Genomic DNA, 57,376 nt, shown 5'->3' with positions numbered 1-57,376 from the left:
ACCGCTACCTGGCGGAGTCCATCCGCATGCACCCGGATCAGGAGACCCTGGCCGGGATGATGCGCGACGCCGGCCTGGAGAGGGTCGAGTACGACAACCTGACCGGCGGCATCGTCGCGCTGCATCGCGGCACAAAACTGTAACGTTTTCATGGCCGAACCCTTCGCTCTGCCCAGTCCGTTCACGGCCCTGATCGAGGCCACGCTGAACGAACACCTGGCGAGCGCGCCGGAGAAGGACCGGGCGCGCCTGGCCGGGCGCGCAATCGCCATCGTGATCGAGCCCCCGGGGCTGGCCCTTTCGCTGGTCGGGGCCGCCGACCGACTGCAGGTCATCGGCGGTGTCGAGGAGCCGGTGGATGTGCAGCTGGCGGGCTCGCCCCTGTCGCTGGCCGCAGCGCTGGCCCGCGACGACCGTTCCGGGCTGACCATCACCGGTGACGCCACCGTGCTCTCCGATCTGCAGCATGCGCTGCGGGATTCCGGAATCGACTGGGAGGGGCTGTTCGAGCGCTTTGCCGGCGCCGGGGCCGCCGGACCGCTGCGCCACCTGCTCGATCAGGCCCGCGGCAGCCTGCGCCACCTCGGCCGCCGCTCCGCCGAGGATACCGCCGACTATCTGCGCGACGAGCTCGAGTGGCTGCCGGCCGGCGGGGCCTTCGAGGCCTTTGCCGAGGACGTCGCCGACCTGCGTGACGGGGTCGCCCGCCTAGATGCCCGGCTGCGCCGTCTGGAGGCACAGCCCTCCGCACCTGACGACCGGCAGTCCTGATGCGCCGCGCGCTGTACCGGGGCCTGCGGCTGTGGACCATTGCTCGGGTCCTGGTGCGCTATCGCCTGGACGTCATCCTGTTTACGCTGAAGCCGCTGCGCCCGCTCAGCTTCCTGCTCTACCTCGCGCCCTGGAACTGGTTTCGCCGTACCGAAGGTACGCGCGGCGAGCGCATCCGCCGCGCACTGGAGGACCTGGGGCCTATCTTCATCAAGTTCGGGCAGATGCTGTCCACCCGGCGTGACCTGCTGCCGGACGACATCGCGGTGGAGCTGGCCCGGCTTCAGGACCGCGTACCCCCGTTCCCGTTCGAGCAGGCGCGCGCGCTGATAGAGTCCGAACTCGAGCGTCCGATCGAGATCGCCTTCGCCACGTTCGAGGACACGCCGATCGCCTCGGCCTCCATCGCCCAGGTACACGCGGCCACGCTGCAGGACGGGCGCGAGGTCGTGGTCAAGGTCGTGCGCCCCGGCATCCTCAAGACCATCCGCGCCGATCTCGAGGTGATGCACCTGATCGCGGACCTGGCCGATCGCTACTGGTCCGAGGCCAAGCGCCTGCGCCCGCGCGAGGTGGTGGACGAATACGAAAAGACCGTCACCGACGAGCTGGACCTGATCCGCGAGGGCGCGAACGCCGCCGCGATCCACCGCAACTTCGAGGACAGCCACCTGCTGTACATCCCGGAGATCATCTGGGACTACACGCGCCGCAGCGTGCTGGTGATGGAGCGCATCGGCGGCATCCCGGTGGCCGACATCGCCGCGCTGCGCGAGCGCAACGTGGACTTGAAGCTGCTGGCCGAGCGCGGGGTGGAGATCTTCTTCACCCAGGTGTTTCAGCACAACTTCTTCCACGCCGACATGCACCCGGGCAACATCTTCGTCGATGCCACCCACCCGGACGACCCGACCTACCTGGCGGTGGACTTCGGCATCGTCGGCTCGCTGCTGGACTCCGACCAGCGCTATCTGGCGGAAAACTTCCACGCCTTCTTCAACCGCGACTACCGCCGCGTGGCCGAACTGCACGTGGAGTCCGGCTGGGTGCCGAAGGACACCCGCGTGGACGAGTTCGAAGCGGCCATCCGCACCGTCTGCGAGCCGATCTTCCAGCGCCCACTGGACGAGATCTCGTTCGGCCAGGTCCTGCTGCGCCTGTTCCAGACCGCGCGGCGCTTCAACATGGAGGTCCAGCCACAGCTGGTGTTGTTGCAGAAGACCCTGCTGAACATTGAGGGTCTGGGCCGCCAGCTGTACCCGCAGCTGGACCTGTGGACCACCGCCAAGCCATTCATCGAGAAGTGGATGCACGAACGCATGGGCGTGCGCGCGTTCATCCGCAATGCGCAGCAGCACCTGCCGCGCCTGCTTGCCCAGCTGCCCGAGATGCCCATGCACCTGGAAAAGGCCCTGACGGTCGAAGAGCAGCGCGCCGAGCGCGACGCCGCTCTGCGCCAGCAGATCCGTGACCTGGAGGAAGGCCTGCGCCGCCAGAACCGTCGGCGCCACGAGGCCTGGGGGGGCGCGGGACTGCTCGCCTTGGCGGGGCTGGCCACCCAGCTCGACGTGTCCACCTGGCTCGGCCTGGCCTGGCCGGCCTGGCCGCTCGGCCTGGTTGGCGCCGCCATGCTGCTATTCGGCCTGCGCCCTGGCCCGTACCGTCGCCCCGTCGATCGCACCTGAACCCCACAGGCAGCGTCGCCCGTTCATGCATGGGCCGTGTCGCTGCAGACAGTAGGAGGCCAGCCCTCTGGCCGATGGGGACCTGTCCAACGCCCCATCGGCCAGAGGGCTGGCCTCCTACGGGGAGCGGTCCGGCGCCCGGGGTCAGACGTCGAGGAGCAGGCGCGCCGGGTCCTCGATGGCGTCCTTGATGGCGACCAGGAACTGCACCGCATCGGCGCCATCGACCAGGCGGTGATCGTAGGATAGAGCTACGTACATCATCGGCCGGATCACCACCTCGCCGTCCACCGCGACCGGGCGCTCCTTGATGGCATGCATGCCGAGGATCGCGCTCTGTGGCGGGTTCAGGATCGGCGTGGAGAACAGCGATCCGAAGACCCCGCCGTTGGTGATCGTGAAGGTGCCCCCGCGCAGCTCGTCGATATCCAGCTTGCCATCACGGGCGCGCTCGGCGAAGTCGCGGATGCGGCGCTCGATATCGGCGATGGAGGCGTTGCCGGTGTCGCGCAGCACCGGCACCACCAGCCCGCGCGGTGACGACACCGCGATCCCGATGTCGCTGTAGTGGTGGTAGACGATCTCCTCGCCGTCCAGAGCGGCATTGATCACCGGGAAGCGCTCCAGCGCCCGCGTGGCCGCGGCCACGAACAGGCCCATGAAGCCGAGCTTGATGGAATGGCGCTTCTCGAAGGTCTCCTTGTAGCGCCCGCGCAGGGCCATCGCCGCGGACATGTCGATCTCGTTGAAGGTGGTCAGCATCGCGGTGGATTGCTTGGCCTCCAGCAGGCGCTCGGCGATGCGCGCACGCAGCCGCGTCATGGGCACGCGCTCGATGCGTTCGGCACGGTCCGTCGGTTCGGTCGGGCGTTGCGCCGTGCGGGCGGCCGAACCGGCGTCTTCCGCCTGCGCACCCCTACGGGTCCCGGAACCCGCGGCCCGCTGGTCACGAACGCGCTCCACATCCTCGCGCTGGATGCGCCCATCTTCCCCAGTGCCCTCGACCTCCCCGGCACTGAGCCCGGCCTCCTGCAACAAGCGCCGAACGGAGGGAGAGGGCGGCGGCGCACTGCCGGCATCATCCGCGCCCGTACCGGACGCTGCGGACTCGGCAGCGGGCTGCGCGTCATCGCCTTTCCCTCCAGCGTCGGCGGTCGCCGCGGAGCCGGCGGGCTCTGGAGAATCTGCGGACTTCGCCGGTGCCGGTTCGTCACTGGCTTCGTCTTCCGTGTCTGCCGGCGCAGACTCGGCCGAGCCGATATAGCCCAGCACGGCATCGGCCTTGACCACGTCGCCCTCGCTGGCGGACAGCTCCACCAGGGTGCCGGGGCCAGGCGCCGACACCTCGAGGACCACCTTGTCGGTCTCCAGCTCGGCAATGAGTTCATCGCGCTTGACGGGGTCCCCGGCCTTTTTGTGCAGGGCGATCACGGTCGCGTCGGCGACCGATTCGGGGAGTTCCGGGACCTGGATCGGGGTGCGATCGGATGCCATCTCGCTTCCTTGTGCTGTACGTCAGTTTCGAAGATTCAGGGCGTCGGGTGCGGCGTGTCCCGCGAGCTGATGGGCCCGAACGCACGTTCGAGCAGATCCTTCAGCTGGGCCTTGTGCACCTCGGGGTAGCCGACGGCAGGGGCCGCGGCCGGGGGCCGCGCCACCGCGTGCAGGGTCTGGCCGCGTACCGCCAGCAGCGGGTTGATGCGCGGCGCGACGAACTCCAGATACCCCTGGTTCTCCGGCTCGTCCTGGACCCAGACGAACTCGTCCGCCTCCGGGTAGCGGCCCAGCAGCTCGGTCAGGCGTGCCTCGGGGAAGGGGTAGCACTGTTCCAGGCGCAGGATGGCCGTGTCCGCGTGCTCGCCCTCGGCCTGGCGGGCGGCCAGGTCGTAGAAGATGCGGCCGCTGGTGAGCAGGACGCGCTTCACCCGGTTCGGGTCGTCGATGCCGGCGTCGTCGATGACCGTCTGGTACTGGCCGCTGGCCAGGGCATCGAGGTCGGAGACCGCGTCCTTGTGTCGCAGCAGGCTCTTGGGCGTCAGCACGACGAGTGGCTTGCGGTAGGGGCGCAGCATTTGCCGCCGAAGCAGGTGGAACATCTGCGCCGGCGTGGTCGGCACGCAGACCTGCATATTCTCCTGCGCCGCGAGCTGCAGGAAGCGCTCCGGGCGCGCCGAGGAGTGTTCCGGACCCTGCCCCTCGTATCCGTGCGGCAGCAGCAGGGTCAGGCCGGACAGGCGGCCCCATTTCTGTTCCCCGGAGGAGATGAACTGGTCGATTACCACCTGGGCGCCGTTCACGAAGTCGCCGAACTGCGCCTCCCAGATCACCAGGGCCTCCGGGGCGGCGGTGGCGTAGCCATACTCGAAGGCCAGCACGCCCTCCTCGGAGAGCAGCGAGTCGATTACCAGGAAGCGCGGATGGTCCGGGTCCAGACGCCGCAGCGGCACGATGGCCTTCCCGGTCTCCTGGTCGTGCAGCACCGCATGGCGGTGGAAGAAGGTGCCCCGGCTGGAGTCCTGTCCGGAAAGGCGGATGCGGTAGCCATCCTGGATCAGCGCCCCATAGGCCAGGGTCTCGGCCGCGCCCCAGTCCAGCGGCTGTTCTCCCCGCGCCATGGCGACGCGGGCCTCCAGGATCTTCTGCACGCGGTCGTTCGGGCGAAAGCCCTCCGGCGGCGTGGACAGCTGCTCCAGGGTGCGCGCCAGACGCTCGGCGGGCGCACCGGTCTCCACGTCCTGGTCCCAGGTCTGGTTCACGTAGGGGCCCCAGTTGGTCGAAGACCCGGTATGGCCATTGCGCTCGCGCAGCAGCGACAGTGCCACCGGCTGTCCGGCATCCAGCCGGCCGCGGTAGTCCTCCAGGGCCTGATCCTGGGCCTCTTCGGTGGTCAGGCCGTCGCGGATCAGGCGCGTGGCGTAGCGCTCGCGGGTGGTCGGCAGCTCGCGGATGCGGTGGTACATGCGCGGCTGGGTGGCGGCCGGTTCGTCGGCTTCGTTGTGCCCCTGGCGGCGATAGCAAACCAGGTCGATCACCACGTCCTTGCCGAAGCGCATGCGGTAGTCCAGCGCGATCTGGGTGACAAACACCACGGCCTCGGGGTCGTCGCCGTTCACGTGCAGGATGGGCGCATTCACCATCTTGGCCACATCGGTCGCGTAATGGGTCGAACGTGCGTCTTTCAGGGTCGATGTCGTGAACCCGATCTGGTTGTTCACCACCACGTGCACGGTGCCCTTGGTGGAGAACCCCCGGGTCTGGGACATGTTCAGGGTCTCCATGACCACGCCCTGCCCGGCGAACGCGGCATCGCCATGGATCACCACCGGCATCACGCGGTTGCCCTTGCGATCGCCAACGCGGACCTGGCGCGCGCGCACCGAGCCCTCGACTACCGGGGTGACGATCTCCAGGTGCGACGGATTGAAGGCGAGCGCCAGGTGAACCGGCCCGCCCGGGGTATCCAGATCCGACGAGAACCCCATGTGGTACTTCACGTCCCCGGTACCGCGATCGTCACGCGGCCGGCCCTCGAATTCGTTGGCCAGTTCTTCCGGCGACTTGCCGAACAGGTTGACCAGCACGTTCAGGCGCCCGCGATGGGCCATGCCGACCACGAGTTCGTGCAGCCCACGCGCGCCGCCGCGCTGAACCAGGGCATTCAGCAGCGGGATCAGGCTCTCCGCGCCCTCCAGCGAGAAACGCTTCTGTCCGACATAGCGCCGGTGCAGGTAGCGCTCCAGGCCCTCGGCCGCGGTGAGACGCTCGAGGATGGCCAGGCGCGTCTCGTCGTCGAAGCCGAACCGGCCATGAGCGGACTCCAGGCGTTCCTGCAGCCAGCGCTTCTCGTCGGTGGCCATCAGGTGCATGTATTCCGCGCCGATACTGGCGCAGTAGGTCTCCTTCAGGACCCGCTCGATGGTATCCAGTGAGACGCGCCCCTCGATAAACAGGGAACCCGGATCGAAGGTGATGTCCGGGCCGACCTGGTCCAGCCCGTGATGCTCGCGGCTCAGCTCGCGCGGCGGCTCGGGGGACTCGCGTTCCAGCGGGTCGAGGCGGGCGCCGAAGTGCCCGAGATAGCGGTAGGCGTTGATGAACTGCAGCACCCGGATCTGCAGTTGTTCGTGCGCCAGGTCCGGGCGGTCGGTCGAACGCCGGCGGCGTTCCGGCCGCGCCACACCTTCCAGCGAGCGAAAATAGTCGGCCCAGGCGGGCGGGACCGAATCGGGGTCCTCGCGGTAGCGCTCCAGCAGACCCTCGGCAAAGGCCAGATTGTCGGGGTGCAGTTCCTGGCCGGAGACGGGGCTGTCCAGCCGGTGCCGGGATGGCATCTCGTTCATTCGCGGTCTTCCCATTCCTGATGCGCCTACCCTTGTGACTCCGTCGGCGTGCGAGGTTCCTTGCAGGCACCCTGGCGCTTCGACGCGGGCTGACTTCGAGAGTAGCGCGTTTGCCCGGCCGAAGGCACACGGCCCGCATGCGGAACGTGCGATTCCGGCCGGGTTTCCCTACCATTCGCGCATGGATGTCTCCCCCCTGCTTGATTCCCTGAACCCGGCCCAGCGCGAGGCCGTGGCCGCCCCGCCGCAGCCGCTGTTGGTGCTGGCCGGCGCCGGCTCCGGCAAGACCCGCGTGCTGGTGCACCGCATCGCCTGGCTGATCGGCGTGGAGGGCGTGGCCCCGCACAGCCTGCTGGCGGTCACCTTCACCAACAAGGCGGCGGCCGAGATGCGCGGGCGCATCGAGGCGCTGCTGGGCCACCCGGCCACCGGGCTGTGGGTCGGCACCTTCCACGGCCTGGCCCACCGCCTGCTGCGCCAGCACTGGCAGGAGGCGAAACTGCCGCAGGGCTTCCAGATCCTCGACTCCGACGATCAGCTGCGCATGGTCAAGCGCGTGCTGCGCGGCCTGGAACTGGACGAGGCGCGCTGGCCGCCGAAGCAGGCGCAGTGGTACATCAACGCGCGCAAGGACGAGGGCTCGCGCCCGGAACACCTGCCGGATACCGGCGACCCCGTCGCGCGCCAGTGGGTGCGCGTCTACACCACCTACCAGCAGGCCTGCGAGCGCGCCGGGGTGGTGGACTTCGCCGAGCTGATGCTGCGCTCGCTGGAGCTGCTGCGCGACAACAAGGCGCTGCTGGAGCACTACCGCACGCGCTTTCGCCATGTGCTGGTCGACGAGTTCCAGGACACCAACGACATCCAGTACGCCTGGCTGCGCCTGCTGGCCGGCGACAGCCCGGTGTTCGCGGTGGGCGACGACGACCAGTCCATCTACGGCTGGCGCGGCGCGAAGATCGAGAACATCCAGCACTTCCAGCAGGACTACCCGGGCACCCAGGTCGTGCGCCTGGAGCAGAACTACCGTTCCAGCGCCAACATCCTGAACGCGGCCAACGCCTTGATCCGCCACAACGCCGGCCGCCTCGGCAAGGAGCTGTGGACCGAGGACAAGGAGGGCGCGCCGGTGCGCCTGTACACCGCGCTGAACGAGCAGGAAGAGGCGCGCTTTATCGCCGAGACCATCGCCCGCCATGTGGACGAGGGCGGGCTGTACCGCGAGTGCGCCGTGCTCTACCGCTCCAACGCCCAGTCGCGCGTGCTGGAAGAGACCTTCATCGGCCGGCGCATGCCCTACCGCGTCTACGGCGGCCTGCGCTTCTTCGAGCGCCAGGAGATCCGCGACGCCCTGGCCTACCTGCGCCTGGCCGTCAACGGCGATGACGACGCCGCGTTCCTGCGCGTGGTCAACCAGCCGCCGCGCGGGATCGGCGAAAAGACCCTGGAGGGCCTGCGCCAGGCGGCCCAGGCGGCGGACACCAGCCTGCTTCAGGCGGCCGCCCACGCGGTGGATGCCGACGCCCTGCCCGGGCGCGCGCGCAACGCGGTCGCCGGCTTCGTGCAGCTGGTCCGCGATCTGCAGCAGGAGCTCCCGCGCCAGCCGCTGGCGGACCAGGTGGAGCAGGCGATCGAGCGCGCCCAGCTGCGCGAGCACTACAAGAAGGAGAAGGGCGAGCGCGGCGAGGCGCGTCTCGAGAACCTGGACGAACTGGTGGGCGCGGCGCGCGCCTTCGACATGGAATCCACCGCCGAGAGCGAGGAAGGCGAGGGCAATCGCCTGACCGAATTCCTCGCCCACGCGGCGCTGGAGGCCGGCGAGGGCGCGGCCGACCCGCACGAGGACGCGGTGCAGATGATGACCCTGCACTCTGCCAAGGGCCTGGAGTTCCCGCTGGTGTTCCTGACCGGCATGGAGGAGGGCCTGTTCCCCAACGCGCGCTCGTTGGAGGAGCCGGGCCGGCTGGAGGAGGAGCGCCGCCTGGCCTACGTCGGTATGACCCGCGCCGAGAAGGAGCTGTACCTGATCCACGCCGAGACCCGTCGGTTGTACGGGCGCGAGTCCTACAACGTCGCCTCGCGCTTCATCAACGAGATCCCGGAGGACGCGCTGGAGGTGCTGCGCCCGCAGGCCTCGCCCTACGGCGCCGGACGCTTTGCGGCGGCCCGGCAGAAGACGGCGGGCTTCGGGTCCATGGATGCACAGGCCGCCGAGGCCTCCGCCGCGGGCCTGGCCATCGGCGCCCGTGTGCATCACGCGAAGTTCGGCGAGGGCCTGGTCACCCAGTTTGAGGGCTCCGGCAACTCGGCGCGGGTACAGGTGAACTTCGCCCACGCCGGCCCCAAGTGGCTGGTGCTCAGCTTCGCCAAACTGGAGGTTCTGGGTTAGGCGGAATGCCGCTTTTTTCACCAACGAGAACACAGAGGGCACGGAGAAGGGCCAGGGCGATTTACAGGAAGGTGGGGAGACAGGAAGAGAAGGGCTGGATTAATAGGGCTGGCATTGTGAGCGTAGCGCGGCAATCTTTTCGCTAACACTGGCGGGACTCCCAACCCGATCGCCACGTCGCTTCGCTTCTCGCGATGACGTACTCAATAGCGACACGATGCGATTCGCTGCGCTCGCCACATCGTGCCCCTCTTCGCAGGGTTTCTGGTGCAAACGCCCTTGATCCCCTTCGTATCTTCGTGCGCTTCGTGGTGACACAAAAAAGCCCCGCCGAGGCGGGGCTTGTGAGCATCGAGCCGAATGGCGATCACTCGATCTTGATGTAGGCGAAGCCTTCCTCGTTCTGCAGTTCGGCCACGCGCACCACGCCCGAGGGGACGAAATTCACGTGGTCGTAGATCAGATCCTCGTCGAGGCCGATCTGCGAGCGGGTGATCTCGCACAGCTCCAGTTGCACGCCATGGGTGCTTGCGAGGCTCATCAGGCGGCCGCGCAGGGTCTCGCGCTCTTCCTTCAGTTCCTCGTCGGCCTCGAACGGCGTATCGGCGAGATTGTCGTCGGTCAGGAAGCGGATGCCGTGGGCCACGAACACGATGCGCACGTCGGCGTCGATGAACTCGTTCTGGTAGTGCGTCATCATGTTATTGATGCTGGTCAGCATCGCGGAGAAGCGGCGCGGGTCGGCGAAGTCGGCGTGATAGACCACCTTGGCCTCCGGCTCGAAGGCCTTGGCCTGGGGCATGAAGGCCAGGCTCGCGACCAGCAGGGTGGCCAGCAGGAGGGCCATGCCCGCGGCGGTTGCCGAGGTGGTTTGAAGGGTCCGGGGAAAGCGGTTCATCGTGGTCTCCTTTGTATGGTGTTGTTTCTTTCTAGAGTAGACGCCCCGGAACCCCCCTGTCATTCCCGCCACGCCCCGCTCCCGGTTGACGCGCAGCCGGCCCGGCGGTATGCTCTGCCGCCTTTTCCAGAACCTAGCGATTCAACGCGAGGGAAGTACTTTGGCGAATATTGCTTCTGCCCGTAAGCGGGCCCGTCAGGCGGTCAAGAACCGCGCCCACAACATGGCGCTGCGCTCCCGTTTCCGTACGGCCATGAAGGCCGTGCTGAAGCCGCTGCACAAGGGCGATGCCCAGGCTGCCGCCGAGGCCTACAAGTCGGCCGTGCCGGTGATCGACAAGACCGTGAGCAAGGGCCTGATCCACAAGAACAAGGCGGCCCGTCACAAGAGCCGTCTGAACGCCCGCATCCGCGACCTGGCCCAGGGCTAAGCCCCCGGGCATCTGGCCGGCCTCGCGCCGGCCGCGGATAGCTGAATCGCGAAGCCGCGCCCCGCAAACGGGCGCGGCTTTTTGCGTGGGTGGCATCCGGCGCGCCCCTGAACGTATTCCTCGCCGCTATCCCCCGTCATCGCGAGTCGCACAGCGACGTGGCGAGCTCTCGGGGTACCCGCGACTGCCGCGTTCCTTCCACAATGAGGGTTACGGGAGCTGAAAGACGCGCGCCTCGCCCTCGCCGCGCGGGTCGGAGGCGGCCTCCAGACGGTCGGCCTCGGGCTCCCACAGGATGGCGTGCATGTCGCCGAACGGGCGGACCTGAGGCACCAGCTGGTGCCCGCGCGCGACCAGCTGGCCGCGCAACTCGGCATCAAAGGCGCCGGTCTCGTGCTCGACCCGGTCCGGCAGGTACTGGTGGTGATAGCGCGGAGCCGCCACCACATCCTCGATGGACTGTCCCTCGAGCACCCCGAGGATGCCGTGCAGCACCATGGTGATGATACGGCTGCCCCCGGGCGTCCCCAGGATCGCCACCCGCTCGCCGGTGTCGACGAAGGTCGGGCTCATGCTCGACAGCGGCCGGCGCTGCGGGGCGATGGCGTTGGCCTCGAAGCCGACCAGGCCGTAGGCGTTGGGCTCGCCCGGTTTCGCCGAGAAGTCGTCCATCTCGTTGTTCAGGAGCACACCGGTGCCGGGCACCACATAGCCGGCGCCGAAGGGGTAGTTGAGGGTCAGGGTAGCCGCGACGCGGTTGCCCTCGGCATCGATCACGGAGAAATGCGTCGTCTGGCGGCTCTCGGTGGCGGCGGCCTCCGGGTGGTCGGCCTTCGGATCCACCGACAGCGGCAGGTAGCGGCTGGGGGTGGCCGTGTCCGGATGGATCGTGGCGCGCAGTCCGGCGGCGTAGTCGCGCGACAACAGCCGCTCCAGCGGCATCTCGACATGATCCGGATCGCCCAGATACTCGGCCCGGTCGCGGTACGCGCGGCGCATGGCCTCGATGGTCAGATGGGCGCGCATGTCCGGCGCCAGCGCCTCGAGGTCATAGAATGAAAGGATGTTCAGGATCTGCCCCAGTGCCACCCCCCCGGAGGATGGCGGGGATGCCGTGGTGATCTCGGCCCCGTGGTAATCGAGTCGGATCGGGTCGCGCTCGACCACCGCGTAACCGGCGAGGTCGTCCAGCGTCCAGATCCCGCCCGCCTCGCGCACCCCCGCGACCAGCTGCTCGGCCAGTTCGCCGGTATAGAACCCGTCGCGGCCGGCGTCCGCCAGGCGCCGCAGGGTTGCGGCCAGATCCGGCTGGCGCAGGGGCGTCCCTTCGTCCGGCAGCTGGCCGTCGTCCAGGTAGATGCCGCGCGCGTCTGCCCCGTCGCGCAGGGTCTGGTGGCGGAACCCCGCCATCTGCCGATAGCGACCGCTGACGGGGACACCGTCTTCGGCCAGACGGATCGCCGGGGCCAGGCTGTCCGCCAGCGACAGACGCCCGTAGTTCCGCGCGATGTGATCGAGGCCGGCCGGCATGCCGGGGATGCCCGCCGCCAGCACGCCGTCCAGTGACAGTCCATCGACCACCTCGCCTTCCGCATCCAGATACATGTCGCGATGCGCCGCGGCCGGGGCGGTCTCGCGGGCGTCGACCATCACGCTGCGGTTCGAGTCGGCCTCGTACAGCAGGAAGAACCCGCCGCCCCCGAGGCCGGAGCCATAGGGTTCGGCCACGCCCAGCGCGGCGGTGATGGCCACGGCGGCGTCGAAGGCATTGCCGCCGTCGCGCAGCACGGCCTCGCCGGCCTCGCTGGCCGCGGGGTGGGCAGTGGCCACCGCATGCTGCCCGGGTCCGGCCCAGGCCAGCGGGGCGGCCAGTGCCAGGGTGACAAGGACGGCGCCGCGCAGGAGGGGTCGATGCCAGTCCACGAGGTTGCCTACTTCGCGGCCATCAGGGCTTCATACTTGGCCTGGAGCTGTTCGCGGGTCTCCTTGTGATCCGGGTCCAGCGGGATGCAGTCGACCGGGCAGACATCCTGGCACTGCGGCTCGTCGAAGTGCCCGACACATTCCGTGCACAGATTGGGGTCGATCTCGTAGATCTCGTCACCCGGGTAGATGGCCTCGTTCGGGCACTCGGGCTCGCAGACATCGCAGTTGATGCATTCGTCGGTGATCATCAGGGCCATGGGCCAATCCTCGTATCCAGTCGCAGGGCCCGGCCGCTAGCGCTCCAGGCCGTTTTGTTCGGCCAGCATGCGCGCCACGCCGGGGCTCACGAATTTTGAGACGTCGCCACCCAGACGGGCGATTTCCCGTACCAGACTCGAGGAGACGAAGCTGTATTCCTCGGCCGGTGTCAGGAACAGGGTTTCGACCTCCGGCGCCAGCTGGCGGTTCATCGCCGCCAGCTGGAATTCGTGTTCGAAGTCGGACACCGCCCGCAAACCGCGCAGGATCACGTTGGCGCGCTGGGCGTGGACAAAATGCGCCAGCAGTACGTTGAACCCCTGCACCTCGACGCCGGGGATTTCGCCCACGGCCTCGCGGGCCAGGGCCACGCGCGTCTCCAGCGGGAAGGCCGGGCCCTTGTTGGGATTGGCGGCCACCGCGATCACCACGCGATCGAACAGGCGGGCGGCCCGGCGCACGATATCGGTGTGACCATGCGTGATGGGATCGAAGGTGCCGGGGTAGATAGCGGTAACGGACATGGGCGAAAGGCCGGCCGGGAAAGCCCCCATTAGACCCCAAGCACCGCAAGCAGACAAAATGCGCCCGCCGCACCGCAACCAGGGAATGCCCCATGAGTGACGACTACCGCCCTCCGCTTGCCGAATACTGGGATCAGCTCGAGTCCCGCTACGGTGGCGGCTTCAATTTTCACCAGATCTCGCGCGACGAACTGGCGCAACTGGTGGAACACCTGCGCCACGCCGTGAAGGAAGACCCGCAGGTCACGGATGTCGAGAAACAGAACCTGGGCCTGGTCCTCAAGCACGCTGAACAGACGCTCGAGAAGCGCAAGTAGGCGCGCCGCACACGCCCCGGCCGGAGAGGACCGGCGTGCGCCGCGCAAGCGTGCACCCGCCTAATGGCGCTCCGGTAAAGCCGCGGAGTCCATCGTCGCGGCACAAGGCGGCAGGGCGCGGCATTCGGCCCCCGTGTCCGGCGCATCCGCCGCCGCACCGAGGGTGCGAGCGTAGCTGCCCGGCCCCGCCAGACCGGCCGCACAGCTTGCCGCCTCGCGCGCTTGCTCACCGCACTCGCGGGCGATCAGTACATGCGCCAGGTTGTTCCACCCTTCGTGACGCGCCGGATCACGCTCCACGAGGTTCCGCAGGGCGTCCTCGGCCGTGGTCAGGTCGCCCTGGGCAAACGCCACGTTGGCCCGGCCCACATAGGGGATGGCCTCGTCGGGCCAGCGCTCCATCGCCGTTTCATAGCCAGTGGCGGCCGCCGCGAGGCGTCCGGTCTGCTCCAGCTCGTTGACCGCTCGCAGCCAGCGCAGGGGCGTGGCCGTTGCCGGCAGGGTGTCCGGTGCCATCACCAGGAAGGCCCAGCGTTCCCCGCGGGCCCAGGTCCGCTCGAAGCGGGCAAACGAGTTCACATGGCGCTGGATGGGGCCGCTGCGCAGGAAGATCTCGCGATCTTCCAGGTCATAGCCGATCACCACCGCGAAGTGCCATTCCGGGATCAGGGCCACGCCGAGGTTTTGGAACACCACCACCGGGTTGCCGGCGGCCACTTCGCGCAGGACGGTTTCCAGTTGCGGCTCGATGCGGTAGGCGACCTGGTCGCGGGCCCGCACCGCCGCGCGCATCTCGGCCTGGAGACTGCCCTCGCGGCCGGGGAGGTAGACCTCCTCGATCAGGTCGTCCAGCGCGGCGTCGATGCCGCGGGCGTTCAGGGCCGTGGCCAGGGCGGCGGGGCCGCACTGGTATTGCTCCTGCGGGAAGAAGGGCGTGTCCGTCAGTTCCACGCGGGTCGGCAGGTCGGCCGGGCGCTCGCTCGCCAGGCTCGCGCTCTGCGGCGCGGTGGCGCAACCGCCCAGGGCGAATGCGCCCATCACCAGGCCGAACACAAGAACGGCGAGCCCGGAGGCTCGCCGTCGGTTCCACGATGCCATGACCGCGTCAGCGGTTGGCGCGCGCCGGACCCACGAACGAGAAGATGTCGGTCACGCCGACCGCATCGAGGATCACGAACACCACGAACACGATGGCGACCACACCGAGGGCGCTGGCGGCGCCGGCCGGGTCGGTCTCCATGTGCGCCTCCAGGCGGGCGAGTTCCTCGTCGGTCAGACGCGCCACGCGCTGCTCGGCCCGTTCGGGGTCGACCCCCATCTCGATCAACTGGGCACGGACCTCGGCGTCATTGAGCTGTTCCAGCAACTGGGCGCGGGTGTCATCCGCGCTGGCCTGCTGGATCATGCTGCCGGTGTCGAGCATGCCCACGCCGGCGAAGGCCGGGGTGGCGGGCAGCAGGGTCAGCGTCAGCGCGACCAGGAAGGCCGCAGGGGCGGACAGGACTTGGCGAAACGAAGGGACGCGCATGGACAGACTCCTCGAATGGGGACGGGGTGCATAACGCTTACGAGTGTAGCGCGCCCACGGCGCAAGGGAACCGGCCGCGAAGAAAAATCGCGGCCGGAATCACAGGCCTCAGCTTTCGTCGGGGGCGTCAACCACGTTGATCTCGTACTCCAGGACCTCGACCCCGCGCGCCCAGGCCCCACCGCACACCGAGTTGTCACGCGTGCGTTCCTGGGTCTCGCCCGGACCGAGGGTGCGCCACAGGCGGGTGGTCGTGCGGACATCGTCCTCCAACTCGCCGGGGCAGTTGTAGGCGGTCTTGGTGACGCGCACCTCCAGCCAGTCGTCGGTGTTGTTGGTCGCCCGCCATTGGCCGCGCACGTTGGCACAGCCGTATTCGCGCATGCGGTACTCGAAGGTGACCTCGTCCGGCGAGCCATCGGCCGGCGCGAAATAGGCGCCCTGCGCGGCGACCTGGCCTGGCGCCAGGAATGCGGCGGCCAGGACGCTGGCGGCCGACAGGGCAAACGTGCGGTTCAGGATTCGCGTGTACATCGTTTCCTCCATCCGGTATCCGGTGTTGGCGCCCGTCTTGCGCGGGCTTGCAGTGCTGTAGACTCCGGAACCGCCCGTTTTGTGCCGATCCCGGTTGTCCGGCGGGGTTTTTCGCCTGCCCGCCTGGATCTTGCATCCCATCCTCGCAAACCGACCTGAAACGCATATGAACGAGATCATCCCCGACTCGACCCTGACCTGCCCGGAGTGCGGCCATCAGAAGACCGAGACGATGCCCACCGATGCCTGCCAGTGGTTCTATGAGTGCACCGGCTGCGGTGCCCTGCTGAGGCCGTTGCCGGGGGATTGCTGCGTCTTCTGTTCCTACGGGTCCGTGCCCTGTCCGCCGATCCAGCAGGAGGGCCCCGGTGCTTGCTGTACCCCCGGGAGGCCTTAGGGTCCGTAGTCCGCGTATCTACTCGGTCTTCACGTCGAATGGCGGGCAGCGTTTTGGCAACAGCTCGCCGCGGATGCGCGGGTAGCAGGGCAGGCCCCGTTCGAATGGCGGGGCATCCTCGCCCTGTATCAGCGGGCGCAGGTAGTCGCGCGCGGCCTGGGTGATGCCGTAGCCATCCGGGGTGATGTAGTTGCGCGGCATGCCCTGCTCGATGTCCGCGACGGTCTCCAGCGGGGTAAAGCCGATGCTCCAGCGGTACGGCTGGTTGGAGTCCCGGCGAATGATCGGCATGAAGGCGTCCTCGCCGGCCACCACCCCCTCCACCGCCGCGCGACCGCAGGCATAGGCCTGCTCCACGTCCACCTTCGATGCGATATGGCGCGAGGCGCGCTGGATATAGTCCACCACGGCCCAGTGCAGCTTGTGGCCGGTCTTTTCGCGGATCAGTTCGGCCAGGCGCGGGGCGGCACCGCCGAGCTGGGTATAGGCGTACACGTCGTGACTCTGCGCGACCGAGAACAACTCCCCGTCCGGGTTCTTGATGCCCTCGGAGACGACCACCACGCAGTAGCCGTGGCGCTCGATGGTCCGGTTCAGGTGGTCGAGGAAGTCGTCCTGGTCGAACGGGACCTCGGCGAACAGGATCAGCATCGGCGGCTGACCGTCGAACTCCTGCGCCAGCGCCGCGGCGGCCGCCAGCCAGCCGGCATGCCGACCCATCACCTCCATCACGAACACCTTGGTGGAACTGGTGTGCATGGACTCGACGTCCAGGCTGGCCTCGCGCACTGCCGTGGCGATGAACTTGGCGGCCGAGCCGAACCCCGGGCTGGAGTCGGTCACGGCAAGGTCGTTGTCGATCGTCTTCGGCACCCCAATCGCCTTGATCGGAAAGCCCATGCGCTCGCCCATCTTTGCGATCTTCAAGGCGGTATCCATGGAGCCGCCACCGCCGTTGTAGAAGAAGGTGCCGATGTCATGGGCGCGGAAGACCTCGACCAGGCGCTCGTATTGTTGCGGGTCCTTGTCGGGGTCACCCAGATCGAAGCGGCAGGAACCGAACGCACCGCCCGGCGTATGGCGCAGGGCGGCGAGGGTCAGCGGGTCCTCCTGGTCGAGGTCGATGATCTCTTCGCGCAGCACACCCAGGATGCCGTCGCGCGCCGCATAGATCTTGCCGAAATGGGCCGGGTGGGCGCGCACCGCCTCGATCACCCCCCAGGCGCTGGCGTTGATGACGGCAGTGACTCCGCCCGACTGGGCGTACAGCGCGTTCTGCGGCATGCGAATCCTCCATTTCCTGTTGGTTCCCGAAGGCCGAGCAAACACAGTGCCAGGCCGATCACGCCACGATCAGTACCGTGGATCGGCCACTCCGGGTGCTTTTGCTACACTATGCCGCCTTTGACACCCGGCGCGCCGGGGCCGTTCGCCCCGCGACGGGGCTGCTGTGCCCCATTTCGCGCCGTGTCGCCCGATTCACAACAGCATCAGGATTGCATCATGCATATCGGTACCACTCTGACCAACTGCATTATCGAAACCCAGCGCGGCATCCAGGGCGCGACCGGCGAATTCACCGGTCTGCTGAACGACATCTCCGTGGCGTGCAAGAAGATCTCCGACCTCGTCGACAAGGGTGATCTGGTCGGCGTGCTCGGCTCGGCCGGCTCCGAGAACGTGCAGGGCGAGACGCAGAAGAAGCTCGACATCATCACCAACGAGGTGTTCATCGAGAGCCTGAGCCACAACGGCCACGCCGCCGGCCTGGCCTCCGAGGAGATGGACGAGATCTGCGAGATGCCGGCCAACGAGCCGCGCGGCCACTACCTGGTGCTGTTCGATCCGCTGGACGGTTCCTCGAACATCGATGTGAACGTTTCGGTCGGCACGATCTTCTCCATCCTGAAGGCCCCGGAAGGCGTCACCGATCCCAAGACCGAGGACTTCCTGCAGCCGGGCACCAAGCAGGTCGCCGCCGGCTACTGCCTGTACGGCCCGTCCACCATGATGGTGATGACCACCGGCCAGGGCGTGAAGATGTTCACCCTGGACAAGGACTTCGGCGAATTCCTGCTGACCAAGGACAGCGTGCAGATCCCGGAAGACACCCAGGAGTTCGCGATCAACATGTCCAACAGCCGCTTCTGGGAGGCCCCGGTCAAGCGCTACATCGACGAATGTCTGGCCGGCAAGGAAGGCGAGCGCGGCAAGGACTTCAACATGCGCTGGGTCGCCTCCATGGTGGCCGAAGTGCACCGCATCCTGTCGCGTGGTGGTGTGTTCCTGTACCCGATGGACACGAAGATGCAGGCCAAGGGCACGGCCGGCAAGCTGCGCCTGATGTACGAGGCCAACCCGATGAGCTTCATCATCGAGCAGGCCGGCGGCGCCGCCACCACCGGCCGCGAGCGCATCATGGACATCAGCCCCGAGGGCATCCACCAGCGCGTACCGGTGGTCCTGGGCGCGAAGAACGAAGTGGAGCGCATCACCGGCTACCACAACGAGGGCTGATCGCCACGCCCCGGCAGCGCAAGCCCGGCCCCGCAAGGCGCCGGGCTTTTTTGTGCCTGTCCGACGAAATTTGTAACGATCATTACATTGTTGATATACATGTAACATGGCTTCTCCGGATACCGACTGGCAACTACTCATCCTCGCCTTTCAGAGCGGGCAGGACTCGACCCGGGTCCGGCTCTGGCGCGCGCTGAAGGCGCTGGGCTCCGCCACGCTGCGCGACGGCGTCTACCTGCTGCCCAATCGCCCGGATCTGCGCGACGCTCTGCTGGAACTGGCGGAATCCGCACGGGCGGCGGGCAACCAGGCCTACCACCTGCCGGTGGCGGCCAGCGCCGAGGAGCAGGCGCACTACCGCAGCCTGTTCGATCGCGAGGCCGAGTACCGTACGCTGCAGACCAACGCCGAGACCCTGCTGGGCCAGCTGCCCGGACTGGGCGAGGCCGAACTGCTCAAGCGCCTGCGCCAGGTCCATCGCGAGGCGGAGCAGCTGCGCCGCACCGATTACTTCCCGGGCCCCGGACGCGGCCCGCTGGAGGCCCAGCTGGCCCGGCTCGAAGCCGCAGCCCAGTCGATGCTCTCGCCGGACGAACCATCGCCCGCGCCGGATTCCGGAATCCCCCGCCTGGACCCGGCGGACTACCGGGGCCGGCTATGGGCCACGCGCGCGGCCATGTGGGTGGACCGGGTCGCCAGTGCCTGGCTGATCCGCGAATTCATCGACCCGGAAGCCCACTTCGTCTGGATTCCCACCCCGGCCGACTGCCCGCCCGAGGCCCTGGGCTTCGACTTCGACGGGGCCGCCTTCACCCACGTTGGCGACCGCGTCACCTTCGAGGTCCTGCTGGCCGCCTTCGGTCTGGAGCGCCACAGCGGTCTGGCCGGACTGGCCGAGATGGTGCACTTCCTGGACGTGGGGGGGCGCCCCATCCCCGAGGCGGCGGGCTTCGAAAGCATCCTGACCGGGGCCAAACAGCAGTGCGCGGACGACGACGCCCTGCTGGCCCGCGTGACCCCGGTGCTGCACGACCTCCGCCAGGCCTATGAACAACAATCCGGACACAACACCGAATGACCGATCCCCGACACTCCGCGACCCAACGACCCGACCCTCCCACCCGGACCGAGGCCTTTCGCTACTGGCTTAAACTCGGCTTCATCAGCTTTGGCGGTGCCGCCGGGCAGATCGGGATGATGCACGAGGAGCTGGTGGAGCGGCGCCGCTGGGTCTCCGAGAACCGCTTCCTGCATGCGCTGAACTACACGATGGTGCTGCCGGGTCCCGAGGCGCAGCAGCTGGCGACCTATCTCGGCTGGCTGCTGCACGGGACCTTCGGCGGTCTGATGGCCGGGCTGCTGTTCATCCTGCCTTCGCTGTTCCTGATGATCGGTTTGTCCTGGGTGTACCTGGCCTTTGGCGATGTACCGGCGGTGGAGGCCGTGTTCTATGGCATCAAGCCGGCGGTGGTCGCGATCATCGTCTACGCGGGCTGGCGCATCGGCGGACGGGTACTCAACAATGGCCTGCTGTGGCTGATGGCCATTGCGGCCTTCCTGGCGATATTCGCGCTCAACATCCCGTTCCCGTACATCATCATCACGGCGGGTATCCTCGGCTGGCTGGGCAGCCGCGTCTGGCCAGAGCGCTTCCAGAGCGGCGAATCGCACGGGGCCGGCAGTGTCGAGTCCCGTGGCCCGGCGGTGGTGGACGACGACACGCCACCCGCCCCCTGGATGCAGTTTCGCTGGTCGCGGGTGGTCCGCTTTCTGGTGGTGGGCCTGGGCCTGTGGGCTGCCGTGTTCGGCGCCCTGCTCGCGGTGTTCGGCTGGGACGCCACGCTGACCCGCATGGGGCAGTTCTTCACTCAGACTGCGCTGGTCACCTTCGGCGGGGCGTATGCAGTACTGCCTTACGTATACCAGGGCGGGGTGGAGACCTATGGCTGGCTGAGTCCGACGCAGATGATCGACGGCCTGGCCCTGGGCGAATCCACGCCCGGCCCGCTGATCATGGTGGTGACCTTCGTCGGCTTCATCGGTGGCTGGACGCAGGCCTTTCTCGGGCCGGACCAGATCGTGCTGGCCGCCCTGCTGGGTGCGCTGGTCGCGACGTTCTTTACCTTCCTGCCGTCGTTCCTGTTCATCCTGGTCGGGGCACCGCTGGTCGAGCGCACCCGCGGGGACCTGCACTTTACCGGCCCGCTGACGGGCATCACCGCCGCTGTGGTCGGGGTGATCGTGAACCTTGCCGTCTTCTTTACCTGGCACGTCCTGTGGCCGGACGGGTTCGAAGGGGCCTTCGAATGGTTCTCCGCCCTGCTGGGCATCGCCGCCTTCATCGCCCTGGCCCGCTTCCGGGTCGGGATTATCCCGCTGATCGCTGTCTGTGCCGCTCTGGGCGCCGGGTATCAGCTTCTGCTCTAGGAGTACGTGACATGCTGAAAAACACACGCAACAGGGCCCTGCTTGTTCTGGCCCTGGCGGCTTTTGTTCTAAGCCCGATGCTCGCGGCCAAGGAGGCGCCCATCCTGCCGGAACCCGAAGCTGTCTCGGACCATGCCCACGCCTGGATCGGGCCGTACGGCGGGCCGGACACCGAGAACCAGGGGTTTCGCATGAACCTCGGCTATGTGGTCGGCGAAGACGCCGTGGCCGTGATCGATTCCGGCCACACCCCGGAGATGGCCAAAGAGATGCTGGAGCATATCCGCGCCACGACGGACAAGCCGGTGCGCTACGTGATCAACACCAACTCGCAGCCACACCGCTTTATGGGCAATGACGTCTTCCGCGAGGCCGGCGCCGACATCCTGGCCGCGCCCGGGGCCGCCGACCGCATGCAGGGCAGCGCCTCGATGTTCGCCATGCAGCTCGAGAACGCGCTGGATCGGCCGGAAGGCTCCACCGAGCACCCGGAACCGCCAAACGTAATGGTCGAGGATCGCAAGGAACTGGACCTGGGCGGCGTCACCCTGGCCGTTCGCCACGTGGGCAGCGCCCACACCCACGGCAGCCTGATCGCGGTGGTCGAGCCCGACAACGTCGTATTTGCCGGCGACGTGCTCTATGGCGGTCGCCTCCTGGCCATCCTTCCCGACGGCAGCATGGAGGGCTGGCTGCAGGCCTACGAACTCCTGCAGGATGAATACGCGGATGCGAAATTTATCCCGGGACACGGTGAACCGGGGGCCTTGTCGACCTTCGACCACCCGACCCACGACTACCTGCGCGCGCTGTGGGACCACATGTTCGAAGCGGCAGACATGGGCACCGATATGCAGTCCGCAATCCGCGCCTTTGACGACTCGCCCTGGCAGGACCTGGCCGACTTCGACGACCTGGCGCCGCGCAACACGAATATCGCCTATCAGGAGGCCGAACTAGCCCTGTTCTGACCGCCCCGGCTGCATTTCGCCCGGCGCCCACCCGGGGTCCCTAAACCACGCGGCCTTCGGGTTGCGCGTCCGGGTTTTGGTGCAGGGTGGTCAGGTTGGCCACGGTGGTGTCGGCGATGTTGGTCAGCGCCTCGTGGGTCAGGAAGGCCTGGTGGCCGGTGACCAGCACATCGTCGCGCTGCATTAGCCGCGCCAGGCGCCGGTCCGGAAGACCGGCCAGCGACCAGTCGTGGAAGAACAGCCCCGCCTCGGCCTCGTAGACATCCAGTGCGAATCCGCCCAGCTGACCCGAGTCCAGTGCGACCTCGGCGGCATCGGTATCCACCAGCGCCCCGCGCGCCGTATTGATCAGAAAGGCCCCTCGCGGCATTCGCGCCAGGGTGTCGGCATTGATCATGTGCCGGTTCTCCGGTGTCATCGGGCAGCTCAGGCTCACCACCGAGGACGCGGCCAGCAGCGTGTCCAGGTCCTGATACTCCACCCCCGCGGCCTGCAGCTCCGCATTCGGGTACGGGTCGTGCGCGAGCACCCGGCAGCCAAAGCCGAGCATGATCCGCGCGAAGGCCTGGCCGATCCGCCCGGTGCCCACCACACCCACGGTACGCCCGACGAGATCAAAGCCCGTCAGATGGTCGAGCCGGAAATCGCCGCGTCGGGTCCGCTCCCAGGCCCGGTGCACCCGGCGGTTCAGCGTCATCAACAGGGCGACGGCATGCTCCGCGATCGCGTTCGGGGAGTAGGCCGGAACCCGCCCCACGCGCACGCCGCGCTCGCGGGCCCGCGCCACATCCAGATTGTCGTACCCGGAGCAGCGCAGCGCGATCACGTGGATGCCCTGATCCGCCAGCCCGTCAATCACCCGGCGGTGCAGGTCGTCGTTGGTGAATACGCAGACCGCATCCGCACCCCGGGCCAGGTGCGCCGTCTCCGCAGTCAGGCGCTCGGCGTACACCACCGGCACCATTTCGGCGGCCACCAGCGCCGGTATCAGGTGCTCGCGATCATGCTGCTGGGTACTGAAGACGGCGACCTTCATCGCATCCCCCGGACAGTGGTTGGGCCAAACTCCAGCATAACCGGGAAAGGTTACACCCTGATTGGCTCGCGAGTCGGGATGGCCACACTCGGTTTCGAGCCACACGTAGCGAGTTCGCTACTGCGTGTGGCAAACGCTCCGGTAGCGATTCCAGCATGTGGTCGCCACACAAGCCGCCTATACCCCTACTGCCACTGCAGGGTGCTTTCCACTGACCCCGCGCTCTTTCCGGGGGTTCAAGCTGGCTAGTTCAGACGAGGTCGCGGGGGATCCGGACATCCCAGTTGCGGGCATATACCCTGCGTTCACCCTCGTACGCATCCAGCTGTGCGTGGATCTGGAACTCGGTGGGGGTCGAGGTGAGGACCGTTCGGGTCACCGTGCGCACTTCCCAGTCGCCGCGCCGGAAGCCACGTTCCCAGAGGGTTTCCCCGCGCGCGGAGTTGAAATCGTCGCCGCGGTAGCTGTACCACTCCAGCGCCTTGCGCTGCATCTCCAGATTCAGGTCATCCAGCTGGACGGTCCCCGCGTCATTGGTAACCGCGAGGGTCGATTCGTCCTCGGCCAGGTCGCGGATCACGCGCCAGTTGTGCTGCTGGGGGGTCAGCTGGTGGACGGACGTCGAGGGTGGACCACCCTCGGGTGGCGGAAAGGCGATGCCGGCGTCCAGCTCTTCCCGCCGCCCCCGTCGTGGCAGGAGCAGACGGCTTGCCCCCGCCATGATCCGCAGCCGCACGGGCTGCGGCGCCGGCCATGCCAGCGGGAAATACGACGTGGACAGCGACAATCGGATACGGTGCCCCGCCGGGAATTGCTGGCCCACGTCGTTGAACTTGATCCGGACCCGGTAGGTTGTGTCGGGTTCCAGCGGCTGCGGGGTCTCCGCGCCTTCGCGGTGGGTCAGGTTCAGCAGCCCGTAGGTGACACGGGTGGCCTTGTCGTCGGCCGCCACGTCGGACAGCCGCGCCGCCACCATGGCGACGGGCCGGTCGACCCGTAGCTGCAACTCCAGCACTGCGGCACCCAGGATCTCCAGCGGTTCCTCCAGTGGGGCACTGGTGAATACCAGGGCACCCCCGTCCTCTTCGCGCTGGTCGTGCGGCAGGTCGGGTGTCGCTGCATACGAGCACCACTTACCGGCAAAAAGTCCCACGCTCAGCGGTGACTGCAGCGTCATCTCGCGCTCCGGAGACGCGGCCGACGCGTGTTCCAGCCGCCCCGGCCAGGCCAGGGTCAATGGCTCCATCTCGACGTTCTTCGAGGGCCAGCAGGGTTCGCCCACCCAGCGCCCCGGGCGTTCCTCGTAGCGAGTGGTCGGCGGGACGCTGTCCTGGATCCAGGCACGCAGCATCGGCTCGTCCATGATCCCGTTGTCGACGCCCTTCAGCCAGTGATCCCACCAGCGCAGGCACTCCTGCAGGAAGCCGATCGCCGGGCCGGGCACGCCCTGATGCGGGTATTTGTGGCTCCAGGGGCCGACCAGGCCCAGGCGGGGTGCCTGGAGGTTGGCCAGCAGGCGGAACACGGCGTTGGAGTAGCCATCGGCCCAGCCGCTGACGGCCATCACCGGGATCTGCACCGCGGACCAGTCCTCGCAGATCGAACCGTGCTTCCAGTAGTCGTCGCGGCGCTGGTGGCGCAGCCACTTCTCCAGCCACAGCCCGCTGCCCTCCAGGCGCTGGAACCACATCTCGCGCCAGCGCTCGCCCACGATCTCCGGATCGGGGGGCAGGGAGTTGTAGGCGAACATGGTCGAGGCCCAGGACAGGTTGTCGCCCAGCAGGCAGCCACCCATGTGGTGGACGTCGTCGGCGTAGCGGTCATCGGTGGAACAGACGCTGACCACCGCCTTCAGCTCCGGCGGCTGCAATGCCGCGATCTGCAGGCCGTTGAAGCCGCCCCAGGAGATGCCGATCATGCCGACGCTGCCATTGCACCAGGGCTGCTCGCCCATCCAGCGCAGGACCTCCACGCCGTCATTGAGCTCCTGCTGCAGGTACTCGTCCTCCAGTACCCCCTCGGAGTCGCCCGATCCGCGCAGGTCCACCCGCAGACAGGCGTAGCCGTGACCGGCGAAGTAGTGGTGGATCGCGTCGTCGCGCAGGCGGGTCGAGTCGCGCCGGCGATACGGGATGTATTCCAGGATTGCGGGGACGGGCCGCTGTTCGGCGCCCTCGGGGCGCCACAGTCGGGCGGCCAGGTGCGTACCGTCGGACAGCGGGATCGGGATGTATTCCTCGATTGCCACGGGGCAGGAAAGGTCGGTGACTGTTTTCACGTCGGCACGTTCTCCTCACGGCGGGGCGTGACGGGCTCGAATGCCATGGGCAGTCGCTCCATGACGCGCACGTAGGTTCGTTCCAGGTCGGTGTGATTCGCAGCTCCCAGAAACAGTGTCGCCACCTCGTAGGAATAGCTGTCCTGCCAGCACAGCTCCGACAGCAGCATGCCCTCCTCGACCTCGATCTGAATGACCAGTCCCGGGAACTCGGCCTCGACGGCCGCAATCTCGGATGCCGTCGGAACCCGCACGACCCGCGCGTCCTGATGCCGCCGAACCATGAACTTGGCCGCACACGCGAATTCCCCCTGGCGATGCGGCATGGCGGGCTCGCGGCCCAGTCCGAGGTCGATCATCACCTGGTGGTGGTAGCAGCCATCGACCATCCGGAACAGCGGGGCGTGGGACTTGGAGATCCGGGTATTGATCTCCAGCAGCCAGATCCGGTCCGTGGCCTCGTCCCAGTAGAACTCCATGTTGAACGGGGCGCAGTCATAGCCCACCTGGCGGATCACGCGGTCCGCGATCTCGCCCATGCGCGCCTGCACCCCATCCGGCAAGGTCGACGGATACTGGTAGCGCGAGAACGACGAGCCGGCCGCACCCTCGCGCAGGGAGTCGACCGCACCATAGATCCGGACCTCGCCCTGCCAGGCATACCCCTCCAGGGTGCACTGGCGCCCCTCCGATATCAGGGCCTCGACGATGCAGTGGTTGCCGTCGATTCCGGCCACCTCCGGCGGCAACGTCGCGTGCCCCAGGACATGGTTGAAGGGTTCGCCAAAGCGATCGATCTCCCGGCGGATCCGCTGCATGGCACGCCGGAAGTCATCCGCATCGCCGATACGAAAGCCGAGATAGGAGAGCACCGACTTCACCGGTTTGATCCAGAACGGAAAGGCCAGCGTGACCTCGCGCAGGGGATCGCTGGAAAACGGGTTGACCGCACAGGAGGCCGGGATGTTTTCGGGCACCACGCGGGCCTGTTCCAGCCGGCTCCAGTACTTGTGTTCGCACTTCAGTACGCTTTCAAGGGTCGGCCCCGGCAGGTCCGCGGCCTGTCGCAGGATGGGCAGGATCGTGCTCACCGGGAAGTCCCAGAATCCGACCACGGCATCCACCGTGCCGGGAAACCGCTGCAACCGTTCGCGACCCTCGGTCAGTATCCGTTGGATCGGAAACCGGGCACAGGGCTTGACCTCCGCGCGCGTGAAGAGCGCGTGGAAGGCATAGTCCTCCGCCCCGGGCAGGGTCCGGAGCTGGGCCAGATGAAAGTCATCCAGACCGACCACAAAGATGTTGCGCTTCACCGGCGCCCCCGAAATCGCCACTGCCACCTCCGGGCCACCGGCCGTCAAGATCGCATCACGTCTTTCCCGGAGTGTGGCACGTATCGGCGCTATTTCCAGTCCGTCACGCGCTGGATCATGGTCGGCACCTGGCGCAATATGAGTGGCACCCGGGTCGGCGGGGCCTGCTTGCCTGCCGTTCGGAGCCACTGACCGGGAGTCGCCGATGGACGTGATCTCGCCAAAAGCCGTGGATACGCTGATCCGTCTGCTGGCCGGTGATGGCTACGAGGTGGTGGGTCCGACGCGGCGCGACGGGGCGATCGTCTACGACCGCGTGCAAGGCCTGGATGACCTGCCGGCGGGCTGGGGGGACGAGCACGCCCCCGGCCACTACCGCCTGCGCGAGCGTGACGACGCGGCCCTGTTCGGCTATGTGGTCGGGCCGCACTCCTGGAAGAAATACCTGTTTCCCCCGCAGGAGACCCTGTTCCGCCTGACCCGCCAGGCGGACGGCAGCTTCACCACCGAGCCGGGCGAATCCGACGCGCCGCCGCGTGCGTTCATCGGCATGCGCGCCTGCGAGCTGGCGGCGATCGGCGTGCAGGACCGGGTGTTCCTCGGCCAGGCGGTGCAGGACCGCGGCTATGCAGCGCGGCGTCGGGACGTGTTCATGGTCGCGGCCCACTGTGCCGAGCCCGGCGGCACCTGCTTCTGTGCCTCGATGGACACTGGGCCCCGTGCGCGGGAGGGCTTCGATCTGGCCCTGACCGAGGTGGTCGACGCCACGCAGCATTTCCTGGTCGCCGAGGCGGGGAGCGTGGCCGGGCGCGCGGTGCTCGACCGGCTGGAGCCGCGCCCGGCCACGGACGCCGAGCACGCCGCCGCCGAACGCGTCTGGGCCGAGGCGCCGGAAAAGATGGGCCGACAGATGCCGGCGGACGCCCGCGAGGTGCTGAACCGGGCCTTCGAGCACCCGCGCTGGGAAGAGACGGCCGAGCGCTGCCTGTCCTGCTCCAACTGCACCCTGGTCTGCCCCACCTGTTTCTGTTCCCAGGTCGAGGAGGTGCCCGATCTGGAAGGTCTGCGCACCGAGCGCCTGCGGCGCTGGGACTCCTGCTTCAACCAGGAGCACTCGCATCTGGTCGGCGGCGCTCACCGCGACTCGGTAGCCGCACGCTATCGCCAGTGGATCACCCACAAGCTGGCGACCTGGCACGACCAGTTCGGCACCTCCGGCTGCGTCGGCTGCGGGCGCTGCATCACCTGGTGTCCGGTGGGGATCGACATCACCGAGGAGGTCACCGCGGTGCGCCGCGATCCGGAGGGCCGGGCATGAACGAGCTCCTGGCGATCCTCGAGGAGCAGCCGTTCTTCGCCGACATGGAGCCGGAACACCGGCGCCTGCTGGCGGCCTGCGCAGCCAAGTGCGGTTACCCGGCCGGCACCCGGCTGATGCGCGACCACGAGCCGACGGAGACCTTCTGGCTGATCCGCGAGGGCCAGGTCGCACTGGAGAGCCCGCTGCGCGAAGGCTGCGTGACCTTCCAGACCCTGGGGCCCGGCGATATCCTCGGCTGGTCGTGGCTGCTGCCGCCGTATCGTGCCAGTTACGACGCCCGGGCGATCACCGATCTGCAAACCCTGCACTTCGATGCCGGCGTGCTGCGTGAACATATGGAGGCCGACCCGGCGTTCGGCTACATGCTGATGAAACATTTCTCCGCACTGATCGTGCAGCGGCTGCAGGCCGCGCGGCTGCAGGCGCTGGACATCTACAGCCACGGAGGCCCCGGGGATGGCACCTGAGACCCTGCAGCCCCGCGCCGACAGCGCCCTGCCGGAACAGGCGATGGCGCCGCAGCCCTGGCGCATCCATTCGGTGCGCCCGGACGTTGCCAGCAACGAGGTGTTCAGCTGGACGCTGTACCCGGAGCCGGGGGTGGAGCCGGGGCCGCCGCCGGCGCCCGGGCAGTTCAACATGCTCTACCTGTTCGGCGTGGGCGAGGTGCCGATCTCGGTGTCCGCGATCACCGAGGACGGCGGCATCGTGCACACCACGCGCGCGGTGGGCAGCGTCACCCGCGCGATGCAGGATCTGGGACCCGGCGCGGTGGTCGGCCTGCGCGGCCCGTTCGGCACGGCCTGGCCGCTGGAACAGGCACACGGCCGCGACCTGGTGCTGGTCGCCGGCGGCATCGGTCTGGCCCCGCTGCGGCCGGTGATCCACGCGACGCTCGAACGGCGCGACGACTTTGGCCATGTGGTGATCTGCTACGGCGCCCGCTCGCCCGGTGACATGATCTTTCGTGACGAGCTGGAGGCCTGGGGCGCGCGCGACGATCTCGATCTGCGCATCACCGTGGATCGCGGCACCGCCGCCTGGCGCGGCGATGTCGGCGTGGTCACCCAGCTCGTCGATCGTGGCGGCTTCGATCGGCGCAACACGCTGGCGATGACCTGCGGCCCGGAGGTGATGATGCGCTTCGCGGCGTCCTCGCTGGAGCGCCGTGGCCTGAAGCCGGAAGACATCTACGTCTCCATGGAGCGCAACATGCGCTGCGCGGTGGGCTTTTGCGGGCACTGCCAGATCGGGGCGCATTTCGTCTGCCGCGACGGCCCCGTGTTCCCCTACCCGGTGATGGAACCGGCCTTCCGGATACGCGAACTATGAGACGGGAACAACCTACCCTCGCCGTATTCAAGTTCGCCTCCTGCGACGGCTGCCAGCTCTCGCTGCTGGACTGCGAGGACGAGCTGCTGGCGGTGACCGACCGGATCCAGATCGCGCACTTCCCCGAGGCCACCCGCACCCGCATCGACGGGCCCTGGGACCTGACGCTGGTGGAGGGCTCGATCACCACGCCGGAGGCGGCCGAAGAGATCCGCGAGATCCGCCGCGCGTCGAAGTTCCTGGTCACCATCGGCGCCTGCGCCACCGCCGGCGGCATCCAGGCCCTGCGCAACTTCGCCGATGTCGAGGCGTTCACCCGTCAGGTCTACGCCCACCCGGAATACATCGAGACCCTGGCCACCTCGGATGCGATCAGCCAGCACGTGCCGGTGGACTTCGAGCTGCGCGGCTGCCCGATCGACAAGTACCAGCTGCTGGAGGTCATCAGCGCCTTCCTCTACGGCCGCCGCCCGCAGGTCTCCAGCGCCAGCGTCTGCGAGGAGTGCAAGCGGGCGGGGCAGGTCTGCGTGATGGTCGCCCACGGCACGCCCTGCCTCGGCCCGGTCACCCACGCCGGCTGCGGCGCGCTGTGCCCCGGCTGCCACCGCGGCTGCTACGGCTGCTTCGGCCCCAAGGAGACGCCCAACGCGCCCGGTCTGTCCGGGCAGCTGGAGGCCCTCGGCATGGAGCGCGCCACCCGCGTGCGCTTCTACCGCACCTTCAATGCCGGCGCCGACGCCTTCCGCGAGGAGAGCGAGCGCGAAGAATCAGGAAACGGACCATGAGCGAGACCCGCACCATCGAAGTCGACTACCTCGCGCGCGTGGAGGGCGAGGGCGCGATGTACGTGCGCACCGAGGGCGACCGCGTGGAGGAGGTGAAGCTGTCGATCTTCGAGGCCCCGCGTTTCTTCGAGGGCTTCCTGCGCGGGCGCGACTTCCGCGAGGCGCCCGACATCACCGCGCGCATCTGCGGCATCTGCCCGATCGCCTACCAGCTGGGCGCCTCGCTGGCGATGGAGGACGTCTGCGGCGTGACCGTGGACGGCGTGCTGCAGGACCTGCGGCGGCTGGCCTACTGCGGCGAATGGATCGAGAGCCACGCCCTGCACGTGTTCATGCTCCACCTGCCGGACTTCCTCGGCTATCCCGACGCGGTCACCGCCGCGAAGGACCACCCGGACATGGTGCGCAACGGCCTGCGCATCAAGAAGATCGGCAACTCCATCCTGCGCCTTTTGGGCGGGCGCGAGATCCACCCGGTCAATCTGCGCGTGGGCGGCTTCTACCGCACGCCGACGCCTGCCGAGGTCGCCGGCCTGCGCGAGGACCTGGCCTGGGGCCTGGAGGCGTCCTGCGAGGTCGCCGAGTTCCTCGCCACCCTCGACTACCCGAACCTGGAACGCGACTACGAGTTCGTGTCGCTCGTCCACCCGGACGAGTACCCGATCACCCATGGCCGGCTCGGATCGAGCAGCGGTCTGGACGCCGCCATCCGTGATTACGACGACGTCTTCACCGAGGAGCACGTCGCCCACTCTAACGCCCTGCACAGCCACCGCTCCGACAGCGGCGAACCGGTGTTCATGGGCCCGCTGGCGCGCTTCGCGCTGAACCGCGAGCGCCTCACCCCGCGCGCCGCCGAACTGGCCGAACGCGCCGGGCTGGGCGCCGCCTGCCGCAACCCGTTCCGCAGCATCCAGGTGCGCATGCTCGAGATCGTGCTCGCCTTCGAGGAGGCCCTGCGCCTGGTCGACAGCTACCGGGACGCGCCGGCCGAACCCGCGCTGCCGGTCACCCCGCACGCCGGCACCGGCTTCGGCGCCACCGAGGCCCCGCGCGGCATCTGCTACCACCGCTACACCATCGACGACGCGGGCATCATCACCGACGCCAAGATCGTCCCGCCCACCTCGGTCAACCAGCCCACCATCGAGGCGGACCTGCGCGAACTGGTGCAGACCCACCTCCACCTGCCGGACGACGAACTGCGCCACCACTGCGAGGTCGCCATCCGCAACTACGACCCCTGCATCTCCTGCGCCACCCACTTCCTCGACCTCACCGTCGACCGCCAGTAAGGCCCTGCGCGAAGGAACGCTTGACTCTACGAGAGCAAAAAACACCATTCTGGTATAATTTCTACACCATGAAGTCATTCGAGTTCGACGAACGGAAGAGTCGATCGAATCTGGAGAAACACGGCATCGACTTCGTGACCGCCCAGGCCCTCTGGCGTGACCCCGATCTGCTGGAGATCCCCGGCCGCACGGAGGACGAACCCCGCTTTCTGGTGATCGGTCGCATTGAAAGAAGGCACTGGACCGCCGTTGTCACTCACCGAGAGGCCTGCGTTCGTATCATTTCCGTACGCAGGTCGCGCAAAGAAGAGGTTGCGCTGTATGAAAGCGAAGACATTTGACGGGCGCTTTGACAGCGGAGAAGAGATGACCGATGCCCTGGACCTGTCAAGGGCCAAACGCCCGCTGCGCAAACAACGGCGGGTAAACGTGGATTTCCCGGACTGGATGATCGAGTCCCTGGACCGAGAAGCCAGCCGATTGGGCGTCACCCGTCAATCCATCATCAAGATCTGGCTGGCGGAGCGGCTGGAAACGACCACTGCTGCCCGGAAAAGCGAGGGCGCGCCGCGTTAGTCACCGCCAGGTATCGACTGGGAGCGCCCCGTGGCACGACCATCCGGACAGAACCCTCAGGAAAAACGGCTGTTTCCGGCCTCCGAGACCGAAGAGTGGCGATCGGATCTGAGCGACGAGCGCCGCGAAGAAATTGTCCAGGCGGCACGAAACACCTCCATAGCCCCGGAACGCCCGCAAAAGGCGTTGGCTACGCCTCCCGTCATGCCAATCACCGGCAAAGGGCCGTTGGTGATCGGCATTGGCAACCCCTGGCGCGGCGACGACGGCATCGGCCACGCGGTAGTCGATGCACTCGAAGGCACGGCAGGCCTCGCCACCGCGAAAAGCCACGGCGAGCCCGCCGAACTGATGGAGCTGTGGCAGGGCCACGACCCGGTGATCCTGGTCGATGCCATCGTCACCGGCGCCGCCCCCGGCACCCTCCACCGCCTGGACGCCCGCGAGCCCCTGCCGCGCGGCGCGCGCTACTCCTCCCACGGTATCGGCCTCGCCGAAGCCGTCGAACTCGCCCGCTCCCTAGGCGATCTCCCGGGCACTCTTATCGTCCACGGCATCGAGCCCGCCCGCCTCGAAAATGGTGCCGGGCTCTCACCCGAGATCTCAGCTGCCATTTTCCAGATGAGCCGGAACATCCTGAAGGAATTCACCAGGCCCCGGCCTGACGCTTCTCGCTGACCGGAACCCTATGGGGGACGGATCAGGCGGAGGATGAGGCCGGGAAGGTAAAGGACTCAGCCCGGCCGGCCCGGATGCAGTTGCTTTCGCTGGCGCCCAGGTAGAGATACCAGGTTTGCTGGGTAAGAGGTTCCGGCTGCGTGAATACTTCCGGGGCCAGGAGCGCCAGATTGGCGCCTCGCTGAGGATCGCGCACGGATTCATAACGGATGGCCTGGATACCGGCTCGTCGTGCCTCTGCGGCGAGCGCCCGGGTGGCGGTGTAGTCGTCCGGGTGGGTCCATTTGGCGTGATCCCGGTTTAGCGGCGGACGGGTGAGGTCCAGGTGTCTCGGGGTGAGCCAGGCGACGCTGAAGACCGTGAGCGATTCGTGGGCGTCAGGTAACGGTGTACCCGGGGACGACTCGAAAAAGTGCCGCCGCCAGTAGCTGAACTCGGCCAGTCCAGTGCGGACAGCTTCGGCACAGTAGAAGACACCCTCCCCCTCCTGTGGCCGGCGGAACCGGGAACCGAACGGTGATGGCGGATAGCGGAACGGCGTCTTGAGGAGGTAATGCAGATGTGCCGTATCGGCGGGAAAGGCGGGCTTGGTCTCCTCCAGGATCGCCTCCAGCACTTCCTGCTCGTCCCGGGTATTCACGAGCTTCCGGGTGGACACGGTGTACTGATGCTCCACCACCCGCCAACCCTCGCCGTTCGCAGGCGCGGCTTCAGATGCGAGCGCGGTGTGCGTCCACATACTCGACTACGCGAGCCAGCCCCGCCACATTGCTCACCAGATCTCCCGGAACATCGTGCAGGTCGGTATTGGGGTTGTGCATCCAGGCCCGAAGGGAGCGCTCGTCGCCGGCCGTAATGGCGTCAAGTCCACGGTAGAGACGGACCAGCAGGGCCGCGATCTCCCAATGCTTGGTGCGCTCGTCCAGGAAATAATCACCGGCGTACATGCGGCTGATTGTAGCGGGGCTCAGCCCCAGGGCCCGAGCCAGTTCCGACTGTTTCATCCCGAGCCGTGCCGCGGCCTGCGCGACGGCCCTGGTGAGTACCACCTTGCGCTGCTCCGCGTTTGCCATTTGTTCCATATGGCCCTCCCAGGGCAAGAACGGGTATTTCTATAGAAAATATAGGCCACCAACCTTCCTGAGGCAAACACATCGCGTAGGCGGTAAGTCGCACTGTGCTATTTGGCTGGAGTGGGGTGCGCGGCGAAACAGGGGTAGTTGACGATGACGGTGCCTGAACGGGATGTTCAGACTTGCCCCTTTTGCCGCATCCGGCGATCAGCCTGGAGTAGAACCACCTGCGCGAGGCCCTTACCCGCGCCGACCAGGCGCTCTACCAGGTCAAGGACCACGGGCGTAACCGGACAGAACGGGTCCAGCCAGAGCCCGCCACCACCTGAAGCAGCGGCGGCTTGTGCGCGAGCCAGGCGCTCATTTGGCTTGCCTTGACACGGATCCAAAGCCCATTCAGCATCCGCAGCCTTATTCATGGAAAGGGATTGTCCATGACCTCGCCACGGATTGGCGCGTCCACACTTCGAGAAGGACCCGGCTGCGGAGGCCCTGCCAGCATTCCATGGGCAGGCCCTAGTGAGTTCGGGTGTCTCGCGTACGACCGACCTGAGGCTTCTTGGTCCTGCAGCTTCGGCCGGTGCCCCTCGCAATCGACCCCTGCGCACGTGAACTGGGCTGTTACTGCCCGGGTCACCCGGAAGGCGATCGCATGAAGCCGGCCCTGGTTACCGTGTTGCTGGTGCTGGCCGGACTGGGTGCCGGGTACGCGTACGTGCCCGATGTTCGCAACGGCATAAACCAGTTTGCGGTCGAGTTTGCCGACGGGTTCGAGCGAGGATACTTCGCAGCCACGGGCCGCTCATTCTCGATGGGGCGGTCCTCGAGTGACGGCTCGCCGGAACCTGCATCCGGGGATTCTCAACGGCAGCCGGATTCGTCGTCCTTTAGCGATCATTCTGGTCGGGACCTTCTGGAGTCCGCCGGATCCGAGCCGGATCTCCAAGGCTATGGTCGCGTGCCGGATCTTCGCAAAGCCCTGGAGTATGACGAGAACGGGCGGTTGCGCGAACACCTCGACGCCTTTCAAGACGAGCTCGACGTGCAGGCTCGTCGCGCACGCATGAAGGACTTGCTGTTCGAGTGGGCCGGCGCCGCCGACGTCGACCCGGAAGGCCGCGGGCCCAACATCGATGGCCGCAAGCTGGCCACGCTGGAGGCCTTTCTGGAGCGGGATTTCCGCCAGCAGGGGAGCCCGAATCCGCGCCCCGGCGGTGCCGCTGAGCTGCACAAGGCCTTCGACATCCTGAAAACCGAGATGTACAGCCAGCTCATGCGGCAAACGCACTTGGCGCCCTATTTCGATGCGATCGCCTTTCGCGTGAACGCATCCGGTCTCGGCTTCGACTTCTCCGACACAACAAGCAACCTGCAGGAAACCTTCGCGCGTGACTCGGCCCGGGGGCTGACCGACCTGTTCGAGTTTGAACGGGCTGGCGGCGAGCGCCTGCGGGTAATGGGCTTCGATCCCTACCGCCTGATGCGCGACTGGCTGCTCGAGGCCGGGAACGACCCTGCTCTACAGAGAGAGCTAATGGCGCTGGGCTGGGATGCGGTGCGCATGGACGGCCAGGGCACGGCGGTGCGCGAGATCGTGATGGCGCATGAGGGTGGCGCATCGCTGAAGGCCGGACCCAGCGGCGACTGGCTGCTCGGCGGGGAGGGCGACGACACCCTGCATCCCGGACCCGGTGATGACCTTCTGTACGGCGGAGCCGGCAACAATACCTACCGGTTCGGCGTCGGCAGCGGCCACAACACCCTGATCGAGATGTACGGAGACCGCGGCCGTAGCGTGATCGAAGTGGCTCCGGGTGTTCGCGCCGAAGACCTCGATATCCAGATGGAAGGCCACGCACTGATCCTCGCCCACCGCAACGGCGAGGACAGCATCCGCATCCAGAACTGGTTTGGTTCCACACAACCCAAGCGACACCGTCTATACGCCGTGCGCCTTGCCGACGGCCACACCCTGGAGTTTCCCGAATGAGCGACCTTCTCGAAAAGGCGGCGGCCTTTCCTGTGTGCATCAGAAGCGCAAGCGTCACGAGGGCCTTCTGTCGGCAGCTGCTGGCAACCTTGCATTGTTATATGGCTCGGGTCGTGGCTAAGTTGGCTTCCGTCGACTAGGTTTACTCCCTCAATGAGTCACCCACGGGGCATTGCCATGGCGTGGATGATCCTTCTTCCCGTCGGGGTTCGCACATGAGTATTCGACAATCCCTTATCGACGTCCTGTCAAAATATCCGGGACCAACTGAGGCCGAGGCCCGACGCTGGCGAAACGCCTTGATCGCTATGGCTTCGCTCGCGTTGCTAGCGGAAGGGATCCTCATCTACATCCTTTATCACATGGACCCGGCAGCGCCTCCATTCTGGCTGGCCGCTCCAGCGGGTTGGCTATGGGAGCATGTTCCCGCTGCGCGTGGTTTTACCACCAGCTCCTACGGGCTTCGCGAACAGATGCCGTACGTATTCGTGGTGTTTTTCTTTTTGGTGGTCGCAACTGCTGCCCTAGTGGCCTGCTGTAATCGCCGTGGATCGATTCTGGGGATGGCGGTAAATTTTCTCCAAGAGGGGGCCTTTAGGCAGGGGGTTATCCTCGTCGCGCTTCCAATTGTCTACTACGCGGTCTATTTCGTTGTTTTTTCTTCTGACCCAGATCCAGTTATGGGTCCTAATGACAGGTCGTACAGGCATTATGGTGTTTTTTTTGAGGCTCGTTTGGGAATTTTGGCCGCTTGGGTTCCATTGGCATTGTTTTGTGGTTCTTTCATTGGGGTTCACCTTGCCCTGATTCCGGAGATCCCCAGGCTCTTAAGGGCTGCCCGAGCCGCTTGATTCCGCATATTCACTAATACAAGGAGGTTGTGATGAGTGACATGGAAAGCGATCTGAATCATCAGCCAGAATCGGAACATCAGCTGCGTCTGCTTGACCCGTCGGATCCGGAAGCCGAAGGGGTAATCGGTTCATCGGATGATCCGATTATCCTTCGGGATGGCGAGAATGCGGAAGAGGTGCTCGTCCTGGACCCAATTATCGCTACACCTGACGACACGGAAGATGGTGGTTCGGGTGGTGTTAGCTCTCCCGAGCAGGCGATTTCGATTGTCCGGGGTGCGATTGATACTTGGATGTCCGGGATACGAGATCTGATTCATTGGTCGGACAATAATCTTAATGTTGAAAATGAGAATCAAAGGTCTGGCCAGATAAGGGTTTTTGATCGACTCCACAGCTTGGTTAGAACGTATCCATTGCTTGTCCTAGAGTTTTTCGTGGCGGCTCGGGATGGTGACATGAATCGGGTCGCTAATAGTGCCGCTGGTATCGCCGTTACGGGCGCGTCTGGGTTGGCGTTTGGAGCGCTAAGTAAGTATTCAGTGGTTGGGGCTGGGGCGGCCTCTCTAACGGGGGTTTTGTATAATCAGATCGCCGGGGATGCTAAATTGTATGACTGGGCTAAGGAAAACATTAAGAAGCATATCGGGGATGACGAGAAGGACGAATTTTCCCGGCGTCTTGGGGAAGAGGGTGGGTTGATCGGCATATGGGAGAAAGGCTGGAGGGACGGATTCGACGACGGAACAATCGAAAAAATTATCGAGAAATTCAACCGCGGAGAATCCCATGCCTCCCCCATCATCCTGGACCTTGACGGCAACGGGATCTCCACGGTGGGTCTGGATGCCGGTGTGCAGTTCGATCACAACGGCGACGGGTTTGCGCAGGCCACCGGTTGGGTGGGGCCTGCGGATGCGCTGCTGGCGATGGACCTGACCGGTAACGAGGAGATCGAGACCGGCAGCGAGCTGTTTGGCAACGCCAGTGAGATTGAGGAAGGCGTCACCGCCATGAACGGATTCGAAGCGCTGGCGATCCACGACACCAACGGTAATGGCCGCATCGACCCGGGCGACGAGGCCTGGGGCGACTTGCGGCTGTGGCAGGACGCCAACGGCAACGGCGTGGTGGACGAGGGTGAACTGCTGACCCTGGATGAAGTCGGTATTGCCTCCATCGATCTGGGCTACTCGGAGTCCACCTACGTGGATGAGCATGGCAACGAACATCGCCAGATCGGCCGGTTCGAGTGGGCCGACGGCCGCGAAGGCGAGGCAACGGACGTGTGGTTCATCCAGGATACGGCCATCACCGAGGCGCGTGAGCGCCTGGATGTGCCGGAGGAAATTGCCACCCTGCCCGACCTGATGGGCTATGGCGAGGTGCATGACCTGCATCAGGCGCTGGTGCGGGACGAGAGCGGACAGTTGCGCGGGGAGGTTGAGGCCTTTATGGCCGAAACCGACGTGAAGGCGCGCGAAGCCCGCATGGAAAGCCTGCTGTACGAGTGGGCGGGCGTCAGTGACGTGGACCCGGAGGGCCGGGGATCCCATATCGACGGGCGCAAGGTCGCCACACTGGAGGCCTTCCTGGGGCGGGAGTTCCGTCAGCACGGCAGTCCGAACCCCAGGGTCATGGCCTCGGGGGAGCTGCGTGCGGGCTTCGACATCCTGCAGACCACCATGTATGCACAGATGATGCGCCAGACCCACCTGGCGCCCTATCTGGAAGGGATGGACCTGGTCTTCGATGAAGAAGGCATCCGCATCGACTTCGCGGGCACCACGGAGGCCCTGAACCAGCAGTTCGATGCCGGCCCGGCCCGTGGCGTGGCGGACCTTCTGGAACTTCAGCGCGCGACCGGTGAACAGCTCTCGCCCATGGGCTTCGACAGCCACGGCGTGCTGCGCGACTGGCTCGCACAGGCCGGTGATGACCCGGCCGTGCTGGAGGCCCTGGCCGACTTCGGCTGGGACGGGGTGCGCGCCGATGGCGAAGGCACGGCCGCGTCCGAAATCGTGTTCGGCGACAACGACGGGGCGGAGCTTACCGCCGGCTCCGGTGGCGACTGGGTGCTGGGCGGTGATGGCGACGACGTGCTGCGGGCGGGTTCGGGCGACGACATCCTCTACGGCGGCTCTGGCAACAACACCTACCGCTTCGATGTGGGCCAGGGTCATAACACCATCATCGAGATGCATGGCGACGAGGGTCACAGCGTGCTGGAGTTCGGCCCGGAGGTTCGCGCCGGCGATCTGGATATCCGTGCGGAGGGCAGTTCGCTGGTGCTGGCACACAGCAACGGCCGCGACAGCGTCGCCATCGAAAACTGGTTTGGTAGCGCCGATGCCGAGCGCCACCGGATCAACACCCTTCGTTTCGCCGATGGTCATAGCTTCGATCTGTCCGCGTTGCAGCTCGGCTCGACCGAGGGAGACGAGCTGACCGGCGGGGAGGAGAACGCCATCCTGGTCGGCAACGAGGGCGAGAACACCCTGACCGGCGGGACCGGCGACAACTGGCTGCATGGCGGGCGGGATGCCGACGTGCTGGTGGGCGGCGACGGCGACAACCTGTTCGTGGTGCGGAATCGGGATGATCAGGTGATCGCGGAATCGGGGGATGGCACCAACACGGTGCAGTCGCATGTGTCGTTCGCCCTGTCCGACAACCTGCATAACCTGACGCTGCTGGGCCGCAGCGGTATCAGTGCCACCGGCAACGAGCTGGACAATGTCCTGATTGGCAATTCCGGCAACAACCGGCTCGACGGGGTGGCGGGGGCTAACACCATGATCGGGGGCCGCGGCAACAACACCTACGTGGTGCATAGCGCCGATGACGTGGTGATCGAGAAGCCCGGCGAAGGCAACGACACGGTCGAGTCCCACATCGATTACGTCCTGCCGGATAACGTGGAGAACCTGCACCTGCAGGGCAGCGAGGATCTCGATGGCACGGGTAACGAGCTGGACAACGAGCTCATCGGCAACACCGGCGACAACGTCCTGAACGGGGTCGAGGGCAACAACTACATCGACGGCCGTGGCGGCGCCAACATCATGACCGGTGGCGCGGGCGACGACACCTACGTGGTACGCAGCGACGAGGACGTGGTGATCGAAAAGCCGGGTGAGGGCAACGACACCGTGAAGTCCTACATCGATTACACCCTGCCGGAGAACGTGGACAACCTGACGCTGATGGGCGGCGAGGATCTCGACGGCACGGGCAACGAACTCGACAACGTGATCATCGGCAACACCGGCGACAACGTGCTGAACGGCGTGGAGGGCGACAACTACATCGATGGCCGCGCCGGTGCCAACATCATGATCGGCGGCGGGGGCGACGACATCTACGTGGTCAACAGCGAGGACGACGTGGTGATCGAGCAGCCCGGCGAGGGCCACGACACCATCCGCTCCTCGGTCACCTACACCCTGCCCGACAACGTCGAGGACCTGATCCTCACCGGCTCGGCCGACATCGACGGCACCGGCAACGAGCTGGACAACTACATCCAGGGCAATAACGGCGACAACGTGCTCAATGGCGTGGCCGGCGCGAACGTGATGGCCGGCGGGCGCGGTGACAACACCTACATCCTCAACAGCAAGGAGGACGTGGTGATCGAGAAGCCGAACCAGGGCACCGACACGGTGATCAGCCCGTTCGACTACACCCTGCCGGACAACGTGGAAAACCTGACGCTGGTCGGTGACGCCCGGGTGGGGCGCGGCAACGAAGAGGACAACATCATCATCGGCACCGAGCGCCCCAGTCACCTGTATGGCGTGAGCGGCAACAACGTGCTGATCGGGGGCGGGCGCTCCGCCAACTTCCTGTATGGCGGTGACGGGGACAACACCTATGTGGTGAGCAATCCGGGCACCAAGGTGATTGCCCAGGAGAATGGCGGCACGGATACGGTGAAGGCGGAGACCCACTTTCGCCTGCCCGATCATGTCGAGAATCTCACGCTGATCGGGGATGGCGATTATCGCGGTTGGGGCAACGAGCTCGACAACGTCCTGATCGGCAATGACGGCGATAACGTGCTGCGCGGTGAAGGCGGCGACAACTTCATCCACGGCGGTCGCGGCAACAATGTCCTGTACGGGGGTGCCGGGAGCGATACCTACTTCTTCGAACGCGGCGATGGCCACGACCGCATTGTGGAGCGCGCCCGCGACCCGGGCGAGGACACGCTGCTCCTGGGCGAGGATATCGCGGCGGACCAACTCTGGTTCCGGCAGGATGGCCGCGATCTGTCGGTGGAGGTTATCGGCACGGACGATCGCATCACGGTCGACTCGTGGTTCGGGCCGCAGGGCGAGACCCTGGATCAGGTCGAGCTTTCGAGTGGCGAGGTCCTGACGGCATCAGAGGTGAATAACCTGGTGCAGGCCATGGCGGCATTCGACCCGCCGGGGGCCGACGAGAGCCGTATTCCCGAGGCGTACCGGGAGCAGCTACAGCCCGTCGTCGCATCCGCATGGCAGTGACCGAGTAGCCCTTCGTGGGGGGGCGGCGCTTACGCGCCGGCCCACTTTCTACACAGGACATCCGGCGGCCCGCGACACGGGGCCGCCGCTTTTTGCATGCCAGCGGCAGGATGCCGTTGGCATAACAGTGAGGCAGCATGGATTCGCCAGGGAAGGCGGCCACGGACTCGCACAGCGAGAACGGGGCCATCGATACGGGACTGACCGCGCTCGCGATGCTGGCGCAGTATCACGGCGTGGCCGCCAACCCGGCACAGCTGCGCCACGAGTTCGCGCCGGATGGCCAGCCGTTCGATGGCGACCACATCCTGCGCGGTGCCCGGCACCTCGGCCTGAAGGCCAAGCGGGTGCGGACCACGCTTTCGCGCCTCGATCGCACGCCGCTGCCCGCGATCGCGCACGCCGTGGACGGGCGCTTCTTTGTGCTGGCGCGCGCCGGGGAACAGGACGTGTTGGTCCAGCACCCCGGTCGTGGGCGCGCCGAACGCATCACGCGCGAGGCGCTGGAAGAACTGTGGACGGGGGATCTGATCCTGTTCACCTCGCGGGCCTCGCTGACGGCCGAGCTTGGCAAGTTCGACTTCACCTGGTTTGTGCCCGCGCTGGTCAAGCACCGAAAGCTGCTGGGCGAGGTGCTGCTGGCCTCGTTCTTCCTGCAGATCTTCGCATTGGTCACACCCCTGTTCTTCCAGGTGGTGATGGACAAGGTGCTGGTGCACCGCAGCCTGACCACGCTGGACGTCTTGGCCATCGGGTTGCTGGCGGTCATGGTGTTCGAGGTGGTGCTGTCCGGCCTGCGCAGCTATGTGCTGGCGCACACGGCCAGTCGCATCGACGTCGAGCTTGGGGCCAGTCTGTTCCGGCACCTGATCAACCTCCCCATGGGGTATTTCGAATCGCGGCCTGTGGGCGATTCGGTGGCGCGCGTGCGGGAGCTGGAGAACATCCGCGAGTTCCTGACGGGCAACGCGCTCACGTTATTGCTCGATCTGTTCTTCTCCGTGGTCTTCATCGCGGTCATGCTGTTTTACAGCGGCTGGCTGACGCTGATCGTCCTCGCCTCGCTGCCCCTGTACGTGCTGATCTCCGTGCTGATCACGCCGCCGCTGCGGGCGCGCCTGCACGAGAAGTTCAACCGCGGGGCGGAGAATCAGGCCTTTCTGGTCGAGAGCATCAACGGCATCGACACGCTCAAGTCGATGGCGGTGGAGCCGCAGACCACCAAGAAGTGGGATGAACAGCTGTCCGGCTATGTATCCGCCGGACTTCGCACGACCCGTCTTTCGACCATCGCGCGCGAGTTGATCTCGCTGGTGGGCAAACTGGTGACCGTGGGCACGCTGTGGCTGGGTGCGCGTCTGGTGATCGAGGGAGACCTGACCGTGGGTCAGCTGATTGCCTTCAACATGCTGGCCGCTCGGGTCGCCCAGCCGATCATGCGCCTGGCCAATATGTGGACGGACTTCCAGCAGGTCGGGATTTCCATGCAGCGTCTGGGCGACATCCTCAATGCGCCCACGGAGTCCTCCTTTGCCAACCGCAGCAGCCTGCCGCGACTGGAGGGAAGGATCGAGTTCGACCAGGTGCATTTCCGCTATCGTCCCGACGGGCCCGAGGTCCTGCGCGGTGTGAGCCTGGAGATCCCCCCTGGCCAGGTAATTGGCGTGGTCGGACGTTCGGGTTCCGGCAAGAGTACGCTGGCGAAGCTGATTGCCCGCATGTATGTCCCGGAGCGCGGGCGTGTTCTGGTCGATGGCACCGATCTCGCGGTCGCCGAGATCAGTTCGCTGCGCCGGCAGGTCGGGGTCGTGCAACAGGAAAACATGCTGTTCAATCGCAGCATTCGCGAGAACATCGCCCTGGCCAGCCCCGGCGCCCCGCTGGAGCAGGTGATGACCGCCGCCCGGCTGGCGGGCGCACATGACTTCATTCTGGAAACACCAGAGGGATACGACACAACGGTTGGCGAGCACGGCTCGAGCCTCTCCGGCGGGCAGCGCCAGCGGATCGCGATTGCCCGTGCGCTGATGAATGACCCGCGCATCCTGATCTTCGACGAGGCCACCAGCGCACTGGACTACGAGTCGGAACGGGTCATCCAGCAGAATATGGAGCGGATTGCTCGCGGGCGGACGGTCATCATCATCGCCCACCGCCTGAGTGCCGTGCGCAGGGCCGACCGCATCATCGCGATGGATCATGGGCAGATTGTCGAATCGGGCTCGCACGACGAACTGGCCCAGCGGCCGGGCGGGATCTATGCCGGCCTGCTGAGTCTGCAGCGCGAGTGAGGTGACCCATGGGGATGCTGCGCCAGGCCTGGGGTGACATTGGCGGCCGCTATCGGCGGGTGTTCGCGCGTGCGTGGGCGCGTCGCCGGGAAATGGATCCGCCCCGGCGGCAGCCCTACGAGCAGGAGTTCCTTCCCGCAGCGATGTCGCTGCAGGAAACGCCGATCCACCCGCTACCTCGGGTGATCATGGGTGTGATCGTGCTTTTGGCCGTACTCACGGTGATCTGGGCCACGCTCGGGCAGATGGACATCGTTGCGGTCGCGGAGGGCCGCGTGGTGCCCGATGGCCGCACCCAGACCATTCAGGCGACCGAAACCGCCAGCGTGCATGCCATCCACGTTCGCGATGGACAGCGCGTGCAGGCGGGAGAAATTCTCGTCGAACTGGACCCGACCCTGCCCGGCGCCGATCTGGAACGCCTGGGTGTGGAATATCGGTCCGCGCGTCTGGCAGTCGCCCGGTCGGAAGCCTTTCTGGAGGCCCTCGAGACCGACGCGGGCATCCCGCTCCTGAACACCAACTACCCCGTCCCGGAAGACGCCCGGCAGATCGAGGAGCGCGTGCTGGTCGGGCATGTCCATCACTACCGGGCGCGCATCCAGCAACTCAATGCGGAAACCGCGCGCCGCGAGCAGGAGATGGAAGCCACGCGGGCGATGGTGATCAGCCTGGAAAACACCATCCCGATTATCCGGCGCCGCAGCGAAGATCTGCGGCAGTTGTCCGATCAGGGCATGGCCGCCGCGCACGAGCAGCTGGAGCTGCAACAGAACTACATTGAGACGACGCACCAGCTAGCCGCGCAGCGGGCCCGTCTCGCCGAGGCCGAAGCGGCACTGCATGAGGTTCGGGAGCAGCGAAAGGCCCTGCAGGCGGAGAGCCGCCGCGAGGCGCTGGATACCCTGCACCGGGCACGATCGGATGCCGAAACCCTGCGCCAGGAACTGATCAAGGCCCGCCGTCTGGATGACCTGACACGCTTGCGCGCCCCCGTGGATGGAACCGTGGAACAACTGGCCGTGCACACGGTGGGTGGTGTCGTGGAGCCCGCCAGTCCGCTCATGGTCGTGGTCCCCGTGGATGGCGCAGTGGAAGTCGAGGCTACCCTGCCCAACAAGGACATCGGGTTCGTGCGGGCCGGCCAGGAGGCCGAGGTGAAACTGCAGACCTTCCCCTACACCCGCTACGGCACGATCGATGGCGTGGTCACGGACGTATCGCAGGACGCGGTACAGGATGAACACCAGGGCCTCGTGTTCGTGGTGCGTGTGCGTCTGGAAAAGGACACCGTGGACGTTCATGGCGAGGGCGTGCGCATCGCCCCGGGCATGATGGCCACCGTCGAGATCAAGACCGGCTACCGCCGGATCATCGAGTATTTCCTGGCACCGCTGCTGCGCGCTGCCAGCGAGAGCCTCGGCGAACGTTAAGAGGACCGGAGCGATTGAGCTTCCCGTGTGGTGCGGGGGTGGGAGCCTCCTACTACGGGTCTTGGGGGCGTAGGGAGTGTGAAATAGCGGACTGCACCTTGGGGCCCGTGAGGCTTTCTGTCAGTTTGGGGTAGAAGGCGTCCAGTGGGACGGACTGCCCGTGGCTGGCGATGATGCGGGCGTGGAAGCGCTCCAGTTCGCGGGGTTCGTGGACGCCGCAGGAGTGCGCGATTACCTCGACTTCGTGGATGGTGTTGCGGACGTAGTGGGCGACGCGCACGGCCTTGTGGGTCGGGTCCAGGCCCTGCTGAAGGCGGGGATTGTGGGTGGTGATGCCGGTGGGGCAGGTGTCCTTGTTGCACTGCATGGCCTGGATGTAGCCGAGGGCGAACATAAAGCCGCGCGCGGACACCGCGAAATCGGCGCCTACGCAAAGCGCCCAGCCTACGTCGGTGGGCGTGACCAGCTTGCCGGAGGCGATCACCCGGATGCGCTCGCGCAGTGCGTAGCGCTCGAGGATGTCGACCACCATCGGCAGACTCTCGCGCAGGGGCAGTCCCATGCTGTCCATCAGGGCCCCGGGGGCCGCCCCGGAGCCGCCGTCCGCTCCGTCCACGGTTACGAAATCGGGTGCGGCCGTGGGGCCGCGGTCTAGGATTTCCTGGCACAGGGTTTCCAGCCAGCCGTAGGCACCGACCACAAACTTGATCCCGGTGGGTTTTCCGGTCGTCGCGCGTACGTCCGCGATCAGGTCCAGAAGATCCGGCACGCTGTCGACTTCGACATGGCGGTTGGGGCTGTTGGAGTCGAGGCCGATCGGGATGCCGCGAATCCGCGCGACCTCCTCGGTAACCTTGCGTCCCGGCAGCAGCCCGCCCTTGCCGGGTTTGGCTCCCTGGCTCAACTTGATCTCGAACATGCGTACTGGCGCCAGGGTGGCCATCTCTCTTAGTCGGTCATGATCCAGCCGCCCGTCCGGGGTCCGCACCCCGTACTTGGCCGTGCCGATCTGGAACACGAGGTCGCATCCGGCCTCGAGGTGGTAGGGCGACAGGCCGCCTTCGCCGGTATTAAGCCAGCAGCCCGCGCGGGCGGCACCCTCTGCAAGGGCCTGCACCGCGGGCCGGGAGATGGCCCCGTAGCTCATGCCCGAGATGTTGAACAGCGAGGGCGCCGCATAGGGATGGGGACAATGTGGCCCGATGACCAGGGGTTCGCTGCTGGCCGCATCGGTTGCCAGAGTGGGAAACGGGCAGTTGACAAAGAACACCGACCCGACCGGCGTGAGATCACGCGTGGACCCGAAGCTTGCGGTGGTGTCCAGGTCCTTGGCGGCCCGGTAGACAAAGCTGCGTTGCGCGCGGTTGAAGGGCAACTCCTGGCGGTCCATCGCAAAGAAGTACTGCCGGAAGAACTTGCCGAGATGTTCCAGGAGGTAGCGCAGGCGGCCGATCACGGGGTAGTTGCGGCGGATCGCCTGGGTCCGCTGGGTGCGGTCGATTACATAGACGACCGCCAGCGCAGCGATCACACTGCCCACCACGAAGATGAACAGCAGCGACATGAATTCCATCAGGCCCATCAGCCAGCCGGACTGTCCCATGGGGGGCTCTCTTCGGGTAACACCCGGGCGTATGGTTATGGATCAGTATTGGCGTTCCGCCGGGCGGGCGTAAGGCTCGGCCGTCCGGCAGGCCTGCTCCAGGGTCCGGGATTGCATTCAGGGGCCGCCGACGGCCATCTCGCCGACCCACTGTCCGCCCTGGTAATCCAGCCAGAGGGTGCGCGGCACCATGCGCAGGGCCCCCGCACTGGAGAGTTCGCGGCGGGCGGGATAGCCGGCTGCGAAGTCCTCCGGTGAGCAGACATCGGACTCCACCGTGCGGGCACGCACATGGAGCCGAGGGCCGGCCACGACGAAATCGGACGCGGGTGGTGTCTCGTAAAACAGCACCCGCTTCTTCACCACGCAGGAGAAATACAACTGCATCTCGACGTAGAGCGGTGTTGCCCGGGTTTCCAAAGCGTCCAGCGCCCGGTCGGTCCAGTGAATACGGATGGTGCGGCCGCGGATCATCACGGTGGTGGTCAGTCGATAGGGGTGCAGCCAGCGGTCGATATGCGGCAGTGGGTTGAAACCCGCTGCAGAAAAATAGGTATGTCGCAGCGCCATGTAGGCCTCCTCGTGTGCGCAGGACCCCGGGCCACCGGAGGTTTCCGTGTGGCCCGGATATCCTGGCGGCTCAGCCGTCGGCGGGGCCGACGTTGTCCAGTTCGTACCAGGGGGTCGGGTTGATCGGGCAGCGATACCGGAAGCCGTCCTCGCTGATCGTGACTCGGGCCGATCCAGTCTCGCCCGGCTGCAGCGGGAACATCGCCAGGGTTTCCTCGGTGCGGTGATTCTGGACCTGGAAACCGGCGACCTTGCCAGCCTTGTTGGTGACCACGAACTCGTACTCACCCGCCTTCAGGTCGGCGAGGGTTTCTTCCGCGGCAAAATAGCCGTTGTGCTGTTCCAGGTGGATGCGAGTGATGTCCTCGGCGGTTGCCGTGGCCGAGAACGCCAGGGCGACGGGCAGGACCAAGCTCAGCGCCAGGTTCTTGATGTGTGTGCGGGTGGAATGATTCATGACGATTTCTCCTCTTAGGTTTTCGAACGGGCGATCCGTCGGTGATCGCCCTGTCCTGTACCGTAGAGGGGGCCGCGTGCGCGGGATATGCCGCGCCGTGCGGTCTTTGTGTCCCGGCGTCCCGGCGTGTCGTCAGGCCCGGGGCCAGTCGCGCGTGGCTTGCTGGTAGAAGGCCGGGTCGTCGGTGGTGGCGCCCTGCAGGGTGCAGACGGAGGCGGCAAATCGGAGGGCGCGCTCCAGGGTGGTCGCCCAGGGCCAGGCGTTCTGCAGCCCGATGATGGCGACGCTGGCGAAGGCGTCGCCGGCGCCCACGGCGTCGCGGAACCCGTCGACGGGCGGTGCCGGTGCCTGCCAGTGCTGGCCATCGGGCTCGTGGATGGCGGCACCACCGGCCCCGTGGGTGACGATCAGGGCGGAGCGGATCGCGGCCCGTTCGAGCAGCGCGGTCGGGCGCTCGGCCTCGGCGACATCCGGGGCCAGGGTCGCGGCCTCGTCGGTGTTCAGCTTCACCACATCGGCGCCGCGGATCAGCGCGAGGACGTCGTCGGCGTCGTACCACGGTGCCCGCAGGTTCACGTCGACGAAGCGCTGGCGTGAGCGGGCCCGCAGGCGTTCCAGCAGCTCGCGATTGCCGGTGCGCAGGGCCAGCGTCCCGTGATAGAGGAGCGTGGCCGTAGCCGGCAGCTGCTCCGCCCAGTCCGCCGGGACGTCGTCATAGGCCTGGCCGGGGACGATGGTGTAGCTCGGCTCGCCCTGCTCCAGGGTGACGCGGACCTCGCCGGTCGGGGCCGTGGGGTGCTGGTACAGCCCGCGTGTATCCATCCCGATGTGGTGCATGCGTTCCCGCACGCGGCGGCCATCGGCGTCGTCGCCGATGCCGCCCACAAAGCAGGCGGCGGCACCCAGCTGATGCAGGTTCCAGGCGACGTTAAAGGGCGCGCCGCCGAGGACGCGCGTGCCGTCGGGGAAGCCGTCGAACAGGACCTCGCCGAAGATCAGGTGAGATGGGGGCGTGCCGTGCATGACGTCTCCCGGGGTGGATCAGCCGTCGGCGCGTTCAATGCGGTCGCGCCCGCGTTTCTTCGCCTCGAGCAACGCGTGGTCGGCCGCATCGAAGATCGCCTCCGGGGCGGCGGCGGGGTTGATGCCGGCCAGGCCCGCGGAGATGGTGACCTTCAGCCGGGTGTTCCCGGCGCGCACGATCAGGCGATCGACCGCCTCGCGGATAGTGTCCGCCTGTGTATGGGCGGCCGCGGGTTCGCGGTAGAGGATCATCACGAATTCCTCGCCGCCGTAGCGCGCGACAAAGTCGGGTGCGCGGACCCCTTCGGCCAGGATCTCGGCGACCGCCCGCAGGACCTTGTCGCCCGCGCTGTGTCCGTATTCGTCGTTGATGGTCTTGAAGTGGTCGATGTCCCAGACCAGCAGGGAGGCGGCGCCGGCCTTTTTCAGCTCCGCCGGGAGCTGGGCCAGGCGCTGTTCGAAGGCGGTGCGGTTGGGCAGGCCGGTCAGGCTGTCGCGCGTGGCCTCGGCGCGGGCCTGTTCCAGGCGCGTGCGCAGGGCCTGCACCTGGCCCTCCAGACTGCGGCCCTTGGAGCGCAGGGCGCGGTTGCGCTCCAGTGCTGCCAGCAGCTCGGTTTCCTGTTCATCGCGAAACGCGGTGACCCGCTCCACCATGCGGTCGAGGCCGCGGCTGACCTCGGTGCGCAGGGTCGCCAGATCGTCGACGTCGACGACCCGGCCCTTGATATGGGCGACATCGCCGGAGATCCCGGCATGCAGCTCGGACACGGATTCGCGGGCGCGTTCGCCGCGGGCCTCGTCCTCGGACAAGGCGGTGTCGACATCCTCGAGGCGGTGCCAGATCTCGCCGACGACCTCGGTGAGCTCCTCGCGCTCGGTCATGGCCTTCTGGCACTTGTCGTGCAGGACCGTGAACAGACGGTTGAGGGTGCGTTCGATCTCCGCCTTGTCGCGGCGGTCAGCGGCCCGGGTCAGGGCGTCCACCTCGGAATCGAGGAACTCGAAGCCGTGCAGGCCGCGGCGCACCACCTCGAGGATGCCCTCGGCAAGATCCTGGCGATGGTCGCTGGAACGTACCGCGTCAGCGAGCTGGCCGCTCAGGCGGTCCAGCCAGGCGGTGTCGCCGGGGTCGGACTCGATGGCCCGGGTCAGGTCGCGGACCGCGCCCTCCAGTGCCGGCACCTTGGCGGACACCACCGCAAGCGAACGCAGCGCGACTCGGCGGATCGTGTCCTGCAGGGCCCGTTCCCGGTCCAGCGAGCGTTCGAGCTCGATGATGGTTCTACGCAGATCGCTGTCGGACATCGGGAAATCCCGGAAAGGAGGCGTGTCTATTTAAACGCGTAATACGGGTAGATGCCACCGGGATCGTACCCGTATACGGGCAACGGTTTAGTGCGCTGGATCATGAAGGGCCTGGCGCTGCGGCAGTTCGATCTCGATGCCGACCGGGAGATGGTCGGACAGCGCAACGTTGTAGACGCGCACGTCGCTGACATGCAGGTCGGGGGTCAGCAGGATGTGGTCGAAGACCAGGCGCGGGTCCCAGGCGGGGTAGGTCGCGGGGCAGGCCATTGGCTCCATCAGGCCGGTGCGCGCGACCAGCTGGCGCAGTTCCTCACTGTCCTGCTGGCAGTTGAGATCGCCCATGACCACCGCATGGGGGAGGTCCTGGATGTGTTCCGCGACGTAGGCCAGCTGGGACTTGCGGGTCCGCTTGCCGAGGGCGAGGTGCAGCAGGAACAGGACCAGTTCGTCTCCGTCGCCCATCGCGTAGTGCGCCTCGATCGCGCCGCGTCCCGGCAGGGCGCCTGGCAGGCGGTGCATCTCGACCCGGTCCGGTTCCAGGCGCGAGAACAGGGCCAGGGAGTGCTTGGCGAACTGCCCGAGATCCCGGTTGATCCGGTTGTAGGTGTACGGGAACTGCGCGCGCTCGGAGAGATAGGACGCCAGATCGACGAAATTGCTGCGGATGCTGCCGCCGTCCAACTCCTGCACGCCGACGATATCGAACTCGGAGATGAACCGCGCGACCCGGTCCAGGTTGTCCATGCGCCCGCCATAGGGGAGCACGTGCTTCCAGCTGTTGGTGACGTAGTGATGCAGGCGGGAAGAGTGGATGCCCACCTGGGCATTGAAACTCAGCAGACGCAGGCGCTGGCTGCCCTGTTCGTGCTGGTAGCTCAGTTGTTCCGGGGCGGCGGTTTCCGGTTGCGCCTCGCCTTCGGGGCCGGGGGGCGCGGCGCGACGGTCGCCAGGCGCGATCGACGTCATCGCGAGAGGTCTCCTGCTGGAGGGAAAGTCCGTGTTCTCAGAATGGACAAACCAGCTCGCCCAAACGTTCCGTCAGCTTCATGTTCTCGCTGTAGTCGACCGGGCAGTCGATCACGGTCACGCCCGGCTCCACCAGGGCCTCGCGCAGGGCCATTTCGAGGCTGTCTCCCGGTTCGATACGCACGCCGCGGGCGCCGAAGGCGCGGGCCAGCTGGACGAAATCCGGGTTGCCGAATTCGACGAAGGCCTTGCGCCCGTACTCGCGGACCTGCTTCCACTCGATCAGGCCGTAGGCGTTGTCGTTCCAGATCAGCACCACGAAATTCAGGCCCAGCCGGACCGCGGTCTCCAGCTCCTGCACGTTCATCAGGAAGCCGGCATCGCCGGTGACGGCGACGACCTGGCGTTCGGGATGGAGCTTGGCCGCGGCGATGGCGCCGGGCAGCGCGATCCCCATGCTGGCGAAGCCGTTGGAGATCAGGCAGGTGTTGGGTAGCTCGCAGCGGAACATGCGCGCCATCCAGAGCTTGTGGGCGCCGACATCGGTGATCATGATCGCGTCGAGATCCGCCGCGGTGCGCAGGTCCCAGATCAGCTTCTGTGGCTTGAGCGGCACCTGGGTGTCGTCGCGGTGCTCGTTCATGTCCTCGATCAGGCTCTGGCGCAGCGGGCGCAGGATGGTCTCCTCGCGCGGACTGACCTGCTCGGCCAGTCGGTGCAGACACGTTGTCAAATCCCCGAGGACCTCGGCCGTCACGTTGTAGTGGCCGTCGATCTCGGCCGGGGCCGAATCGATGTGGATCAGGGTGCGGTCGCCGTCCGGATGCCAGAAGCTCGGCGGGTATTCGACCAGGTCGTAGCCGATGCAGACGATCACGTCGGCCTTGTGGAAGCCGAAGTTCACGAAGTCCTGGCTCTGCAGCCCGACCGAGCCGAGTGCCAGCGGGTGGCGGAACGGCAGTACGCCCTTGGCCATGAAGGTATTGGCCACCGGGATGTTCAGCGCGCTGGCGAGCGTGGCCAGGGCCCCGCTGGCGCCGGAGCGGATCACACCGTTGCCGGCGAGGATCAGCGGGTGGTGGGCCTCGTTCAGCAACCGGGCCGCGGCCTCCAGCGAGGCGTCGGCCGGCACGGCCGCCGGGCCGGCGTGGACCGGCAGGGGCGGGTTGGGGCACGGCTGCGAGGCGATGTTCTCGGGTAGTTCGAGGAAGCTGGCCCCGGGTTTGCCGCCTTCGGCCCACTTGAAGGCCTTGCGCACCACCTCCGGGAGAATCTCGGGCTCGACCACGCTGGAGCTGTACTTGGTGATCGGCTGGAACAGGCCCTTCAGGTCGAGGACCTGATGCGATTCCTTGTGCAGGCGGTGGGTGCTGGCCTGGCCGGCAATCGCGACCAGCGGCGCGTGATCCATGTTGGCGTCGGCGACGCCGGTGATCAGGTTGGTGGCGCCGGGACCCAGGGTCGCGAGGCAGACGCCCGCCTTGCCCGACAGGCGCCCGTGGACGTCGGCCATGAAGGCCGCACCCTGTTCATGGCGCGTGGTAACGAATTCGATGGAGGAGTCGGCCAGGGCATCGAGAACGGCCATGTTCTCCTCGCCCGGCAGACCGAAGATGCGTTGGACGCCCTCCTGCTCGAGGCATTCGACCAGGCGCTGGGCGGTGGTCGGCGTGCTCATGCTGAAGGCGCCCCGGCGGGCCGGGGTATATGCCGCGCGCTACCCGCGGGCACGTTCGATCAGGTAGTCGGCAACCTCCAGCATCTCGTCGTGCCCGCCGGCCATGCTGGCGGAGACGATGGCCTCGCCATTGATGACCAGGGTCGGCACGCCGCCAACGCCGTAGTCCTGCACGGCCTCGGTGGCCTCGACGATCCGGCGGCGGATCGCGTCGGAGCGCATCGTTTCCCGGAACTCGTCGGCGTCCAGCCCGCGCTGGTCGATGAAGCGCAGAATCGCGCTTTCCGAGCGCATCTGACGGCCCTGATCGTGGATCGCGTCGTAGAACGCCTGATGCACGTCGTCGAGCACGCCCAGCTTCTCGGCGGTGTAGAACACCCGGGCATGCAGCGCCCAGACGTCGTTCATCGGCGCCGGGAGGTACTCGAACTGCACGTCGTCGGCCAGGTTCGGCTTCCAGGCCTGGACCTTGGGCTCGAAGGCGTAGCAGTGCGGGCAGCCGTACCAGAACACCTCGACCACCTGGATCTTGCCGTCCTCCAGCCCGGTATCCAGCGGGGGCTGGATGGCCCGGTAGTGCTGGCCCTCGCGGAACTCGGCCGCGAGGCTGGTGCCGGTGGCGAGGAGCAGGCCGGCGCCGCCCACGGCGCCCATGAATTCACGACGCTTCATTTACAGCTCTCCGTAGGAATGCAGGCCGGACAGGAACATATTCACGCCCAGGAAGGTGAAGGTCGTGACGAACAGCCCGATGATCGCCCACCAGGCCATGACCGGTCCGCGCCAGCCCTTGGTAAAGCGCATGTGCAGCCAGGCGGCGTAGGTCAGCCACAGGATCAGGCTCCAGGTCTCCTTCGGATCCCAGGTCCAGTAGCCGCCCCAGGCCTCGGCGGCCCACATCGCGCCGAGCACAGTGGCGATGGTGAAGAAGGCGAAGCCGATCGCGATGGCCTTGTACATCACGCTGTCCAGCGCTTCCTTGCTCGGGATGCGCTGGGTGAGGGCGGCGTCGGGCCGGGTGCGCTCGAGCCGATGCTTGACCAGATAGGCTACCCCCAGCATCGCGGCGATGGCGAAGCCGCCGTAGCCGACAAAGTTGGTAGGCACGTGGATCTTCATCCACCAGCTGTTCAGAGCGGGCACCAGCGGCTCGATCTCGTGTGCCTGGCGGTCCCACATGTACCACAGCAGGAAGGTGACGGATGCGGCGATCACCAGCATGACGAACGCACCCATGGTGCGCTGGCCGGTGCGGCTCTCGTAGTAGAGGTACATCAGCGTGGTCAGGGCGGCCAGCAGGATGAAGACCTCGTACAGGTTGGCGACGGGGATATAGCCCCAGGTCGGATCGGTCAGGTAGATCTCGCGCCAGCGCACCAGCAGGGCCATCAGCCCGGCCCCGGCACCGATCCAGGCGAACGCGCCGCCGACGCGGGTGGGGAAGTCGGAGCGGCTGAACAGCCCGGTGACGTACGCGACGGTGGAGAGGTACAGGAAGACGCTCATCCACATGACACCGGCCTGGCCCGAACCGACGTAGTTCAGCCAGAAGTTGGTGCTCCCGCGGGCGAGGTCGTCGCCGTACATCCAGATACCGAACAGTGCGAGGACCCCGACAATGATCGAGAAGGCCTGCCACGGGCGCCAGAACCAGCCCATCCAGGCACTCAGGCCGACGGCCAGGATCAGGCCGCCGGTGTCGTAGCGGTCCATCATGTGGCCGTATTGCCAGAAGGCGATCAGGCCGACGGCGATCGTCAGGGCGATGTACGCCCAGTCGCGCGGCTGGATGCGCCGGAAGATGCCGGGCCGTTCGAAATCCAGGGCCTCGTGGGGGACTGACATGGGGTGCTCCTCCGACTGCTTAGCTTTTAGTCGTTTTTGTTGTTGGACTCATGGGTACCGTCGCTGGCGCCATCGACCGGCTTCTGATCGATGATCCACCTCTTAAGATGCGCGAAACGTTCCTCGAATTCCACCTGGTGGCGGTTGCTCGTGCCGGCCATCACCACGTGAGTGCCTTCGCCGTTCTCGCTCCGCCGTGCCATGATCCACAGGCGCTGATAGGACACGTAGAAGAGGAAGAAGATCCCGACGATCAGCATCACGCTGCCGGTGTAGACGGTGCTCTGGCCGGGGGCGCGTGCGATCTGCAGGCCGGACGCCTCACGGTGTTCGAAATCCTTCAGGTGGAAGAAGAACGGCGACTGATACAGGCTGATCGCGTTGATTGCCGAGATCGTATCCTCCAGGAAACGCTGCTCTTCTTCCTGGATCGAGACTACACCCTCGTCCTGCAGGACCTCCATGTAAAGCCCCTGGAGGCCGGCGTGTAGGATGCGGATCATCAGGTCGCGCACCTCGTCGATGCGCTCGCCCGGTACGCGCCGTTCGATCTCGTTGTTGACGGCCATGTAGCCGCCCTCGGCGAACAGCCCCATCAGCTCGGCCGTCGTGCGGGCGATGGCCTGGGTCTGCTCGTTGGGCACCGTCTCGTCATCGCGCGCCACCTGGCGGGCGATCTCGTTGCGCACCTCGGGGTTGTGCAGCATGGCCAGGTAGGTGCGGAAGCGTTCCAGCGAGTCGTCTGCGTCCGCCGGCAGGAACAGGTAGTGGAACTCGTCCGCCGGGCTTTCGCGCACGCCGCTGAGGAAGTACATCGCCCCTTCCTGCAGGGCCGGACGCTGGTAGTTGCGGTAGTGCAGGCCGTGGCCGGTGCGGTCCATCAGGCGGAAATCGAAGCTCGGGCCCATATGGCGGTTTTCGCGCTCGCCCTCTTCGTTGAGCAGCGGAACCACGTTCTCCAGCTGGAAGTTGGTGAACTCGATTGTCCGGGTGTCGCCGTCCGGCGTCGGGATCTCCACCTCCCGGAACACACGACCCGGCACCTCGAGCTCGCGCAGGGCCTCGGCGCCGAGAGGGATGGCGTCGATATCCAGGCGGGTGCCGCCGTCGGCGAAGCTCGCCTGGTAGATCGCGAAGCCGTTGTAGATCAACGGGTGGTTGACCGAGATGGTGTGTCGCAGTGGCTCGTCGCGGTTCGGGTCATGGATGATCAGGTCCGACTCGTAGGAGCTTTCGGCACCGGTGGAGAAGCGTTCGATCCGGAACTCCTCCAGTTCAATGCGGAAGGGCAGCTCCTGCACGAAGTAGCCTTCGCGCATCGGCAGGAACACCACATTCGCCGATGCACCCTCGGGGATCTCCACTGAGCCCCGGAAGGACGGGTTCCAGTCCGGTATCCAGGCCGAACGCGGGACTTCGGATATCGGTACGCTGCGGGTCTCGACCTCGAGATTCCCCAGCCACTCGTTGATCTTCAGCAGGGTCGTGCCGTCGGCCAGGGCGCCCACGCAGATCACCACGATGCCGACATGGGTCAGCAGGTAACCCATGCGGTTCCAGCGCCCGCGCATGGCAGCGATCACGGTCTGTCCGTCGTGGTTCTTCTCGCGCGCCTTGAAACCCTGTGCCTTCAGCACCCGGTGGGCGTGCTGGATGAACTCCTCCGGTGACTGATCGAGATCGCCGGTGGCACTGGAATGGAACGAGCGCAGGGACTTTTCCTTGACCTGCGTGTTGTAGCGGCGCAGGTCCTTCAGCAGCCCGGGGGTCTGGCGATAGACGCAGAAGGAGGTCGAGATGACCAGGAAGGCCACCACCAGCAGGAACCAGGTCGCGGAATACACCTGATACAGGCCCATCCCGGCAAAGATCTCGTGCCAGAAAGGCCCGTAGTCCATCAGATACTCGGTGTACGGTTCGTTCTGCACCAGGACGGTGCCGATGACCGAGGCGATCGCGAGGGCCACCAGGAGGGTGATCGCCAGGCTCATCGAGCCCATGAAATCGACCAGTATGCGGCTGCGCCGCGGCTTGCGCGCGGCCTTCTGGCGGGATGCGGGGGCCGGGCCGGCGGTGGCGGCCTGATCGTTATTCGACATGCTGAAACCTGCTTTAGCCTGACGGACTATGCGAAGCAACCCGACAGGGGTTCAATTTCCAAGACAAACTGCGCGGGCGTTGCGCGACCAGTGGATGGACCGATGATCCGCCCGGGAGTTCGCGCGCCCCACCATGACGCCCCTGTACAGGATTGCATTCCAACTGGGTGCGTTTTTCCGCGCCCACAAAAAAGGGGCGGCCAAGGCCGCCCCTTCCCTGGGTCGCTTCGCCGCCGGTCCTGCGCGGCGTACCCGAAGCCGAATCAGTTGCTCGGCTGCAGGCCGGCCATGTACTGGGACACGGCCTCGATGTCTTCATCGGACATGTTGCGCACCACATTGCGCATCATGCGGCCATTGTCGTTGGCGCGCTCGCCGCTACGGAAGTAGCGCAGCTGATCCGCGCTGTACTGCGCGTGCTGACTGGCGACGGCCGGGAACATGGCTTCCGGGTTGCCGTTGCCGTTCGGGCCGTGGCAGGCAATGCAGGCGGCGACGTTCTGCGACGGGATGCCGCCGCGGTAGATCTGCTCGCCCCGTTCGACCACCGACTCGTCGGCGGTGCCGGCGCTGATTTCCTGCTCGGCATAGAAGGCCGCCAGGTCGCGCATGTCCTGCTCGTCCAGGTTGGCTACCTGGCCCAGCATCAGGCTGTTCTCGCGGCGTTCGGACTTGTAGTCCTGCAGCTGCTTCACGGTGTACTTGGCGTGCTGGCCGGCCAGCTTGGGCCATTCCGGGTTCACGCTGTTGCCATCCGCCTGGTGGCAGGCTGCGCAGGCTTGGGACAGTTCCTGGCCGCGCTGGGGATCGCCCGCCTGGGCTGCCGACAGCGGGAGCAGCAGGGATACGGACAGGGCAGCAAAGAGAGCGGAAAGCTTGTGGTTCATGACGGAGAATCTCCTGCTTGTAAATGCGTGCCGGGTCGCGACCCGTTCCTTGTGCCCCATCGTAGGGCGATCAACATAAGGGGCGCAGTTTATAGCACAATGCTAATTTGTGCTCAAAAATAAACCGAGTCCGGCACTCGGCCAAGGGAAACACTGATGAATGTACACGCTCGCGTTGGCACCCCAGGTTTTCCGAGACAAGGCGCGTCGCGCAGCGGGTAGTGGTTCTACCCGCAAGCGGCGCAACGCAGGATCGGGGAAC

50 protein-coding genes (1 of these 50 cut by a window edge) are annotated in these 57,376 nt (G+C 66.6%); 24 read left to right on the top strand and 26 right to left on the bottom strand.

Going from position 1 to position 57,376, the window contains the following annotated elements; genetic code table 11:
- The 3 genes in view from ubiE to ubiB are tightly spaced (at most 7 nt apart) and all read left to right on the top strand, a layout consistent with a single transcriptional unit that may run on beyond the window.
- Positions 1–143, top strand: the 3' portion of a protein-coding gene (gene ubiE, locus D105_RS0109080; RefSeq protein WP_018878215.1) for a bifunctional demethylmenaquinone methyltransferase/2-methoxy-6-polyprenyl-1,4-benzoquinol methylase UbiE. The gene continues 607 nt to the left of window position 1, outside the view; 143 of the gene's 750 nt are visible here — the last part of the coding sequence; its start codon lies off the left edge, out of view; it ends in the stop codon at positions 141–143.
- Between the two features lie 7 nt (positions 144–150).
- Complete coding sequence (locus D105_RS0109075; RefSeq protein WP_018878214.1) at positions 151–771, top strand: SCP2 domain-containing protein; 621 nt, start codon at positions 151–153, stop codon at positions 769–771.
- Positions 771–2,456, top strand: a complete 1,686-nt coding sequence (gene ubiB, locus D105_RS0109070; RefSeq protein WP_018878213.1) for a ubiquinone biosynthesis regulatory protein kinase UbiB — start codon at positions 771–773, stop codon at positions 2,454–2,456. Before D105_RS0109075 ends, ubiB begins: the two co-directional genes overlap by 1 nt.
- Positions 2,457–2,600: 144 nt before the next feature.
- On the opposite strand, the gene odhB is transcribed toward ubiB, so the two are convergent.
- Both odhB and D105_RS0109060 read right to left on the bottom strand, forming a co-directional pair.
- On the bottom strand, positions 2,601–3,950 hold the full coding sequence (gene odhB / locus D105_RS0109065) for a 2-oxoglutarate dehydrogenase complex dihydrolipoyllysine-residue succinyltransferase (protein WP_018878212.1): 1,350 nt from the start codon (positions 3,948–3,950) through the stop codon (positions 2,601–2,603).
- A gap of 35 nt (positions 3,951–3,985) precedes the next feature.
- Positions 3,986–6,796 (bottom strand): 2-oxoglutarate dehydrogenase E1 component, encoded by a 2,811-nt coding sequence (locus D105_RS0109060; RefSeq protein WP_018878211.1) that lies wholly within the window; start codon positions 6,794–6,796, stop codon positions 3,986–3,988.
- A 181-nt stretch (positions 6,797–6,977) separates the two neighbouring features.
- Between D105_RS0109060 and uvrD the strand changes: the two genes are divergently transcribed.
- A complete protein-coding gene (uvrD, locus tag D105_RS0109055; RefSeq protein WP_018878210.1) occupies positions 6,978–9,185 on the top strand; it encodes a DNA helicase II in 2,208 nt (735 codons plus the stop codon).
- A 367-nt stretch (positions 9,186–9,552) separates the two neighbouring features.
- Here uvrD and D105_RS0109050 read toward each other — a convergent pair whose 3' ends face one another.
- Positions 9,553–10,083: a DsrE family protein gene (locus D105_RS0109050; protein WP_018878209.1), complete on the bottom strand. Its 531-nt coding sequence runs from the start codon at positions 10,081–10,083 to the stop codon at positions 9,553–9,555.
- 160 nt (positions 10,084–10,243) lie between these two features.
- Here D105_RS0109050 and rpsT point away from each other — a divergent pair, with 160 nt between their 5' ends.
- Positions 10,244–10,513 (top strand): 30S ribosomal protein S20, encoded by a 270-nt coding sequence (rpsT, locus tag D105_RS0109045; protein WP_018880926.1) that lies wholly within the window; start codon positions 10,244–10,246, stop codon positions 10,511–10,513.
- A 210-nt stretch (positions 10,514–10,723) separates the two neighbouring features.
- Here the strand turns inward: rpsT and ggt are convergent, their stop codons facing one another.
- The 3 genes from ggt to coaD are packed head-to-tail and all read right to left on the bottom strand — an operon-like array spanning position 10,724 to position 13,221.
- On the bottom strand, positions 10,724–12,436 hold the full coding sequence (gene ggt / locus D105_RS0109040; RefSeq protein ID WP_018878208.1) for a gamma-glutamyltransferase: 1,713 nt from the start codon (positions 12,434–12,436) through the stop codon (positions 10,724–10,726).
- Between the two features lie 8 nt (positions 12,437–12,444).
- Positions 12,445–12,696, bottom strand: a complete 252-nt coding sequence (locus D105_RS0109035) for a YfhL family 4Fe-4S dicluster ferredoxin (RefSeq protein ID WP_017942992.1) — start codon at positions 12,694–12,696, stop codon at positions 12,445–12,447.
- Positions 12,697–12,732: 36 nt separating this feature from the next.
- Positions 12,733–13,221, bottom strand: coding sequence for a pantetheine-phosphate adenylyltransferase (gene coaD, locus D105_RS0109030; protein ID WP_018867926.1), 489 nt, complete (start codon positions 13,219–13,221; stop codon positions 12,733–12,735).
- A gap of 92 nt (positions 13,222–13,313) precedes the next feature.
- Between coaD and D105_RS0109025 the strand changes: the two genes are divergently transcribed.
- Positions 13,314–13,538, top strand: a complete 225-nt coding sequence (locus tag D105_RS0109025; RefSeq protein ID WP_018867925.1) for a hypothetical protein — start codon at positions 13,314–13,316, stop codon at positions 13,536–13,538.
- A 60-nt stretch (positions 13,539–13,598) separates the two neighbouring features.
- Here D105_RS0109025 and D105_RS0109020 read toward each other — a convergent pair whose 3' ends face one another.
- The 3 genes from D105_RS0109020 to D105_RS0109010 all read right to left on the bottom strand — a co-directional run bounded on the left by D105_RS0109020 (position 13,599) and on the right by D105_RS0109010 (position 15,612).
- Positions 13,599–14,576, bottom strand: a complete 978-nt coding sequence (locus D105_RS0109020) for a PA2778 family cysteine peptidase (protein ID WP_051075169.1) — start codon at positions 14,574–14,576, stop codon at positions 13,599–13,601.
- A gap of 67 nt (positions 14,577–14,643) precedes the next feature.
- On the bottom strand, positions 14,644–15,066 hold the full coding sequence (locus D105_RS0109015; RefSeq protein WP_018867923.1) for a PA2779 family protein: 423 nt from the start codon (positions 15,064–15,066) through the stop codon (positions 14,644–14,646).
- Between the two features lie 108 nt (positions 15,067–15,174).
- Positions 15,175–15,612 carry a hypothetical protein gene (locus tag D105_RS0109010; RefSeq protein WP_018867922.1) on the bottom strand — a complete coding sequence of 146 codons (438 nt, stop codon included), beginning with the start codon at positions 15,610–15,612 and terminating at the stop codon, positions 15,175–15,177.
- Positions 15,613–15,766: 154 nt separating this feature from the next.
- Between D105_RS0109010 and D105_RS0109005 the strand changes: the two genes are divergently transcribed.
- The gene (locus D105_RS0109005) at positions 15,767–15,997 is read left to right on the top strand and encodes a GDCCVxC domain-containing (seleno)protein (RefSeq protein ID WP_018878207.1); all 231 of its coding nucleotides are present in this window, start codon (positions 15,767–15,769) and stop codon (positions 15,995–15,997) included.
- 18 nt (positions 15,998–16,015) lie between these two features.
- Here the strand turns inward: D105_RS0109005 and D105_RS0109000 are convergent, their stop codons facing one another.
- A complete protein-coding gene (locus D105_RS0109000; RefSeq protein WP_018877010.1) occupies positions 16,016–17,281 on the bottom strand; it encodes a 6-phosphofructokinase in 1,266 nt (421 codons plus the stop codon).
- Positions 17,282–17,500: 219 nt separating this feature from the next.
- Between D105_RS0109000 and D105_RS0108995 the strand changes: the two genes are divergently transcribed.
- The 4 genes from D105_RS0108995 (at position 17,501) to D105_RS0108980 (ending at position 21,912) form a co-directional block, all read left to right on the top strand.
- The gene (locus D105_RS0108995) at positions 17,501–18,514 is read left to right on the top strand and encodes a class 1 fructose-bisphosphatase (protein WP_018867919.1); all 1,014 of its coding nucleotides are present in this window, start codon (positions 17,501–17,503) and stop codon (positions 18,512–18,514) included.
- A 106-nt stretch (positions 18,515–18,620) separates the two neighbouring features.
- Positions 18,621–19,592, top strand: coding sequence for a chromate resistance protein ChrB domain-containing protein (locus D105_RS0108990; RefSeq protein ID WP_018867918.1), 972 nt, complete (start codon positions 18,621–18,623; stop codon positions 19,590–19,592).
- A complete protein-coding gene (gene chrA / locus D105_RS0108985; RefSeq protein ID WP_018878206.1) occupies positions 19,589–20,941 on the top strand; it encodes a chromate efflux transporter in 1,353 nt (450 codons plus the stop codon). The genes D105_RS0108990 and chrA overlap by 4 nt, the downstream gene beginning before the upstream one ends.
- An 11-nt stretch (positions 20,942–20,952) precedes the next feature.
- On the top strand, positions 20,953–21,912 hold the full coding sequence (locus tag D105_RS0108980; protein ID WP_018878205.1) for an MBL fold metallo-hydrolase: 960 nt from the start codon (positions 20,953–20,955) through the stop codon (positions 21,910–21,912).
- A 40-nt stretch (positions 21,913–21,952) separates the two neighbouring features.
- Here D105_RS0108980 and D105_RS0108975 read toward each other — a convergent pair whose 3' ends face one another.
- From D105_RS0108975 to D105_RS0108965, 3 genes are all read right to left on the bottom strand, one after another.
- Complete coding sequence (locus tag D105_RS0108975) at positions 21,953–22,948, bottom strand: 2-hydroxyacid dehydrogenase (RefSeq protein ID WP_018878204.1); 996 nt, start codon at positions 22,946–22,948, stop codon at positions 21,953–21,955.
- Positions 22,949–23,198: 250 nt separating this feature from the next.
- Positions 23,199–25,196 (bottom strand): CocE/NonD family hydrolase, encoded by a 1,998-nt coding sequence (locus D105_RS0108970; RefSeq protein WP_018878203.1) that lies wholly within the window; start codon positions 25,194–25,196, stop codon positions 23,199–23,201.
- 26 nt (positions 25,197–25,222) lie between these two features.
- The gene (locus tag D105_RS0108965) at positions 25,223–26,560 is read right to left on the bottom strand and encodes an acetyl-CoA carboxylase biotin carboxylase subunit family protein (protein ID WP_018878202.1); all 1,338 of its coding nucleotides are present in this window, start codon (positions 26,558–26,560) and stop codon (positions 25,223–25,225) included.
- A gap of 184 nt (positions 26,561–26,744) precedes the next feature.
- Here D105_RS0108965 and D105_RS0108960 point away from each other — a divergent pair, with 184 nt between their 5' ends.
- The 8 genes from D105_RS0108960 (at position 26,745) to D105_RS0108925 (ending at position 32,526) form a co-directional block, all read left to right on the top strand.
- On the top strand, positions 26,745–27,857 hold the full coding sequence (locus D105_RS0108960; protein ID WP_018878201.1) for a sulfite reductase subunit A: 1,113 nt from the start codon (positions 26,745–26,747) through the stop codon (positions 27,855–27,857).
- Positions 27,854–28,327, top strand: a complete 474-nt coding sequence (locus tag D105_RS0108955) for a Crp/Fnr family transcriptional regulator (RefSeq protein WP_018878200.1) — start codon at positions 27,854–27,856, stop codon at positions 28,325–28,327. Before D105_RS0108960 ends, D105_RS0108955 begins: the two co-directional genes overlap by 4 nt.
- Positions 28,317–29,192, top strand: a complete 876-nt coding sequence (locus tag D105_RS0108950; RefSeq protein ID WP_018878199.1) for an FAD/NAD(P)-binding protein — start codon at positions 28,317–28,319, stop codon at positions 29,190–29,192. Before D105_RS0108955 ends, D105_RS0108950 begins: the two co-directional genes overlap by 11 nt.
- Positions 29,189–29,977 carry an oxidoreductase gene (locus D105_RS0108945; protein WP_018867909.1) on the top strand — a complete coding sequence of 263 codons (789 nt, stop codon included), beginning with the start codon at positions 29,189–29,191 and terminating at the stop codon, positions 29,975–29,977. The genes D105_RS0108950 and D105_RS0108945 overlap by 4 nt, the downstream gene beginning before the upstream one ends.
- Positions 29,974–31,272: a Ni/Fe hydrogenase subunit alpha gene (locus D105_RS0108940; protein WP_018878198.1), complete on the top strand. Its 1,299-nt coding sequence runs from the start codon at positions 29,974–29,976 to the stop codon at positions 31,270–31,272. Before D105_RS0108945 ends, D105_RS0108940 begins: the two co-directional genes overlap by 4 nt.
- A gap of 68 nt (positions 31,273–31,340) precedes the next feature.
- Positions 31,341–31,613, top strand: coding sequence for a BrnT family toxin (locus D105_RS0108935; RefSeq protein ID WP_018878197.1), 273 nt, complete (start codon positions 31,341–31,343; stop codon positions 31,611–31,613).
- Positions 31,614–31,638: 25 nt separating this feature from the next.
- Positions 31,639–31,848, top strand: a complete 210-nt coding sequence (gene brnA, locus D105_RS0108930) for a type II toxin-antitoxin system BrnA family antitoxin (RefSeq protein WP_018878196.1) — start codon at positions 31,639–31,641, stop codon at positions 31,846–31,848.
- A 204-nt stretch (positions 31,849–32,052) separates the two neighbouring features.
- The gene (locus D105_RS0108925; RefSeq protein ID WP_018878195.1) at positions 32,053–32,526 is read left to right on the top strand and encodes a hydrogenase maturation protease; all 474 of its coding nucleotides are present in this window, start codon (positions 32,053–32,055) and stop codon (positions 32,524–32,526) included.
- Between the two features lie 22 nt (positions 32,527–32,548).
- Here D105_RS0108925 and D105_RS0108920 read toward each other — a convergent pair whose 3' ends face one another.
- The gene (locus D105_RS0108920; protein ID WP_231366850.1) at positions 32,549–33,265 is read right to left on the bottom strand and encodes an RES family NAD+ phosphorylase; all 717 of its coding nucleotides are present in this window, start codon (positions 33,263–33,265) and stop codon (positions 32,549–32,551) included.
- A complete protein-coding gene (locus D105_RS0108915; RefSeq protein ID WP_026280458.1) occupies positions 33,237–33,608 on the bottom strand; it encodes an antitoxin Xre/MbcA/ParS toxin-binding domain-containing protein in 372 nt (123 codons plus the stop codon). Before D105_RS0108915 ends, D105_RS0108920 begins: the two co-directional genes overlap by 29 nt.
- Before the next feature lie 643 nt (positions 33,609–34,251).
- Here D105_RS0108915 and D105_RS0108910 point away from each other — a divergent pair.
- The 5 genes from D105_RS0108910 (at position 34,252) to D105_RS0108885 (ending at position 44,678) form a co-directional block, all read left to right on the top strand.
- Entirely contained in the window at positions 34,252–35,589 is a 1,338-nt protein-coding gene (locus D105_RS0108910; RefSeq protein WP_018878192.1) for a calcium-binding protein, read from the top strand.
- 215 nt (positions 35,590–35,804) lie between these two features.
- Complete coding sequence (locus D105_RS14735; protein WP_081619295.1) at positions 35,805–36,440, top strand: hypothetical protein; 636 nt, start codon at positions 35,805–35,807, stop codon at positions 36,438–36,440.
- A 710-nt stretch (positions 36,441–37,150) separates the two neighbouring features.
- Positions 37,151–40,954, top strand: a complete 3,804-nt coding sequence (locus D105_RS0108895) for a calcium-binding protein (protein WP_369772645.1) — start codon at positions 37,151–37,153, stop codon at positions 40,952–40,954.
- A 137-nt stretch (positions 40,955–41,091) separates the two neighbouring features.
- Complete coding sequence (locus tag D105_RS0108890; RefSeq protein ID WP_018878189.1) at positions 41,092–43,245, top strand: type I secretion system permease/ATPase; 2,154 nt, start codon at positions 41,092–41,094, stop codon at positions 43,243–43,245.
- 8 nt (positions 43,246–43,253) lie between these two features.
- Positions 43,254–44,678 (top strand): HlyD family type I secretion periplasmic adaptor subunit, encoded by a 1,425-nt coding sequence (locus D105_RS0108885; protein ID WP_018878188.1) that lies wholly within the window; start codon positions 43,254–43,256, stop codon positions 44,676–44,678.
- A gap of 52 nt (positions 44,679–44,730) precedes the next feature.
- Here D105_RS0108885 and D105_RS0108880 read toward each other — a convergent pair whose 3' ends face one another.
- From D105_RS0108880 to D105_RS0108830, 11 genes are all read right to left on the bottom strand, one after another.
- Positions 44,731–46,281: an FMN-binding glutamate synthase family protein gene (locus D105_RS0108880; protein ID WP_018878187.1), complete on the bottom strand. Its 1,551-nt coding sequence runs from the start codon at positions 46,279–46,281 to the stop codon at positions 44,731–44,733.
- Between the two features lie 117 nt (positions 46,282–46,398).
- Entirely contained in the window at positions 46,399–46,851 is a 453-nt protein-coding gene (locus D105_RS0108875; RefSeq protein WP_018878186.1) for a hypothetical protein, read from the bottom strand.
- A 70-nt stretch (positions 46,852–46,921) separates the two neighbouring features.
- Entirely contained in the window at positions 46,922–47,308 is a 387-nt protein-coding gene (locus D105_RS0108870; RefSeq protein WP_018878185.1) for a hypothetical protein, read from the bottom strand.
- A gap of 132 nt (positions 47,309–47,440) precedes the next feature.
- Positions 47,441–48,331: a carbohydrate kinase gene (locus D105_RS0108865; protein WP_018878184.1), complete on the bottom strand. Its 891-nt coding sequence runs from the start codon at positions 48,329–48,331 to the stop codon at positions 47,441–47,443.
- A gap of 18 nt (positions 48,332–48,349) precedes the next feature.
- A complete protein-coding gene (locus D105_RS0108860; RefSeq protein WP_018878183.1) occupies positions 48,350–49,636 on the bottom strand; it encodes a GGDEF domain-containing protein in 1,287 nt (428 codons plus the stop codon).
- 87 nt (positions 49,637–49,723) lie between these two features.
- The gene (locus tag D105_RS0108855; protein WP_018878182.1) at positions 49,724–50,605 is read right to left on the bottom strand and encodes an endonuclease/exonuclease/phosphatase family protein; all 882 of its coding nucleotides are present in this window, start codon (positions 50,603–50,605) and stop codon (positions 49,724–49,726) included.
- Between the two features lie 37 nt (positions 50,606–50,642).
- Positions 50,643–52,283, bottom strand: a complete 1,641-nt coding sequence (locus D105_RS0108850; protein ID WP_018878181.1) for an acetolactate synthase large subunit — start codon at positions 52,281–52,283, stop codon at positions 50,643–50,645.
- A 39-nt stretch (positions 52,284–52,322) separates the two neighbouring features.
- On the bottom strand, positions 52,323–52,955 hold the full coding sequence (locus D105_RS0108845; protein WP_018878180.1) for a thiol:disulfide interchange protein DsbA/DsbL: 633 nt from the start codon (positions 52,953–52,955) through the stop codon (positions 52,323–52,325).
- Complete coding sequence (gene ccsB / locus D105_RS0108840) at positions 52,956–54,128, bottom strand: c-type cytochrome biogenesis protein CcsB (protein WP_018867700.1); 1,173 nt, start codon at positions 54,126–54,128, stop codon at positions 52,956–52,958.
- Positions 54,129–54,154: 26 nt separating this feature from the next.
- On the bottom strand, positions 54,155–56,227 hold the full coding sequence (locus D105_RS0108835) for a cytochrome c biogenesis protein ResB (RefSeq protein ID WP_018878179.1): 2,073 nt from the start codon (positions 56,225–56,227) through the stop codon (positions 54,155–54,157).
- Between the two features lie 263 nt (positions 56,228–56,490).
- Entirely contained in the window at positions 56,491–57,114 is a 624-nt protein-coding gene (locus tag D105_RS0108830) for a cytochrome c (protein WP_018867702.1), read from the bottom strand.
- Between the last annotated feature and the right edge of the window lie 262 nt (positions 57,115–57,376).

It is taken from the genome of Thioalkalivibrio sp. ALE28, from assembly GCF_000377425.1.
Taxonomy (GTDB): domain Bacteria; phylum Pseudomonadota; class Gammaproteobacteria; order Ectothiorhodospirales; family Ectothiorhodospiraceae; genus Thioalkalivibrio.
This window is presented reverse-complemented; position numbering and strand designations above follow the sequence as displayed.

Bases quoted from the DNA above. Each gene is read 5' to 3' on its own strand.
- D105_RS0109075 (WP_018878214.1), top strand. From the start codon at position 151: ATGGCCGAACCCTTCGCTCTGCCCAGTCCGTTCACGGCCCTGATCGAG.
- ubiB (WP_018878213.1), top strand. From the start codon at position 771: ATGCGCCGCGCGCTGTACCGGGGCCTGCGGCTGTGGACCATTGCTCGG.
- odhB (WP_018878212.1), bottom strand. From the start codon at position 3,950: ATGGCATCCGATCGCACCCCGATCCAGGTCCCGGAACTCCCCGAATCG.
- D105_RS0109060 (WP_018878211.1), bottom strand. From the start codon at position 6,796: ATGAACGAGATGCCATCCCGGCACCGGCTGGACAGCCCCGTCTCCGGC.
- uvrD (WP_018878210.1), top strand. From the start codon at position 6,978: ATGGATGTCTCCCCCCTGCTTGATTCCCTGAACCCGGCCCAGCGCGAG.
- D105_RS0109050 (WP_018878209.1), bottom strand. From the start codon at position 10,083: ATGAACCGCTTTCCCCGGACCCTTCAAACCACCTCGGCAACCGCCGCG.
- D105_RS0109035 (WP_017942992.1), bottom strand. From the start codon at position 12,696: ATGGCCCTGATGATCACCGACGAATGCATCAACTGCGATGTCTGCGAG.
- coaD (WP_018867926.1), bottom strand. From the start codon at position 13,221: ATGTCCGTTACCGCTATCTACCCCGGCACCTTCGATCCCATCACGCAT.
- D105_RS0109025 (WP_018867925.1), top strand. From the start codon at position 13,314: ATGAGTGACGACTACCGCCCTCCGCTTGCCGAATACTGGGATCAGCTC.
- D105_RS0109020 (WP_051075169.1), bottom strand. From the start codon at position 14,576: ATGGGCGCATTCGCCCTGGGCGGTTGCGCCACCGCGCCGCAGAGCGCG.
- D105_RS0109015 (WP_018867923.1), bottom strand. From the start codon at position 15,066: ATGCGCGTCCCTTCGTTTCGCCAAGTCCTGTCCGCCCCTGCGGCCTTC.
- D105_RS0109010 (WP_018867922.1), bottom strand. From the start codon at position 15,612: ATGGAGGAAACGATGTACACGCGAATCCTGAACCGCACGTTTGCCCTG.
- D105_RS0109005 (WP_018878207.1), top strand. From the start codon at position 15,767: ATGAACGAGATCATCCCCGACTCGACCCTGACCTGCCCGGAGTGCGGC.
- D105_RS0109000 (WP_018877010.1), bottom strand. From the start codon at position 17,281: ATGCCGCAGAACGCGCTGTACGCCCAGTCGGGCGGAGTCACTGCCGTC.
- D105_RS0108995 (WP_018867919.1), top strand. From the start codon at position 17,501: ATGCATATCGGTACCACTCTGACCAACTGCATTATCGAAACCCAGCGC.
- D105_RS0108990 (WP_018867918.1), top strand. From the start codon at position 18,621: ATGGCTTCTCCGGATACCGACTGGCAACTACTCATCCTCGCCTTTCAG.
- chrA (WP_018878206.1), top strand. From the start codon at position 19,589: ATGACCGATCCCCGACACTCCGCGACCCAACGACCCGACCCTCCCACC.
- D105_RS0108980 (WP_018878205.1), top strand. From the start codon at position 20,953: ATGCTGAAAAACACACGCAACAGGGCCCTGCTTGTTCTGGCCCTGGCG.
- D105_RS0108975 (WP_018878204.1), bottom strand. From the start codon at position 22,948: ATGAAGGTCGCCGTCTTCAGTACCCAGCAGCATGATCGCGAGCACCTG.
- D105_RS0108960 (WP_018878201.1), top strand. From the start codon at position 26,745: ATGGACGTGATCTCGCCAAAAGCCGTGGATACGCTGATCCGTCTGCTG.
- D105_RS0108955 (WP_018878200.1), top strand. From the start codon at position 27,854: ATGAACGAGCTCCTGGCGATCCTCGAGGAGCAGCCGTTCTTCGCCGAC.
- D105_RS0108950 (WP_018878199.1), top strand. From the start codon at position 28,317: ATGGCACCTGAGACCCTGCAGCCCCGCGCCGACAGCGCCCTGCCGGAA.
- D105_RS0108945 (WP_018867909.1), top strand. From the start codon at position 29,189: ATGAGACGGGAACAACCTACCCTCGCCGTATTCAAGTTCGCCTCCTGC.
- D105_RS0108940 (WP_018878198.1), top strand. From the start codon at position 29,974: ATGAGCGAGACCCGCACCATCGAAGTCGACTACCTCGCGCGCGTGGAG.
- D105_RS0108935 (WP_018878197.1), top strand. From the start codon at position 31,341: ATGAAGTCATTCGAGTTCGACGAACGGAAGAGTCGATCGAATCTGGAG.
- brnA (WP_018878196.1), top strand. From the start codon at position 31,639: ATGACCGATGCCCTGGACCTGTCAAGGGCCAAACGCCCGCTGCGCAAA.
- D105_RS0108925 (WP_018878195.1), top strand. From the start codon at position 32,053: ATGCCAATCACCGGCAAAGGGCCGTTGGTGATCGGCATTGGCAACCCC.
- D105_RS0108920 (WP_231366850.1), bottom strand. From the start codon at position 33,265: ATGTGGACGCACACCGCGCTCGCATCTGAAGCCGCGCCTGCGAACGGC.
- D105_RS0108915 (WP_026280458.1), bottom strand. From the start codon at position 33,608: ATGGAACAAATGGCAAACGCGGAGCAGCGCAAGGTGGTACTCACCAGG.
- D105_RS0108910 (WP_018878192.1), top strand. From the start codon at position 34,252: ATGAAGCCGGCCCTGGTTACCGTGTTGCTGGTGCTGGCCGGACTGGGT.
- D105_RS14735 (WP_081619295.1), top strand. From the start codon at position 35,805: ATGAGTATTCGACAATCCCTTATCGACGTCCTGTCAAAATATCCGGGA.
- D105_RS0108890 (WP_018878189.1), top strand. From the start codon at position 41,092: ATGGATTCGCCAGGGAAGGCGGCCACGGACTCGCACAGCGAGAACGGG.
- D105_RS0108885 (WP_018878188.1), top strand. From the start codon at position 43,254: ATGGGGATGCTGCGCCAGGCCTGGGGTGACATTGGCGGCCGCTATCGG.
- D105_RS0108880 (WP_018878187.1), bottom strand. From the start codon at position 46,281: ATGGGACAGTCCGGCTGGCTGATGGGCCTGATGGAATTCATGTCGCTG.
- D105_RS0108875 (WP_018878186.1), bottom strand. From the start codon at position 46,851: ATGGCGCTGCGACATACCTATTTTTCTGCAGCGGGTTTCAACCCACTG.
- D105_RS0108870 (WP_018878185.1), bottom strand. From the start codon at position 47,308: ATGAATCATTCCACCCGCACACACATCAAGAACCTGGCGCTGAGCTTG.
- D105_RS0108865 (WP_018878184.1), bottom strand. From the start codon at position 48,331: ATGCACGGCACGCCCCCATCTCACCTGATCTTCGGCGAGGTCCTGTTC.
- D105_RS0108860 (WP_018878183.1), bottom strand. From the start codon at position 49,636: ATGTCCGACAGCGATCTGCGTAGAACCATCATCGAGCTCGAACGCTCG.
- D105_RS0108855 (WP_018878182.1), bottom strand. From the start codon at position 50,605: ATGACGTCGATCGCGCCTGGCGACCGTCGCGCCGCGCCCCCCGGCCCC.
- D105_RS0108850 (WP_018878181.1), bottom strand. From the start codon at position 52,283: ATGAGCACGCCGACCACCGCCCAGCGCCTGGTCGAATGCCTCGAGCAG.
- D105_RS0108845 (WP_018878180.1), bottom strand. From the start codon at position 52,955: ATGAAGCGTCGTGAATTCATGGGCGCCGTGGGCGGCGCCGGCCTGCTC.
- ccsB (WP_018867700.1), bottom strand. From the start codon at position 54,128: ATGTCAGTCCCCCACGAGGCCCTGGATTTCGAACGGCCCGGCATCTTC.
- D105_RS0108835 (WP_018878179.1), bottom strand. From the start codon at position 56,227: ATGTCGAATAACGATCAGGCCGCCACCGCCGGCCCGGCCCCCGCATCC.
- D105_RS0108830 (WP_018867702.1), bottom strand. From the start codon at position 57,114: ATGAACCACAAGCTTTCCGCTCTCTTTGCTGCCCTGTCCGTATCCCTG.